At 38.5% G+C, this 53,620-nt stretch carries 47 protein-coding genes and 1 pseudogene; 26 read left to right on the top strand and 22 right to left on the bottom strand.

Annotated features, from left to right (window positions below; all coding sequences use genetic code 11):
* Nucleotides 1-169 precede the first annotated feature (169 nt).
* Nucleotides 170-1,423: an MFS transporter gene (locus ACF8D3_RS06930; RefSeq protein ID WP_061392699.1), complete on the bottom strand. Its 1,254-nt coding sequence runs from the start codon at nucleotides 1,421-1,423 to the stop codon at nucleotides 170-172.
* Between the two features lie 391 nt (nucleotides 1,424-1,814).
* Here ACF8D3_RS06930 and ACF8D3_RS06925 point away from each other — a divergent pair, with 391 nt between their 5' ends.
* Both ACF8D3_RS06925 and ACF8D3_RS06920 read left to right on the top strand, forming a co-directional pair.
* A complete protein-coding gene (locus ACF8D3_RS06925) occupies nucleotides 1,815-3,032 on the top strand; it encodes a CaiB/BaiF CoA transferase family protein (protein ID WP_392470859.1) in 1,218 nt (405 codons plus the stop codon).
* A 164-nt stretch (nucleotides 3,033-3,196) separates the two neighbouring features.
* A complete protein-coding gene (locus ACF8D3_RS06920; RefSeq protein WP_007484096.1) occupies nucleotides 3,197-4,042 on the top strand; it encodes an IclR family transcriptional regulator in 846 nt (281 codons plus the stop codon).
* A gap of 63 nt (nucleotides 4,043-4,105) precedes the next feature.
* Here ACF8D3_RS06920 and ACF8D3_RS06915 read toward each other — a convergent pair whose 3' ends face one another.
* On the bottom strand, nucleotides 4,106-4,912 hold the full coding sequence (locus ACF8D3_RS06915) for an enoyl-CoA hydratase-related protein (RefSeq protein ID WP_392470857.1): 807 nt from the start codon (nucleotides 4,910-4,912) through the stop codon (nucleotides 4,106-4,108).
* A 271-nt stretch (nucleotides 4,913-5,183) separates the two neighbouring features.
* Between ACF8D3_RS06915 and ACF8D3_RS06910 the strand changes: the two genes are divergently transcribed.
* Entirely contained in the window at nucleotides 5,184-5,735 is a 552-nt protein-coding gene (locus tag ACF8D3_RS06910) for an NAD(P)H-dependent flavin oxidoreductase (RefSeq protein ID WP_392470855.1), read from the top strand.
* Nucleotides 5,736-5,869: 134 nt separating this feature from the next.
* Here ACF8D3_RS06910 and ACF8D3_RS06905 read toward each other — a convergent pair whose 3' ends face one another.
* The 6 genes from ACF8D3_RS06905 to ACF8D3_RS06880 all read right to left on the bottom strand — a co-directional run bounded on the left by ACF8D3_RS06905 (nucleotide 5,870) and on the right by ACF8D3_RS06880 (nucleotide 12,434).
* Nucleotides 5,870-7,039: an MFS transporter gene (locus tag ACF8D3_RS06905; protein WP_061397822.1), complete on the bottom strand. Its 1,170-nt coding sequence runs from the start codon at nucleotides 7,037-7,039 to the stop codon at nucleotides 5,870-5,872.
* A gap of 68 nt (nucleotides 7,040-7,107) precedes the next feature.
* Nucleotides 7,108-7,950: an IclR family transcriptional regulator gene (locus tag ACF8D3_RS06900; RefSeq protein WP_007484088.1), complete on the bottom strand. Its 843-nt coding sequence runs from the start codon at nucleotides 7,948-7,950 to the stop codon at nucleotides 7,108-7,110.
* 99 nt (nucleotides 7,951-8,049) lie between these two features.
* Nucleotides 8,050-9,261, bottom strand: a complete 1,212-nt coding sequence (locus tag ACF8D3_RS06895) for a 3-oxoadipyl-CoA thiolase (protein WP_392470853.1) — start codon at nucleotides 9,259-9,261, stop codon at nucleotides 8,050-8,052.
* A gap of 20 nt (nucleotides 9,262-9,281) precedes the next feature.
* On the bottom strand, nucleotides 9,282-10,799 hold the full coding sequence (locus tag ACF8D3_RS06890) for a 3-hydroxyacyl-CoA dehydrogenase (protein WP_392470851.1): 1,518 nt from the start codon (nucleotides 10,797-10,799) through the stop codon (nucleotides 9,282-9,284).
* Between the two features lie 54 nt (nucleotides 10,800-10,853).
* Complete coding sequence (locus ACF8D3_RS06885) at nucleotides 10,854-11,615, bottom strand: SDR family oxidoreductase (protein WP_061392704.1); 762 nt, start codon at nucleotides 11,613-11,615, stop codon at nucleotides 10,854-10,856.
* A gap of 30 nt (nucleotides 11,616-11,645) precedes the next feature.
* Nucleotides 11,646-12,434 carry an enoyl-CoA hydratase gene (locus ACF8D3_RS06880; protein WP_061392705.1) on the bottom strand — a complete coding sequence of 263 codons (789 nt, stop codon included), beginning with the start codon at nucleotides 12,432-12,434 and terminating at the stop codon, nucleotides 11,646-11,648.
* A 318-nt stretch (nucleotides 12,435-12,752) separates the two neighbouring features.
* Between ACF8D3_RS06880 and ACF8D3_RS06875 the strand changes: the two genes are divergently transcribed.
* The 6 genes from ACF8D3_RS06875 (at nucleotide 12,753) to ACF8D3_RS06850 (ending at nucleotide 19,239) form a co-directional block, all read left to right on the top strand.
* A complete protein-coding gene (locus ACF8D3_RS06875) occupies nucleotides 12,753-13,907 on the top strand; it encodes an acyl-CoA dehydrogenase family protein (RefSeq protein WP_007484078.1) in 1,155 nt (384 codons plus the stop codon).
* 56 nt (nucleotides 13,908-13,963) lie between these two features.
* Nucleotides 13,964-15,247 (top strand): MFS transporter, encoded by a 1,284-nt coding sequence (locus ACF8D3_RS06870; RefSeq protein ID WP_197664927.1) that lies wholly within the window; start codon nucleotides 13,964-13,966, stop codon nucleotides 15,245-15,247.
* Nucleotides 15,248-15,283: 36 nt separating this feature from the next.
* Nucleotides 15,284-15,952, top strand: coding sequence for a 3-oxoacid CoA-transferase subunit A (locus ACF8D3_RS06865; protein WP_007484074.1), 669 nt, complete (start codon nucleotides 15,284-15,286; stop codon nucleotides 15,950-15,952).
* The gene (locus ACF8D3_RS06860) at nucleotides 15,952-16,602 is read left to right on the top strand and encodes a 3-oxoacid CoA-transferase subunit B (protein WP_257736456.1); all 651 of its coding nucleotides are present in this window, start codon (nucleotides 15,952-15,954) and stop codon (nucleotides 16,600-16,602) included. Before ACF8D3_RS06865 ends, ACF8D3_RS06860 begins: the two co-directional genes overlap by 1 nt.
* A 92-nt stretch (nucleotides 16,603-16,694) precedes the next feature.
* Nucleotides 16,695-18,008: an outer membrane trimeric porin-like protein DcaP gene (dcaP, locus tag ACF8D3_RS06855; protein WP_007484070.1), complete on the top strand. Its 1,314-nt coding sequence runs from the start codon at nucleotides 16,695-16,697 to the stop codon at nucleotides 18,006-18,008.
* A 16-nt stretch (nucleotides 18,009-18,024) separates the two neighbouring features.
* Complete coding sequence (locus tag ACF8D3_RS06850) at nucleotides 18,025-19,239, top strand: MFS transporter (protein ID WP_392470848.1); 1,215 nt, start codon at nucleotides 18,025-18,027, stop codon at nucleotides 19,237-19,239.
* A gap of 15 nt (nucleotides 19,240-19,254) precedes the next feature.
* On the opposite strand, the gene ACF8D3_RS06845 is transcribed toward ACF8D3_RS06850, so the two are convergent.
* Nucleotides 19,255-19,677 carry a PaaI family thioesterase gene (locus tag ACF8D3_RS06845; protein WP_392470847.1) on the bottom strand — a complete coding sequence of 141 codons (423 nt, stop codon included), beginning with the start codon at nucleotides 19,675-19,677 and terminating at the stop codon, nucleotides 19,255-19,257.
* A gap of 312 nt (nucleotides 19,678-19,989) precedes the next feature.
* Here ACF8D3_RS06845 and ACF8D3_RS06840 point away from each other — a divergent pair, with 312 nt between their 5' ends.
* Entirely contained in the window at nucleotides 19,990-21,792 is a 1,803-nt protein-coding gene (locus tag ACF8D3_RS06840; RefSeq protein WP_392470846.1) for an acyl-CoA dehydrogenase C-terminal domain-containing protein, read from the top strand.
* Between the two features lie 355 nt (nucleotides 21,793-22,147).
* Here the strand turns inward: ACF8D3_RS06840 and ACF8D3_RS06835 are convergent, their stop codons facing one another.
* Nucleotides 22,148-23,785, bottom strand: coding sequence for a long-chain fatty acid--CoA ligase (locus ACF8D3_RS06835; protein ID WP_392470862.1), 1,638 nt, complete (start codon nucleotides 23,783-23,785; stop codon nucleotides 22,148-22,150).
* A gap of 450 nt (nucleotides 23,786-24,235) precedes the next feature.
* Here ACF8D3_RS06835 and ACF8D3_RS06830 point away from each other — a divergent pair, with 450 nt between their 5' ends.
* Complete coding sequence (locus ACF8D3_RS06830) at nucleotides 24,236-25,000, top strand: hypothetical protein (RefSeq protein WP_392470845.1); 765 nt, start codon at nucleotides 24,236-24,238, stop codon at nucleotides 24,998-25,000.
* A gap of 55 nt (nucleotides 25,001-25,055) precedes the next feature.
* Entirely contained in the window at nucleotides 25,056-25,568 is a 513-nt protein-coding gene (locus tag ACF8D3_RS06825) for a cytochrome b (protein ID WP_392470843.1), read from the top strand.
* 41 nt (nucleotides 25,569-25,609) lie between these two features.
* On the opposite strand, the gene ACF8D3_RS06820 is transcribed toward ACF8D3_RS06825, so the two are convergent.
* Genes ACF8D3_RS06820 through folE2 form a run of 4 tightly spaced genes read right to left on the bottom strand, consistent with a single transcriptional unit; the run spans nucleotide 25,610 to nucleotide 28,855 of the window.
* A complete protein-coding gene (locus tag ACF8D3_RS06820) occupies nucleotides 25,610-26,965 on the bottom strand; it encodes a dihydroorotase (protein ID WP_392470842.1) in 1,356 nt (451 codons plus the stop codon).
* Nucleotides 26,955-27,515 carry a carbonate dehydratase gene (locus tag ACF8D3_RS06815; RefSeq protein ID WP_392470841.1) on the bottom strand — a complete coding sequence of 187 codons (561 nt, stop codon included), beginning with the start codon at nucleotides 27,513-27,515 and terminating at the stop codon, nucleotides 26,955-26,957. The genes ACF8D3_RS06820 and ACF8D3_RS06815 overlap by 11 nt, the downstream gene beginning before the upstream one ends.
* A gap of 21 nt (nucleotides 27,516-27,536) precedes the next feature.
* Nucleotides 27,537-27,956, bottom strand: coding sequence for a phosphoribosyl-AMP cyclohydrolase (gene hisI / locus ACF8D3_RS06810; protein ID WP_392470838.1), 420 nt, complete (start codon nucleotides 27,954-27,956; stop codon nucleotides 27,537-27,539).
* On the bottom strand, nucleotides 27,950-28,855 hold the full coding sequence (gene folE2 / locus ACF8D3_RS06805) for a GTP cyclohydrolase FolE2 (RefSeq protein ID WP_392470837.1): 906 nt from the start codon (nucleotides 28,853-28,855) through the stop codon (nucleotides 27,950-27,952). Before folE2 ends, hisI begins: the two co-directional genes overlap by 7 nt.
* Before the next feature lie 110 nt (nucleotides 28,856-28,965).
* Between folE2 and ACF8D3_RS06800 the strand changes: the two genes are divergently transcribed.
* The 3 genes from ACF8D3_RS06800 (at nucleotide 28,966) to ACF8D3_RS06790 (ending at nucleotide 33,879) form a co-directional block, all read left to right on the top strand.
* Nucleotides 28,966-29,697 (top strand): D-Ala-D-Ala carboxypeptidase family metallohydrolase, encoded by a 732-nt coding sequence (locus tag ACF8D3_RS06800; protein WP_392470836.1) that lies wholly within the window; start codon nucleotides 28,966-28,968, stop codon nucleotides 29,695-29,697.
* Between the two features lie 104 nt (nucleotides 29,698-29,801).
* Nucleotides 29,802-31,025, top strand: coding sequence for a zinc metallochaperone GTPase ZigA (zigA, locus tag ACF8D3_RS06795; protein ID WP_392470834.1), 1,224 nt, complete (start codon nucleotides 29,802-29,804; stop codon nucleotides 31,023-31,025).
* Between the two features lie 388 nt (nucleotides 31,026-31,413).
* Complete coding sequence (locus tag ACF8D3_RS06790; protein ID WP_392470833.1) at nucleotides 31,414-33,879, top strand: acyl-CoA dehydrogenase; 2,466 nt, start codon at nucleotides 31,414-31,416, stop codon at nucleotides 33,877-33,879.
* A gap of 50 nt (nucleotides 33,880-33,929) precedes the next feature.
* Here ACF8D3_RS06790 and ACF8D3_RS06785 read toward each other — a convergent pair whose 3' ends face one another.
* Nucleotides 33,930-35,228 (bottom strand): sigma-54 interaction domain-containing protein, encoded by a 1,299-nt coding sequence (locus ACF8D3_RS06785; RefSeq protein WP_392470832.1) that lies wholly within the window; start codon nucleotides 35,226-35,228, stop codon nucleotides 33,930-33,932.
* Nucleotides 35,229-35,420: 192 nt separating this feature from the next.
* On the opposite strand from ACF8D3_RS06785, the gene ACF8D3_RS06780 reads away from it, so the two are divergent.
* The 10 genes from ACF8D3_RS06780 to ACF8D3_RS06735 all read left to right on the top strand — a co-directional run bounded on the left by ACF8D3_RS06780 (nucleotide 35,421) and on the right by ACF8D3_RS06735 (nucleotide 46,407).
* Nucleotides 35,421-36,107, top strand: a complete 687-nt coding sequence (locus tag ACF8D3_RS06780; RefSeq protein WP_392470831.1) for an MBL fold metallo-hydrolase — start codon at nucleotides 35,421-35,423, stop codon at nucleotides 36,105-36,107.
* 12 nt (nucleotides 36,108-36,119) lie between these two features.
* Entirely contained in the window at nucleotides 36,120-37,775 is a 1,656-nt protein-coding gene (locus ACF8D3_RS06775) for a TIGR01244 family sulfur transferase (RefSeq protein ID WP_392470830.1), read from the top strand.
* 108 nt (nucleotides 37,776-37,883) lie between these two features.
* Complete coding sequence (locus tag ACF8D3_RS06770) at nucleotides 37,884-38,693, top strand: sulfite exporter TauE/SafE family protein (RefSeq protein ID WP_392470829.1); 810 nt, start codon at nucleotides 37,884-37,886, stop codon at nucleotides 38,691-38,693.
* 218 nt (nucleotides 38,694-38,911) lie between these two features.
* On the top strand, nucleotides 38,912-39,901 hold the full coding sequence (locus ACF8D3_RS06765) for an acyl-CoA desaturase (protein ID WP_007482992.1): 990 nt from the start codon (nucleotides 38,912-38,914) through the stop codon (nucleotides 39,899-39,901).
* A complete protein-coding gene (locus ACF8D3_RS06760) occupies nucleotides 39,898-41,187 on the top strand; it encodes an NAD(P)/FAD-dependent oxidoreductase (RefSeq protein WP_392470828.1) in 1,290 nt (429 codons plus the stop codon). The genes ACF8D3_RS06765 and ACF8D3_RS06760 overlap by 4 nt, the downstream gene beginning before the upstream one ends.
* Nucleotides 41,187-42,002, top strand: coding sequence for a DUF1365 domain-containing protein (locus ACF8D3_RS06755; protein ID WP_392470827.1), 816 nt, complete (start codon nucleotides 41,187-41,189; stop codon nucleotides 42,000-42,002). The genes ACF8D3_RS06760 and ACF8D3_RS06755 overlap by 1 nt, the downstream gene beginning before the upstream one ends.
* Nucleotides 41,977-43,176, top strand: coding sequence for a class I SAM-dependent methyltransferase (locus ACF8D3_RS06750; protein WP_392470826.1), 1,200 nt, complete (start codon nucleotides 41,977-41,979; stop codon nucleotides 43,174-43,176). The genes ACF8D3_RS06755 and ACF8D3_RS06750 overlap by 26 nt, the downstream gene beginning before the upstream one ends.
* A 34-nt stretch (nucleotides 43,177-43,210) precedes the next feature.
* Entirely contained in the window at nucleotides 43,211-43,990 is a 780-nt protein-coding gene (locus ACF8D3_RS06745; protein ID WP_392470825.1) for a DUF1295 domain-containing protein, read from the top strand.
* Nucleotides 43,991-43,998: 8 nt separating this feature from the next.
* A complete protein-coding gene (locus ACF8D3_RS06740; protein ID WP_061519854.1) occupies nucleotides 43,999-45,048 on the top strand; it encodes a cyclopropane-fatty-acyl-phospholipid synthase family protein in 1,050 nt (349 codons plus the stop codon).
* 30 nt (nucleotides 45,049-45,078) lie between these two features.
* Nucleotides 45,079-46,407 (top strand): sensor histidine kinase, encoded by a 1,329-nt coding sequence (locus ACF8D3_RS06735; protein WP_392470823.1) that lies wholly within the window; start codon nucleotides 45,079-45,081, stop codon nucleotides 46,405-46,407.
* Here ACF8D3_RS06735 and ACF8D3_RS06730 read toward each other — a convergent pair.
* The 7 genes from ACF8D3_RS06730 to pcaU form a co-directional block, all read right to left on the bottom strand.
* Complete coding sequence (locus ACF8D3_RS06730) at nucleotides 46,404-47,099, bottom strand: response regulator transcription factor (protein ID WP_392470822.1); 696 nt, start codon at nucleotides 47,097-47,099, stop codon at nucleotides 46,404-46,406. The two genes, ACF8D3_RS06735 and ACF8D3_RS06730, sit on opposite strands and share 4 nt — an antisense overlap.
* A 15-nt stretch (nucleotides 47,100-47,114) precedes the next feature.
* Complete coding sequence (locus tag ACF8D3_RS06725) at nucleotides 47,115-47,591, bottom strand: chalcone isomerase family protein (protein WP_392470861.1); 477 nt, start codon at nucleotides 47,589-47,591, stop codon at nucleotides 47,115-47,117.
* Nucleotides 47,592-47,669: 78 nt separating this feature from the next.
* On the bottom strand, nucleotides 47,670-48,038 hold the full coding sequence (locus ACF8D3_RS06720) for a roadblock/LC7 domain-containing protein (RefSeq protein ID WP_392470820.1): 369 nt from the start codon (nucleotides 48,036-48,038) through the stop codon (nucleotides 47,670-47,672).
* A gap of 36 nt (nucleotides 48,039-48,074) precedes the next feature.
* Nucleotides 48,075-48,641 (bottom strand): nuclear transport factor 2 family protein, encoded by a 567-nt coding sequence (locus ACF8D3_RS06715; RefSeq protein ID WP_392470819.1) that lies wholly within the window; start codon nucleotides 48,639-48,641, stop codon nucleotides 48,075-48,077.
* 132 nt (nucleotides 48,642-48,773) lie between these two features.
* On the bottom strand, nucleotides 48,774-50,375 hold the full coding sequence (locus ACF8D3_RS06710; protein ID WP_392470818.1) for a bifunctional aspartate transaminase/aspartate 4-decarboxylase: 1,602 nt from the start codon (nucleotides 50,373-50,375) through the stop codon (nucleotides 48,774-48,776).
* 54 nt (nucleotides 50,376-50,429) lie between these two features.
* A complete protein-coding gene (gene aspT, locus ACF8D3_RS06705; protein ID WP_392470817.1) occupies nucleotides 50,430-52,115 on the bottom strand; it encodes an aspartate-alanine antiporter in 1,686 nt (561 codons plus the stop codon).
* A 359-nt stretch (nucleotides 52,116-52,474) separates the two neighbouring features.
* A complete protein-coding gene (gene pcaU, locus ACF8D3_RS06700; RefSeq protein ID WP_004880314.1) occupies nucleotides 52,475-53,299 on the bottom strand; it encodes an IclR family transcriptional regulator PcaU in 825 nt (274 codons plus the stop codon).
* A 247-nt stretch (nucleotides 53,300-53,546) separates the two neighbouring features.
* Between pcaU and ACF8D3_RS06695 the strand changes: the two are divergent.
* Nucleotides 53,547-53,620 (top strand): annotated as a pseudogene (locus ACF8D3_RS06695) (3-oxoadipate CoA-transferase); the annotation flags it as partial.

Below are 53,620 nucleotides of genomic sequence, written 5' to 3'. Positions count from 1 at the left end.
GATTCTCTTTTTAAATCTTCCATTTTAAGAAATTCTATTTCGCTTAGCGATACTTTAGTTTATTTTTTTTGTTATAGCAATTAAAAAGTTGCTTAACGATAGAAAATATTCTGAAAATGCAGATAAAAAAGCCAGCGAATTCGCTGGCTTAAATTTTTAAAATTTACTTTTAAGTTTTTTGAGGATCGAATTGTTTTTCTTTAATGAACAGTGCAGGAATAACACCACAAATTAAATAGGCAGCACCCATCACGACGAAACCTAAACCGATTGAACCTCCCGATGCCAAATATCCTATCGTTGCTGGTGCTAATGCTGCACCTAAACGCCCAACGTTATACGCGCCACCAATAGCAGTGCCTCGAATTTCAGTTGGAAAGCTTTCTGTCATATAGGTTGCATTTACACCATATGGAATGCCATATAAGAAACCGAAGGCAATCAATAAGTATAGAATGTTCGCAGGTGAGTGATAAAATACGATCAAAGGAAGAAAAATTGCTGTGCCAATCGCTCCAAATGCATAGGTTAAACGACGACCTAATTTATCAGCCATTAAGCCTGCAAGCACCTTACCTAAAATCATAGCAGTGTAGGTACCAACCATATAGGCCGTCATCTCTTTAAACTTCATTCCTAATTCAGTTTCTAGGTATGATGGCATCCAATTATTTACGCCATAATAACCAAACTGTAGAAAACCTGCGGTCAATGCCCATAGAATAAACATATTGCGATTACGTTTATCTTGAAAAATTAGCTTAATCGCTGAGATATTTTCAGAGTTTTGTTCGCTCTTAATATTTCTCTGTAGACGAGATTGCTGCCATGCCGCGGGTTCAGGCACTAAAATATGCATTAAGACAGCAATTATTACAGGGATAATGGCAACATAGAATAACATTCTCCAGCCATGATCAGGGATGATCCAACCTGCCAATAACGTTGCAACAATATACCCAACAGTCCAGCCAGCTTGCAGAGTACCTAACACGGTAGTACGATTTTTTGTCGGCACATATTCAGCCATTAATGTATTTGATGCTATATATAATGAGCCTAAACCGAGTGATGCGATGAAGCGTAAGATACCAAATTCCCAAAATGTTTGAGTAAAACCTAAGCCGCATGTAAGAAAAGAGAATAATAAAATAGAAACGACAACCGTTCTTACTCGTCCAAAACGATCACATGCCCATCCACCGAAAATGCCACCGACTGCCATGCCTGCGAGGGTAAAGCTCCCTAACATGCCTGCTTGCACTGAGCTGAGTCCAAAATCAGCTTTAATACTATTGAGACTATAGGACAAAAGCATTAAATCTGCGCCGTCAACTAATAACGCAAGGAATGCAAAAATAAATGCAATTTTCCAAGTATGAGGTCGAATTGTTGATAGCTGTTGTGTGTAATTAGTGGTCATAGTCCATTACCTTGCCTACTTCAAATCTGTTTAAAGCATTTTTTCCGAGAAAAAGCATGAATTTTTCAAGCAATTATTCTTGGGTTGTACTGAGACTTAACCTCATAAAATGAAATTTTTTAGCTTAAATCCCTATGAATGAACTCATATTAGAATATTTTTAAAGCAGAAAACAATATTTTTTGGAAAATAATTTTGCAATGCGGTATTTTGTTTTTGATGGAATGTTTTCTAATTGCTTGAATCATATTGGTTATTAAGTATTAAGAGTATTAAATGTTTATTTGGCTGAAATTATAATTTGATTTCTCAAAGTTTATGTGTATATTGAAAAAATGTATCGCTATGCAAAATAATGTATTGTTATTTGAACTCAATTGGTGAAATTAGTATGGGTGCTTTAAAGGGAATTCGGGTACTGGACCTTAGTAGAGTTTTAGCAGGGCCTTGGTGTGGGCAAATACTTGGTGATCTAGGGGCCGAAGTAATTAAGGTGGAGCGACCAAAAATAGGTGATGATACTCGTTCATGGGGGCCACCATGGATGCAGAGTGATGACGGTGATGAAACTCGTGAAGCTGCATATTATCAGTCTGCCAATCGCAATAAGTTATCAGTAGCTATTGATATTTCGACTGTTGAAGGACAGGGGTTAATTAAAAAACTTATTCTGGATACAGATGTTTTAATCGAAAATTATAAAGCTGGTTCATTAAAAAAATATGGACTGGACTATGAGTCTCTCGCAAGCTTAAATCCAAAGTTAATTTATTGCTCTATTACTGGTTTTGGACAAGATGGTCCGAGAGCTGAAGAACCTGGTTATGACTTCATTATTCAAGGTATGGGTGGATTGATGTCTGTAACAGGTGAGAGAGATGATTTTCCGGGAGGAGGACCTCAAAAGGTTGGAGTTGCATTTTCAGATCTAACAACAGGTTTATATTCAACCATTGCAATTCAAGCGGCTTTACTTAACCGTAATACTACTGGTCTAGGGCAACATATAGACATGGCTTTACTGGATGTACAGATAGCTACTTTGGCAAACCAAGGTATGAACTATTTAACATCTGGTAATGTGCCAAAACGATATGGCAATGCACACGCCAATATTGTGCCATATCAGCTTTTTAAAGCTTGTGATCGAGAGTTCATTATTGCTTGTGGCAACGATACTCAGTTTTTCCAACTATGTAAGAGTATTGGTTTGCCTGAGCTAGCCGATGATGTTCGTTTTAAACGAAACGCGGATCGAATTAAATATCGAAATGAAGTGATAGATATTTTATCAGCGCATTTTCTTACAAAAACAGCTGATGAATGGGTTCGTCTGATACAGGCTGTCAAAGTTCCTGTCGGTTTGATTAATAATCTTGAACAGGCATTTCAAGAGCCACAGGTGGTGGCACGAAAAATGTTGATAGATATGCAACATACACAGCGTGAAAAACTAAGGATGGTAGGTTCGCCGATAAAACTTTCACGAACTCCTGTTGAATATCGTTATGCGCCACCTTTATTGGGGGAACATACCTCTGATGTCTTAAAACATGTTGTTTCTCAAGAAAAATTAGCTGAGTTAAAAGCCAATGGCGTAATTGGGTAAAGACAAAGGAGCAAATCAGGCGAGCATCATTAATTTAGAAATACTGATTAATCAAAATTTATAGAACATCAGAAAGCAAACATTTATGTTTGCTTTTTTGCTATTGAATGAATAAATAGATTATAATTTTCGCAGTGCGAAACAGCAGGTAACGTGGTAACTATATGACTGAATCGATGGATATAGAACAAACAGAAAAACTATTAGCGCCTTTAAGGCATGAGCTATTGCATCCAATCGAAGATATGCAAGATGAAAATGACCGTCAATTTATTACTGCGTTAGCGCGTGGTTTAGAGTTGTTGCGTTGTTTCACGCCTAAACATCAACACTTAGGTAATCAAGAGTTAGCTCAAATGACAGGGCTACCGAAACCGACCATTACTCGATTAACACATACATTATCTCGTTTGGGCTACATTAAACAGGTGCCTAATTCGAGTAAGTTTCAACTCTCTGTTGGCGTATTGGCTTTCGGTTACTCCATGCTTTCGAATGTTTCGATTCGATCAATTGCGAATCCTTATATGACAAATCTGGCGGATTATGCTGGCGCTGCGGTTGCTATGGCAACACGTGATCGCTTGAACATGATTTATTTAGATGTTGTACAAGGCAAGGGCAATATGACGATGCGACGTCAAGTCGGTACATATTTACCTATTCATCTAAGTTCGATGGGACGTGCTTGTCTAGCAGCAATGCCAGAAGATGAAAGAGAGTTTTTACTTGATGCTATTCGTAGCAAACATAAAGACGACTGGATTAAAATTAATCGTGATTTAGATAAAGCATTTAAAGATTACCAAGACTTTGGATATTGTTTCTCTATTGGTGAATGGCACAAGGATGTGAATTCTGTTGCTGTACCATTGATCCATCAGCAACATGGTCTTTTGGTGTTCAATTGTGGAGGTCCAAGCTTTATTATGAAGCGTGAAAAACTTGAAGAAGATATTGCACCTCGTTTACTTCATATGGTGAATAATATTCGAACTGAAATTAGCTAAACTTGAAGATTTAAAAAAACCAGCATCTTGCTGGTTTTTTTATGGATTGTGTGGATTTTTAGCTTATTTAAACTGTATGTCAGATTTTTTGTTCTTCTGAAACTTATCAAGAGCAGTTTTAAACTCATTTCCCGCCAGACAATCTGCAAAGATGTTAGATTCATGATCTATACGATGCAAAATATCATCAATTGGCATATTTCTTAATAGCTTTTTACTTAACTGTAATGCTTGAATTGGTTGATTAGCTAATCTATTTAAAACCTTATCTACCTGTTGTTGTAATTCCTTGCTTGTTGAATAAATACTGTTAACGAAACCATATTCTTTCGCTTGTTCAGCCGAAAATTTTTCTCCTAGTAAAATGATTTCTGAAGCACGAGAAAATCCAACTAGCCTTGGCAGGATGTAGCTTGAGCCTGCTTCAGGTACTAGTCCAAGATTGACAAATGGAAATTGGAAAATGGTATCTTCACAAGCATAAACTAGATCGCAGTGAAGTAGCATGGTACTTCCTATACCTATTGCGATACCTTCAACTTTTGCAACAATCGGTTTTGGAAATGTTGCCAGACTTTTTAAAAACAGTACAGAAGAGGGTGGTTGCGAGCTATGAGTATTACGATTTTTAAAAGCATTCACATCATTGCCGCTGGTAAAGATTTGATTCGCACCTGTGAGTAGTACTACATGGATTTCATCATTAATTGCAGCCTGATCGAGTGCCTCACTCAATGCTAGATACATATCATAATTAATCGCATTTTTCTTATTTGGCGTGTTGATTGTCAGAGTCAGGACTTTTCCAACCTGTATTTGACAGATGGTTCCTGAAGTAATTTGAGTATTTAGATCGTCTTCCTGTTGCATCATGACATCCTGTTATTGAGTTGATGAGCTATTTAAAAATCAAGATTCAAAAAACCTCTTTTAGATTTCATTAATTTTATTGGAAATAAATTTCGCTATCAATTTTTTTATTTTGTATTTTGGTATTAAATTTTGTATAGTGAAATTTAATGGTATTAATAATGTTTTTAAGGTAATGATTGCCTATGCAACCATGTCATTAATCTAAATGTGTTTAGAACGGTATGGAAACAAACAACCTTGCTAATACATGCAATAAGTGGGAACTATAATGAAGACTAAAATTACTGAACTATTTGAAATTGAGCATCCAATTATTCAAGGTGGTATGCATTATGTTGGTTTTGCTGAACTTGCTGCTGCAGTTTCGAATGCGGGTGGACTAGCAGATGGTCGTTCTTTAACGGCTGCTTTAGCCTTGGGTGCTGATGGTATTAATATGGGAACGCGGTTTATTGCCACTCAGGAAGCACCCGTTCATTCTAATGTTAAGCAAGCGATCTTGAATGCAACAGAACGAGATACTCGACTGATTATGCGTGCTTTACGTAATACAGAACGAGTAATGAATAATGCGGCCGTTGAAAAAATTGTGGCAACTGAGAAAGCTTTGGGTGATCAGTTGCAGTTTGAGGATATTGTTGAGCAAGTAGCAGGGGTTTATCCAAAAATTATGCTGGATGGTCAAATGGATGCAGGCGCATGGTCATGTGGTCTGGTGGCTAGTTTGATCCATGATATTCCTACTTGTGAAGAGTTGATACAGCGTATTGTAAGAGAAACTGAAGACAATATTCGCAAACGTTTAAGTGGCTTATTATAGTTGGGTTCATTTTTTTTAGGGTTAATTGGAAAAGGTGTTAACTCTAAAGAGGAAAATATACTAGCTCAAACTTGTTCTGACATTGGATTAAGTTTGAGCGGATATAAGGAGTTCTATACTAGATTCACTTTGTGCTAACTCTGCTGTTTCGCATCTATTCGACAAAATATCAGACATAAACCAGCAAAAATAAGCCCTAAAATGCAAACTCCTGTCCAGCCAAAATGTTTCCACGCATAACTACCCGCAGTAGTACCCAGTGCCCCTCCTGCAAAATAGCCTGTCATATAGATAGCATTAAAGCGAGCGCGGAGTTGTTGATTAATTTTGAAAACAATACTTTGATTAGTAACATGTACTGCCGAAAGTGAGGAGTAAAGTAACAACGTGGCAATGATATAAAAGCTAAAATGATAGGGTAATAATAAAAATAATAACCAACTGAGGATCATCCCTATACCGCAGTATAGTGAGATCTGATGAATATAACCTTGGTCAATAAATTTTCCAGAAAAATTAGCAATAAATGTTCCTAATATTCCCACAAAGCCAAATAGTCCAATTTTAAAATCGCTAAAATAATATGGAGCTGGTGCTAAAAGAAGTGACATCGTGGTAAATGTCATGCTAACACTAGCAAAGGTTAGACCTCCAATATAAGTACGTGTTCTTAAACGTTGATTGTTTAAAAAAATTGAGGGAAGTGACGCAATGGTTTCCGTATAGTTTTCTGATTTAGTTGGAGGAAAAGTACCAATATTACGGTATAAAATGATTGCAATTGCCAACAATAAAAAACCACTCACGAGATAAATCATATTCCATGCGAATATGCTGGACATTAATCCAGAGAGGGAGCGAGCGAGTAATACTCCCATCATTAAACCACTGAGTAAAAAGCCGACTACACGTCCACTATGCTGAATAGGGACTAAACTTGCTGCAAGTGGAAGCAGTAATTGCGCTGCACTAGAAAACAGTCCTGTTATTATGGTGCCAAAGATGAGCAAATAAATGTTGTTGGAAAAACCACTAATGATCAAGCCAATAGAGGCGAGCAACATAAAGGTAAAAAGTAGCTTGCGTTTTTCTAGAATATCACCCAATGGCATGAGGAATAACAGACCAGAGGCATACATAATTTGCGCTAAGGTCGGCACCCATGCAGTTGTGGTTTCGGATAAATCTAGATTTAAACTAATCGAATGAATCAGGGGTTGGCTAAAGTAGTTGCCACCTGTACAGATGCCCGCTGCAATAGCCATTAATATGATGGTTGGAGTATAGAGTGCGTTTTTCATCATGCTTGTTGCCATAATGAAAGTGAAACGTTAATCACCAACCCGTTGAACCGAATTATTCAATTGAATTGTTAATGCATTTCATTCAAAGCATCTTGAATATTGTGCACCATATGGATTAAACGTGGTCCAATTTCACCTTCAAGTTTTTCTGGATTTAAATGAAAACTTGGCGCGCCACAGTTAAAGACATAAAGACCATGTTTAGAACTGACCAAAGGAACAGCGACGGAGTTTACTTCTTTATGCCACTCGCCTAAAGACAAACAATATCCGTAATCTTGATAATCTCGGAAAGCTCGTTCTAGAGAGCGTTTTATAGCAGGCCAATTTTCAAGGTTTTTTTGTTTAAGCGCATCAAGTAGAAAGTTACGTTCACGTTCAGGAGTAGCTGCTAAGCAAGCTCTACCCATAGAACTGCTGTGAAGTGGCAATGTTGAACCAATTGGACGGCGCATGTTTAATGCTGTTTCAATTTGTACAACATCTATATAGACCATATTTAAACGGTCACGTGTTGCCATCGCTACAGGAGCTTGAACGTATTGACTCATTTCTTCCATATATTGATGTGCAATATTACGGATAGAGATATTTGACAATGCTGCATATCCTAAGGATAAAACACCAATGTCTAGTGTGTATTTCGTTGAGTTAGGCAATTGTTTCAAATAACCTAATGACACAAGCGTATTTGTAATGCGTGCAATAGTTGGCTTTGGTAGACCAGTCATTTTTGCTAATTCTTGGTTACCAAGCACTTGATTGTTAGCAGAAAAGCATCTTAAAAGCTCTAAACCTCTTGCTAGTGACGCGATAAATTGAGGATTATTTTCCCGATGAATATGTGAAATAGGATCTAGACGTATCTCATCAAAATTTATTGGTTGTTCATTTTCTGAATTCTGAGACATTCAATCCTCAAATATAATAAAACAAGAATCTTGTATTATATTTCGCTATGCAAAATAAATCCATTCATCACTGTGCTGTTGTGATGAATGGTTCATGTTTCATGACTTCGAGACGTTTTCTATCACCATTGCTAAACCTTGACCAACCCCGATACAAAGGCTGACTACGGCATATTTTTTATTACGACGAAGCAACTCGCGGGATACGGTAAGTGCTAGACGAGCACCAGATGCACCTAGTGGATGTCCTACTGCAATCGCACCGCCATTTGGATTAACACGAGGATCGTTGAAATCGACATTGAGACCTTTTAAGCAAGACAATACTTGTGATGCAAACGCTTCATTAATTTCAATAATATCCATATCATCCAAAGTCAAGCCAGCACGAGATACAGCTTTTTTGATCGCTTCAATTGGTCCTGCACCCATGATACGAGGTTCAATTCCTGCTGCCGCAGCTGAAAGAATCTTAGTCATAGGTTTGAGGCCATATTTCTGTCCAGCAGCTTCAGAACCGATGAGTAGGGCAGCTGCGCCATCATTAATACCAGATGCATTACCCGCAGTTACGACACCACCTTCGAACAGTGATTTTAATTTGGTTAGAGCTTCAACATTAGAACCGGGACGTGGATGACCATCTTCAGCGATCAATTTTGGTGGTAATTTTTTACCTTGAGAGACCTCAATCGGTGTAATCTCATCGATAAAAAATCCTTCTTCTTTGGCTTTTTGATATTTTTCTTGTGATTGTGCCGCAAATAAATCTGCTTGTTCTCGCGTTATTCCAAATTCAACAGCAACATTGTCTCCTGTTTCAGGCATGCTGTGACCGCCATATTGGGCAATGATTTTTTTGTTTGGAAAACGAGAGCCAATCGTGGTGTCATAAATTTTTGCATCACGGCTATAAGCTGTTTCAGCTTTGCCCATGACAAATGGTGCACGAGACATACTCTCCACGCCACCTGCAACATATAGCTCACCCTCACCACAAGTGATGGCACGAGCCGAATCGATAACCGCTGCTAAGCCACTCGCACATAAACGGTTAACGGTTTGACCTGGGACGGTGACAGGTAAACCAGCAATCAGCAGGGCATTACGTGCTACATTACGGCTGTCCTCACCTGCCTGATTGGTATCGCCAAAAATGACGTCTTCGATGTCTGCCGCAGGTACACCTGTTTTTTCAACTAGTTTTTGAATCACAGTTGCAGCAAGGTCGTCAGGACGAATTGAGGCTAACTCACCTGCATGACGACCAAATGGGCTGCGTAAACCATCGTAAATATAAGCATTCAACATTGCGAAGTTCCTTTTCAGAATTATTTGTTAAAAGTAAGTGGTAAATTGAGGGCAACACGACGTTGTAACCATGGGCTTGGGCGATAGCGTGGGTCATGGGTTAAGGTCGTCATACGTTCCAATGTGAGCAGAATTTTTTTGCTGCCGATGTGATCGCCCCATTCAATAGGGCCAAATGGATAGCCTAGTCCCAAACGCACAGCTGCATTAATGTCATCGACGCTCGCAATGTTTTGTTGGGCAATGTCACAGCCTAAGTTGATCACCATCGCTAAAACACGCTGGGCGACAAAGCCAATGCTTTCAGCAATAACACTGACTACAGCGCCGTCCAGATTAAATATCGAGTGAGCTGCTTGAATATAATCATTCTTGGTAGCTAAAGATGGCATCAATGTGCGATGCTTTTGAATGCCATATAGCATATCGATTGCAACGGTTTGTTCTGGATTTACCTTAAAACGTTGTGCTGCTTGTGTGGTGTCTTCGCCATAGCACGCCAATAAGCATAGGCTGTCTGTTTGCGGTACTGTACTCGTATCTAACTTGATGCTTTGACTTGTTAAATAGTCAGTAATTTGTTGATGGTCTGAAGGGAAGTCAGCACCAATCCAGACGCTTGGATACTGTTCTAAACGCGCAACAATTTGTGCAGGTTGTTCACCTGTTTTGCTACCTGTGGTGTAGTTATAGAAACCCTGACCAACTTTACGACCAAGTTGTTTAGCGTCAAGCATCTGCTTGGTCAAAGGATTTGGGCGATAACGTGCTTCTTCATAGTATTGGTGATAAATAGATTCCATAACTGGATGAGATACATCTAAACCAGTCAAATCCATCAGCTCAAAAGGTCCCATACGGAAGCCGACACCATCTCGTAAAATGCGGTCTATTTCACTGATATCAGAGACATTTTCATTGAGGATTTTAAGAGCTTCCGTTCCGTAGGCACGTCCAGCATGGTTAATAATAAATCCTGGAGTATCTTTTGCTACGACAGGACGATGACCAAAGGTGCGGGATAATTCATTCAATGTATCCACAATTCTTGGATCAGTTTTTAGCCCCTGAATGACTTCAACCACTTTCATGAGTGGTACAGGATTAAAGAAGTGATAGCCAACCACGCGTTCAGGATGCTGACAATTCGCTGCAATCGCCGTGATTGACAAAGAAGAAGTGTTCGATGCCAGTATCGTTTTTTCAGGAACAATTTCTTCAAGTTGCTTCATTAAACTTTGTTTAATGTCGAGACGTTCAATGATTGCTTCAACGATTAAGTCACAGTTTTTTAAATCTTCGAGTTGTTCAGCAATCAATAGGTTGTCATTAGCAGCTTGAGCCTGTTCTGTAGAAATCTTATTTTTTTCGACTAACTTTTGAAAGGTTACTGCTAGCTTTGCTTTGGCTTGTTCAGCTGCACCAGCCTTAGCATCATATAAATAGGTGATATGACCTGATTGTGCTGCGATTTGGGCAATACCACTCCCCATAACGCCAACACCAATCACGGCTATTGTTTCAATCTGATCACTCATTTTGCTCATCCTGAATGTTTTATCTCTACAATGAATTACGTTTCAAAATTAGATTTAATTTAAATATTGTTTATCGCCATCAATCGGTAAGATTTGTCCCGAGATGGAGCGTCCACTTTCTGAAGTCAGAAACACGCACAGATCCGCAATATGCTTTGGATCTACAAAGTATTTGAGGGACTGATTGTTTAACGCATTTTGGGTAGCTTGTTCCAATGAGATGTTGGCAAGATCAGCACGAGCCTGTAATACACGTTGAACACGCTCACCATCTACTGCACCGGGAAGAATGGCATTGACGCGGATATTGTCTATTCCTAGTTCCATAGACAGCGTTTTGGTAAAACCAACAATGCCCCATTTAGAGGTTGAATAAGCCAAACGGTATGGATAGCCTAAACGACCAGCAATCGAGGATAGATTAATAATTGAACCTCCAATAGATTGCTTTAAATAAGGAATGGCAAGTTTGGTCATCAGAAAAGTACTGTTGAGGTTGAGATTGAGAACCGCATTCCAGTCTTCTAGATTTAAATCCTCAGCTGCAACGGTTGGCCCTGAAATACCGGTATTATTGACCAGTACATCTAAATGGCCGAATGTATGGACGACTTGCTGAAACATATCCTGAATAGCATCTGGTTGAGCCAGGTCACAGCTATAAGTATGTAATTGAGGAAAATCTTGTTTAAACTGCGCCAAGCTTTCTGCATTGATATCACATACAAATACCTGATCACCATTTTTTAAAAATGCTTCTGCTATACAACGTCCAATACCTGAACCACCAGCACTGACAAAGACTTTTTTATCCATGTTAAGTTCCATTCCTTGATAATTAAGAGATCACTTGCCCTGATAAGTCGGTTTACGTTTTTCAATGAAGGCATTGATTCCCTCATTTTTATCTTCTGTTGAGAACAGCAGTTGGAATGATTTACGTTCAAGAGTTAAGCCTGCGTTTAAAGGCACATCTTCACTCATTAATGCCACTTCTTTAATTTGTTGCAGAGCAATTGGAGGCATTTTTGCAAGGCTTTGAGCCATTTTTAGGGCAGTGGGGATCGTGTCTTCATCTTCAGTCACTTGAGAAACTAGACCGATGAGATAGGCCTCTTCCGCAGGTACCATGACGCCAGTCATAATCATGCGCATCGCATGAAATTTACCGACAGCACGAAATAATCGCTGTGTACCACCTGCACCGGGCATTAAGCCGACTTTAATTTCAGGCTGGCCAAAAATGGCGCCTTTCCCTGCAATAATAATGTCAGCATGCATTGCCAATTCGCAGCCGCCACCTAATGCATAACCGTTGACTGCTGCAATCACTGGTTTTGGACATTGTGCAATCGCATTCCAATATCGCTCGGTATGACGTAATAGCATCTCTGTGGAATCCGCTGTAGCCATTTCTTTTAAATCTGCACCTGCTGCGAACACTTTTGTTCCGCCTGTCAGCACGATCGCATTGACATCATCATTAAAGCTAAGTTCGGTAAACACTTGCGCAAGTTGCCTGCGAACCTCGCCATTTAAAGCGTTCATAGCATCAGGACGGTTGATTTGAACCAGTGCGACTTTGGGTATGCTGAGATCTACTTCTAAAAAATTATTCCCTAGATTTGTATTCAATTTTATATCCTTTATTTCGCATAACAAAATTTAATTTCTCTAATGATGCGTATTTTAAAAGTTATTTCAAGTGTTTTTTATTCATATTAATCAAATTCCTTACGTACTGTTTCGTAACTAATTGATATTAGGCTGTGTTGGTGCTTAAAATTTCGTTAAACGAAATTAATTTTTAAAAAGGCTTGAATTTTTGCTTTTTAATCTCTTAATATGAAATGAATGAGATGAAAAACCAAATTTCGTAATGCGAAGTTTGAGGTTTATTTATCGAAATCTTTATTCAGAATTGCCAAGACAAAATATAAAGGGAGCGTACGAATGATTCGTGATGAAGGGATGCTGCAACAGCTACTCTCTACCATTCGGGATTTTGTAAAAAATGAATTGATTCCTCGTGAACATGAAGTTGCAGAAACTGACCGAATTCCAGAAGACATTGTGGTACAGATGCGTGAGTTAGGTTTGTTTGGTCTTACTATTCCTGAGGAATATGGTGGTTTAGGGATCACGATGGAGGAAGAGGTTAACGTTGCTTTTGAATTAGGACAAACTTCGCCAGCATTTCGTTCATTAATTGGGACAAATAATGGGATTGGTTCTAGTGGTCTCGTGATTGATGGTACGGAAGAGCAAAAGCAAAAGTATCTGCCACGTTATGCAAGTGGTGAAATCATCGGTTCATTTTGTTTAACAGAACCTGAAGCTGGCTCTGATGCAGCTTCACTTAAAACAACTGCTGTAAAAGATGGTGATGACTATATCTTAAATGGCACCAAACGCTTTATTACCAATGCACCACATGCTTCTACTTTTACTGTGATGGCGCGTACTAATCCTGAGATCAAAGGTGCAGGCGGTATTTCAGCATTTTTGGTGGAAGCGAATACACCTGGTATTTCGCTTGGAAAGATCGACCAAAAAATGGGTCAGAAAGGTTCACATACCTGTGATGTGATTTTTGAAAACTGTCGTGTACCTGCCTCAGCATTGATTGGTGGTGTCGAAGGTGTTGGTTTCAAAACAGCGATGAAAGTGTTGGATAAAGGGCGTTTACACATTGGTGCTTATAGCGTGGGTGTCGCTGAGCGGATGTTAGATGATGCTTTACGTTACGCAGTTGAGCGTAAACAGTTTGGACAACCGATTGCTAATTTCCAGCTGATTCAGGCGATGTTAGCAGATTCAAAAGCAGAAATTTATGCTGCTAAATGTATGGTTTTAGATGCCGCACGCCGTCGTGATAGCGGTGAAAATATTAGCACTGAAGCATCATGCGCAAAAATGTTCGCCACAGAAATGTGTGGTCGTGTGGCAGATCGTTGCGTTCAGATTCATGGTGGCGCAGGTTATATCAGTGAATATTCGATTGAGCGATTCTACCGTGACGTACGTTTATTCCGTCTATATGAAGGTACTACTCAGGTACAACAGATCATTATTGCGAAGAACATGATTAAAGAAATCACTGCTTAATACGTCTAAATAACATAAGGCAGGGGATGCCTTATGTTTCTATTAAGGATACGGAAATGACAACAGAAATAATGAAGCAGGAAAATAATAGTACTGAAGCGATTCAGACCCCTAAAAAAATATGGATTACCGCTTTTATCTTTGCCTTTTTTGCATTGTTGTGTGATGGCGCGGATTTAGGATTTTTAGCGCTAAGCTTAACAAGTTTAAAAGCTGAATTTCATTTAACAGGTTTACAGGCGGGAATGCTCGGTAGTTTAACGCTATTCGGTTCAGCTATTGGTGGGTTGTTTGGTGGTTGGGCATGTGATCGTTTTGGTCGCGTTCGAGTCATTGTATTTTTTGTAGCTTATTCCTCAGTTTTAACCTGTGCACTGGGCTTTACTCATTCCTATGAACAGTTTGCAGTGATTCGGGTATTTGGTTCTATGGGGTTAGGCGCACTATATATTGCCTGTAACGTCCTGATTTCAGAAATGATCCCAACCAAACATCGCTCAACCGCATTAGCGACTTTAATGACGGGTTATACATTAGGTTCGTTACTCGCTACTTTGTTAGCAGGTCATATTATTCCAATTCACGGTTGGCGCTTCCTATACTGGATTGCGATTACTCCGATTGTGCTGTCTATTCTCATGCACTTTATGGTGCCTGAGTCTGAGTCATGGAAACGTTCTCGCCAGCTTAGAGCTGCAAAAATTGAGAGCAATACTCAATCTGCTAAACCTCAGAGTACATACCGTGAAATCTTTAAGGATAAGAAACACGGCACGATGTTTATTCTTTGGGTAATTAGTACGGGTGCATTGCAGTTTGGTTATTACGGTGTGAGTAACTGGTTACCAGCCTATTTAGAATCTGATCTAGGGATCAAATTCAAAGAAATGGCAATGTATATGGTTGGTACGTTCATCATCATGATTTTTGCCAAAATCATTGCAGGTATTGTTGCAGACAAGCTAGGACGACGTGCGGTATTCGCATTCGGTACGATCGGTACAGCATTATTTATTCCAGTTATTGTTTACTTAAATACCCCAACGAACATTTTATGGTTAATGCTTTTCTTTGGTTTCCTTTATGGAATTCCATACGCCATCAATGCGGTCTATATGACTGAAAGCTTCCCAACTTCGATTCGTGGTTCAGCTGTTGGAGGTGCTTATAACGTTGGTAAGGTACTTTCTATTTTCTCACCATTAACAATTGGTTATTTATCTCAAAATGGTTCGATTGGATTGGGTTTATTAGTCATGGCGGGTGCTTACTTTATTTGTGGTGTTATTCCATTGCTGTTTATTAAAGACCGTTTATATAACCCGCAAAAAGCAGATTAAGTCCATCGTGCAATTTTAAGCAAAAGGTAAAATCTTATGATCAATAAAATCACCAGTGATATTGAAACGATTTTAAAACAGATTCCTGATGGTGCAACTATTATGACGAGCGGCTTTGGAACAACAGGGCAGCCAGCCGAATTAATTGAAGCATTGCTAGATATTGGAACGAAGGAACTCACGATTATTAATAACAATGCTTCTTCAGGTCCAGATGGCTTAACGAAGTTGTTTTTGGCAGGGCAAGTGAAAAAGTTGATCTGTTCTTTCCCAAAATCAGTCAGTTCAACAGTTTTTCCTGACTTGTATCGTGCAGGAAAAATTGATTTAGAACTTGTACCTCAAGGAAATCTAGCTTGTCGTATTCAGGCAGCGGGTGCTGGTTTAGGTGCAGTATTCACACCTACTGGTTACGGTACCAGAATTGCTGAAGGTAAAGAAACTCGTTGTATTAACGGTAAAAACTATGTGCTGGAATATCCATTAGAGGCTGATTTTGCATTTATTTATGCAGATAAGGCTGATCGATGGGGCAATCTTACTTATCGCAAGGCGGCTCGTAATTTTGGCCCAATTATGGCAAAAGCTGCGACTACAACTATCGCACAAGTCAATGAAATAGTGCAACTCGGTAGCTTAGATCCTGAGTGTATCGTTACTCCAGGGATTTTTGTACAGCATGTTGTACGGGTAGGAGATATCTAATGTCAGTTCAAAAACGTTCACGTGAAGATATTGCAAAAATCATTGCTCAAGATATTCCAGAAGGGTCGTATGTCAATTTGGGAATTGGTTTGCCAACCAATGTCGCCAAATATTTACCTAAAGATAAGGAAATTTTCTTACATTCTGAAAATGGCGTGTTGGCATTTGGTCCACCACCAAAGGAGGGAGAAGAAGATCCTGATTTGGTAAATGCTGGAAAAGAACTGATTACCTTATTGTCAGGTGGTTGCTTTATGCATCATGGAGATTCTTTTGACATTATGCGTGGCGGACATCTTGATATATGCGTGATTGGAGCATTTCAGGTTGCAGATAATGGTGATCTCGCCAACTGGCATACAGGTAAAGAAGATGATATTCCCGCAGTTGGTGGTGCAATGGATTTGGCAGTAGGCGCAAAACGGATTTTTGTCTGTATGGAACATACCACCAAAAAAGGCGAACCCAAAATCGTTAGTCAATTGGCTTATCCCATTACTGGCGAGCAGTGTGTCGACCGTATTTATACCGATCTTTGCATCATTCAACTCGAAAATGGTCAGGCTAAGGTGATTGAAATAGTTGATGGTCTTAGTTTTGATCAACTACAGGCAATGACTGGCTGTCCATTAGTTGATGCTCGTCAATAAACTGCAAATTAAATAACGCTCACCCGATTTCGGCCGTTAAATCACTTTGGCTGTTTAGGGGAGTTTGATTAAAAAGTCTTTAAGGAACAAAGATGAAAAAACTAATTTTGGCTACTGCTTGCGCAGTGGCTTCAGGAACTATTTTTGCAAATTCACCAGATAGCACTGAACAAAGAATCAATGCACTCGAATTGGAATTACAGCGATTAAAAACTGAATTAGCCGAACAAAAGAGTGTGCAATCAAATTTACAAGTTCAGCAAGTGAAATTGGATGAAAGCTTGGCTAAAGAACAAGCGACCGTAACAGCCAAACCTGTTGCGCCGTCTTGGATTACTTGGGCTGACAATGTCAAGGTCTATGGTATTGCCCGTATGGATGCAACCTTAGATTTCCAATCTTCACCGGACTCAGGTGGGCGAACGACCAGTAGCATCTATAAAGCACCATTTGAAAGTGACACACGTTCTGATCATACTCGTTCAGATGCGACCATTACTGCGAGCCGTATCGGGGTATACTTTAATAGTCCTAATAAGGATGTAACAGGTAATATCGAAGCTGACTTCTTTGATGGTTCAGTTGGGGGATCTGGTGATGGTAAATTCCGTATCCGCCACGCTTACTTTAATTATAAAGATTGGACTTTTGGACAAACATGGTCTTTGATGTCCAATATGGAAACCCGTACTGAATCGGTTGATTATACTCAGTTTATGGGAACATCTTATACTCGTTTGCCACAAGTTCGATATGACTGGAAGCTTGGTCCGCAACATGATGTCAAGATGGCACTGGAATATACAGGATCGCGTGTTTCAGCTTTTCCGACACTGACAGGACGATATACTTTTAAACAGGGTAATTTATTGGCACTGGCTCAGGGGTTTGTGAATGAAAAGTCTGTTGATGTTGCAACAGATACTGTGAAAAAAGTGAGTTGGGGTGCTGGTGTTGGACTCAAATACAAATTGACACCGCAGCAATCCATACAGGCTAATTATCAACATATTGTTGGCGATCAGAAGTTTATGCCTTACACCACACAAAGTAGTTTGGCACATGCATCTGATCTCAAGGCAGCAGGTGATTTTTCATTGAATGAGGCCAAAAATGAATTGTTGATGAATACTTTAGATAGTGTCAATCTTGGTTATTCTTATAAGTTTAATGATCAATGGCGTACAAACTTATCTGCCTCGCTATTTTCATATGACAACAGTGACTATGCCAAATTAAATCAGGATGCTAATAAGCAATTAACTGATTTTGCGGTTAATGTATTTTATAGTCCAACAAGTCAAATGGATTTTGGTGTGGAATACCATCAAGGAGAGCGAGAGGTCTTTGACGGCAGAACGGCAGATATATCACGTATAAACTTTACCTCTATGTATAAGTTCTAAACTGGATTAAAAATATATGGATACAATAACTCGATCCAGTGCAGAACCATTTTTATCAAAAGGTTTTGTCTTCTTAATGGCGATGACCTGTGGCATTTGTGCGGGATCGAATTATTATAATCAACCATTAATTTATTCCATTGCAGAAGCTTTGCATGCAACGGCTGAACAGGTGGCCTTTACAATTGTTATTGGCCAACTGTCCTATGCCGTTGGACTATTTCTATTGGTGCCACTCGGGGATTTATTTGAAAAGCGTAGCTATATCTGTCTGTTAATGTGTTGTACAGGACTAGCTCAAATCGGACTTTCATGGAGTCAAACTTTAACTGTTCTATATAGTTTTACTTTCTTAGCGACTTTTTTCTCTATTGCCACGCAAGTTTTGATTCCTTTTGCGGCAGGATTAGCCAGTCCACAAAAAAGCCCCCAAGTTGTGGGAACACTAATGAGTGGATTGTTTCTGGGAATTTTATTAGCACGCTCGATCGCAGGTTTACTATCAACTGTTTGGTCTTGGCATGCGATTTATCTGATCAGTGGTATCTTGATTTTAGTCTGTGCATTAATTATGTGGCTAAAACTACCTACGATTAAAAATGAAAAAAAGATCAATATTCTTCAAATTTATCGTTCACTCTTTACTTTAGCGACTCATCAACCCCATTTGCTTCGGCGAGGTTTAGCTGGAGGCATTGGCTTCGGGATTCTTGCGTTGATTTTTACGACCATGACTTTTATTTTGGCGAATGCACCTTACCATTTTAATGATTTTCAAATTGGTCTATTTGGAATAGTTGGTTTGGCAGGGGTTTTTGCAACCACATGGGCGGGTAAGAAAATTGCTGCTCATCATGAAAATAAAGTCGCACTGGTTTGTATATGGTTGTTAGTTTTAGCATGGATTCCACTATTTTTTGCTCAGAAATCGCTGATCTATTATGCGATTGGAGTCATTATGGCCTACTTTGGTCTATCTGCTTTTCATGTGCTTAATCAGAATTTAGTTTATAGGCTTTCAGTAGAGGCTCGATCCCGAATAAACTCGATATATATGACCTTGTATTTTGGGGGTGCTGCCTTAGGCTCATTTATCGCAGTATATGCATGGAAACATTCGGGGTGGACGATGTGTGTTATTTTAGGGTTAACAATGGCAATTCTTGCTTTTGCAATTGACCGTTTTGATTTTTACAAGATGCACAAAATAGTACAGGAGATGAAGCCCTAAATAGGGCTTGAGATCTTATTTTCGGATTACCATTAATGTTGCTGAGGCAAATGCATATACTTTGCCTTGTTCATCTACGATTTTTCCTTCAGTTGTTAGAATATTTCGTCCTGCATTAATCAGCTCAGCTTGAGCATAGTAACACGTTTCGACTTGCAGTGGGCGAATCATTTTTACGTTTAAATCAATTGTTCCGTAACCTACACCTTGCTCAAGCATAGTATGTGCAGCACTGCCTGTTGCTGTATCTAGCGCCGTTGCGCAAAATCCTCCATGAACACCGCCTTGAATATTACGATGCTCCATTTTTGGGGTGACTTTATAGATAACTTTGCCTTGAGAAACTTCGATCAATTGCATGGGTAAAGTGTGAGCCATAGGTGAGGCAGAAATTTCACCATTTTTTAAAGCTGTTAAAAACTCAAGACCTGTTTGCATTCATCACTCCTTGATTTTGAAGGTTTATGTCTCTGTAAAATACAATAGAAATTAAAGAAATGGAATTTAATTTTACATAGCAAAATTTTTATTTATATGGTTATTTTAACTAAGTTTATGAAATTTATTTAAATATAAATTTTTAACTTTATTTTAGGATTCATTAATCTGTTAAAAAGTAGTATTTTAACTAAAATTGTGGAACTTTATTTTGCAATATGAAATTTATTTTGATATTTTAAATTTAACGATAAATAGAACTTTGCAGGGAAGGTGTCTGTAAAACACCGCAACAGATAGAGGACATATAGAATGCCAGCTTATAAAGCACCACTGCGTGATATGCAGTTTGTACTTCATGAATTATTACAGACAGAACAGCTTTATCAGCAAATGCCTAAATATCAAGAAAATGTAAGTCTTGAATTGATTAATCAATATCTCGAAGTAGCAGCAGATTTTTGTGAAAATGAGTTAGCACCACTTAACCATATTGGCGATCAGCAAGGATGTCATTTAGATAAAGGCAAAGTTACCACACCTGATGGTTTTAAAGAGGCATATCAAAAGTATACCGAACTTGGTTTTACTTCATTGACAGCAGATACAGCTTATGGTGGGCAAGGTTTACCTGCACTGTTACGCATTTCAATTTCTGAAATGCTTTGTGGTTCAAATTGGGCTTGGGCGATGTATCAAGGCTTGTCGCATGGTGCTATGCGTACGATCGAACATCACGGAACTGAAGAACAGAAACAGACTTATTTAACCCAGCTTGTATCGGGGAAATGGACTGGAACGATGTGCTTGACTGAGGCACAGGCTGGTTCCGATTTAGGTCTAGTGCGTACCAAAGCTGAACCGAATGAGGATGGTAGCTATTCAATTACAGGTGAAAAGATTTTTATTTCAGCTGGAGAGCATGATCTAACAGAAAATATTATCCATATTGTGCTGGCAAGGTTGCCCAATGCACCCGCAGGAACGAAAGGAATTTCTTTATTTATCGTACCCAAATTTAATGTCGATGAGGCAGGCAATCTAGCAGACCGAAATAAAGTTGTTTGTAGCGCAATAGAACATAAAATGGGTATTCATGGTAATGCAACTTGCGTATTGAACTTTGATGGTGCTAAAGGTTTCTTAATTGGACCTGAACATCGTGGCTTGAACTGCATGTTTACCTTTATGAACACAGCACGTATTGGTACAGCTGTCCAAGGGTTGGCTGCATCTGAAATATCATTTCAAGGTGCTTTAACTTATGCTAAAGATCGTTTAGCGATGCGTTCACTCAGTGGTGCAAAATATCCAGATAAAAATGCTGATCCGATTATTGTACATCCTGCAGTACGTACAATGCTTATGACCCAGAAAGCTTTTTCTGAAGGAGGTCGTGCTTTAGCCTATTTTCTAGCGCAACATGCAGATATTCTGGAGGTTTCAAATAATCCTGAGCAGCAAAAGCTCTCAGATGAATTACTGGCTTTTCTAACTCCAATAGCAAAGGCTTTTTTAACTGAATCTGGTAATGAATCAGCTAAGCACGGAGTTCAAGTATTTGGTGGACACGGTTTTATCACTGAACATGGTATGGAGCAGATAGTTCGGGATGCTCGAATTTCAACTTTGTATGAAGGTACAACTGAAATTCAGGCTTTAGATCTATTGGCACGGAAAGTATTGAAGTCTGGCGGTAAGCTATTACAAAATATGATTCAATTAATTGAAGTATTTGTAGAGCAACACAGCGGTCATAAAGCTTTAATCCCATATACTGAAAAATTGACTGAGCTAACCAAACAATGGCATGGCATAACGCAGGAAATTTCTGAAAAAGCCAAGCAGAACCCTGAAGAAATTGGTGCAGCTTCGGTCGATTATCTATATTTTTCTAGTTATGTTGTATTTGCATATTTATGGGCTCGGATGGCACAGGTCGCTGATGAAAAATTGCAAGCAGGCACATATGATGAGCAATTTTATCGAGCAAAATTGACCACAGCAAAGTTCTTCTACCAAAAGTTATTAATCCGTACTCAGACTCATCTCGCGGCAATTCGTTCAGGTGCAGAATCTGTGATGGAGCTTGAGCAAAATCATTTTTGTTTTTAATTAAAAAAAGAAAATTGGTTATGAACATTAGACTGTAAATATTAGATAAAAAACAGACCTTTCGTAGGGTCTGTTTTTGAGTTAAACGTCATAAAATGAAATTATGATGCTAGTCTGCATAATTTTATCGAGTTTCTTATCAATCTGATCGAGATAGAGGTGAGGTAAAATATGTGAAATTTTTGCAAAAAATAAGTGCTTGTGTGCTTGGAATAACCATAAATTCAGATGAAAAATATAATCATTGATTTCTTTACATGCTTTTCAAACAAGCATGCTTCCACCTAGTTGCTTTAAGCAGCAGAAATGAAGAACCATTTCTTGTTCTTCATTTCAATTTACCTAAAAGGTGGTCTTAGACCACCGCATCATTTTGCAAAAGCGTATCGCCGTATTGTGCACGAAGCTCTGCTTTGACAATTTTCCCTGTTCCGTTGACTGGAAGTGCATCGACAAAGATGACTGCATCTGGAATCTGCCAGCGCGCGATTTTATTTTCAAAGTATGCAAGTATATCTGCTTCCGTTATTGATGCATTTTCTTGTTTGACTGCAATTAAAATAGGGCGTTCATCCCATTTTGGATGTTTTGCTGCAATTGCAGCAGCCATACGAATGTCAGGATGACCTACAGCAATATTTTCTATTTCGACCGAAGAAATCCATTCGCCACCCGATTTGATGAGGTCTTTTGCCCGATCACAAATAGTCATATAGCCGTCTGAGTTGATCGTTGCAATATCACCAGTATCAAACCAACCATCGGTTGTTAAAGAACTTTTTTCTTGATTAAAGTAGTGATCAACAACCCATGGACCACGAACTTGTAGGTTTCCTTGTGTTTGACCATCATTTTCAAGAGGAATCGTACTGTCGCCATCTACAATACGTAATTCAATACCAAAAGGTGGGCGGCCTTGTGTGAGACGTAATTGTTCAAAGTCTTCAGTGTTTAATGCAAAATGTTTAGCTTTAGGCTGATTCGCTGTTCCAAGTGGGCTAGTTTCAGACATACCCCAAGCATGAATCGTGTCGCAATCATAATTGTATTTAAAGTCTCGAATAATTGATGGAGGACAAGCGGCGCCACCAACAACATTACGAACCATACTTTCTAAACGTGTACCTTTTTTCTTTGCAGCGGCCAATAGGCCTTGCCAAATTGTAGGAACACCTAATGCTACCGTCACTTTATAGTCATCAATTAAGTTAACGAGGCTATCACCATCTAAGTTGGGACCAGGCAATACAATCGAACTACCCACCATCGCTGTTGCATATGGAATTCCCCATGCATTTACGTGGAACATTGGAACAACAGGCATCACAATATCTTTAGCCGATAAGTTCAGAGAATCAGGCAACGAGATCGCCATGGTATGAAGTAAGGTAGAGCGATGGCTATATAACACGCCTTTTGGATTACCTGTTGTACCTGATGTATAACATAAAGAGCTGGGAGTGTTTTCATCTAACTGAGGCCAATCAAATGTTGTTGATTGATCCTGAATCAGCTCATCATAAAAAATAACTTCAGGGAGTGCCGCAGCGACTTTTTCATCAAAAGCACTGAGACAAATAAATCTTTCAACAGTAGGAACTTTGTCTTTAATCGCAGTGATTAATGGTAAAAATGTTGTGTCAAAGAAAATGGCTTTGTCTTGAGCATCATTGATAATGAAAATCAGCTGTTCAGGAAACAGGCGAGGATTAATAGTATGACAGACCAAACCACTACCTGAAATGGCATACCAAGACTCTAAGTGACGATGGTTATTCCATGCGATGGTTGCTAGACGATCACCCTCATTCAAATTAAAAGTTTTAAAAGCATTTGCTAAACGCTTGGTATTTTGTTGAACCTGCTGCCAATTGGTTGTGGTGATTTGTCCACTTACTTCTCGTGAAATAATTGAAGTATCAGCATGGTATTTTGCTGCATGCTCGATCAAGTTACTAATTAACAAAGACTGATGCATCATTTTGCCAAACATTTTATTCATCCTTGTTTGCTGTTTTATAAAATTATGAAAGAACTTTTAGCCTAAACTATAAAGTTCTTATAGTTTTATTTGTTGTATCTCATTTCTGCACCCAGTTTTATGTAACGAGGTATGTTTTTCGCGGTTAGGGGCATAAAACTGAACATATTTATCAGCCTTTTTTTTGAACAAGAAAATCTAAAATCTGAGTTGATCAAGCAGTGATTAGATGATTTGGAATGTAACCCATATTTATCCCGTAAAGAGAAAATAAAAAGATTTGCCTAATGATAAGTAAATTATTTGAGCCAATAATATTTTAAATAAGGTGTGTAGGGTTTACAGCTAATTTTATAAATGTACCGAGTTTTTAAGAACTGAGTACATTTTTTATTACTCAAATTTAAGCCTGTATTCAGCTCTATTTGGTCAAATTAGATTGTTTTCTTATTGGATTACAATATGATCAATGATAAAAATACAGAGCAAATACTCAGTAAAGTGCCAGAAGTAACACTACTCTTTTGGATCATAAAAATTGCTGCAACGACTTTAGGTGAAACCGCTGGCGATGCATTTTCAATGTCACTCAATCTCGGCTATCTGCTCAGTACCGCAATTTTTACGGTGTTATTCATCGTACTAGTAGCCTTTCAGATTAGAGCAAAGGGTTACCATCCATTCTTTTATTGGGCAACGATTATTGCCACCACCACATTAGGAACAACTATTGCAGATTTTGTTGATCGTTCTTTGGGTATTGGATATTTAGGCGGAAGTCTCATTTTATCTGCTTTACTGGCTGCATCTTTGTTTATTTGGAATCTCAGTTGTGGTTCGATCGCAGTCAATACGATTCAATCTCCGAAAAATGAAGCATTTTATTGGTTGACTATTATGTTTTCGCAAACGCTCGGAACAGCATTGGGAGATTGGACAGCAGATACTCAGGGACTTGGTTATACAGGGGCAATGCTGATTTTTGGTGGTCTTCTTGTATTTTTGATTATTCTTTATTTTGGTACAAAAGCTTCAAGAACAATGCTTTTTTGGGCTGCATTTATTTTAACTCGACCATTAGGTGCTGTTTTAGGTGATTTTCTGGATAAACCAATCGCTCAAGGTGGTTTGGATTTAAGTCGGGCAGGTGCTTCAATTGTGCTATTCACTTTTATCATTTTAAGTTTAATTATTTTTAAACCTAAAGCAGCAAAAGCGTTGCATTAAATAAATCAGATGTAAATTTTACTTTATCTAAAGTGCAGAACAAGGATAAGAAGTCATGGAAAATAATTATCCCAAACCAATCATCATCTTGCATTGGCTGACATTATGCCTTGTATTGATTGCTTATTTTAGTAGTGGCAATCCATTACACGACAAGATTTGGGGACAGGTTCATGTGATGAGTGGTTTATTGGTATTCGCTATTTCGATTGCCAGAGTTACAACCGTATACTGCTATAAAAAGCAACTCCCACACAACAAGATAATTAGTCGCTATCAAGAAAAGTTGTTTAAGTTGGTTCGATTGGTTTTATATTTATCTTTATTTGTTGTACCCGTGATGGGCTGGTTGGCACTTTCTAGTATGACTACCCAATTCGACTTATATTCGATGCAACTTCCTTTAGCACGGCTGACAACTTCAAATCATTTGATTGGCGAAGCTCATCAGTTTCTGGGAAATATGTTTATTTTCTTTGTGGGTTTACATGCTGCCGCAGCTTTGGCACACCATTTCATATTTAAAGATGGTGTGCTCAAAAGTATGCTTGCGAAGAATGATAAATAGATATTGTGGGCAAGATTCGATTTTCTGAAGATCTTATTTAGTTATCTATTTATTTCTAAAGCTTGTCCCTGACAATTTAAAAATAATTGTGATTGATGCCAAGCCAACTGTCCTGAAACGATTGTTGTATCTACGTTATATTGGAAAGTTTTATTTACAAAAGGACTCCAATTACAGCGCATATAGTTGTGTTGATCTTTCACGGCTAGCTGTAGTTTATTTTCTCTGAGTAAGACTAAATCAGCCCAATAGCCTTCACGAATATAGCCTCGATCTTTGATTTTAAATAGATCAGCGACGTGATGAGAGGTTTTCCGAACCATTGTTGCGATATCTATTTTTTTATCTGCAACCAATTCCATTAGTACAGGGATTGCATGTTGCACTAAGGGGAGACCTGCGGGTGCATCTAAATAGCTTTGTTGCTTTTCATCCCACGTATGCGGAGCGTGATCAGTACCTATAATGTCCAAACGATTGCTTTCAGCAATTGCATTAATCAGTGCTTCTTTGTCCTGTTGGGTTTTTATTGCAGGATTACATTTAATTAGATGTCCAAGATCCGCATAATCTGATTCATCAAAGCTCAAATGATGAATACATACCTCAGCAGTAATATGTTTTCGGTTTAAAGGTAAGTCTTTAAATAAACACAGTTCTTTTGCAGTCGTAATATGTAAGACATGCAACTGCGTACCATACTTTTCTGCAAGTGAAACAGCTAGTTTGGAACTTTCAAAGCAAGCATATTTATCTCGAATTTTGGGGTGCATTGCTGCTGGAATATTTCTTCCATATTTTTCTAAAAATAGTTTTTCTCTGGCTTTGATGCGCGGTGTATATTCACAATGAGTGAGTAAAATAGTCGGGACATTGGCAAATAAACGTTCCAAAATTGTAGGATCATCTACCAGCATGTTGCCCGTGGATGCGCCCATAAACACCTTTACGCCACTCACCAGTTTTGGATCGAGTCGTTCCACAACCTCTAAATTATCCGCACTCACACCCAAATGAAATGCATAATTTGCCATGCTATGTTGTGCTGCAATTTGCTTCTTGTGCATCAACGTCTTTAGATCGAGTGTCGCTGGATTGGTATTGGGCATATCCATATAACTGGTAATGCCACCAATCACCGCAGCAGAGGACTCAGATGCAATACTTCCTTTTTGCGGTGAGCCAGGATCTCGAAAGTGAACTTGATCATCAATCATGCCAGGGATGAGCCAATTGCCATCAGCTTCAATACTTTTTGCATGAACAATACCCGTTATATTGGATTGAATTTTTTCAATACGTCCATGACGAATCAGCACATCACTGATTTGTTGCTGTCCTTCATTTACGATATTGGCATTGCGAATGATAATGTCTGGAGAATTTCTAAAACTCATTGTGCAGTGCCTTGTAGCCTTTGACCAATTCAATGTTGGTCGTAACCACACTTTCAGAAAACTCACTGATGGAAATGTCGATTGGCGGATAAAGTGCTAAATCTGTTTGAGGGTTGATATAGCCCATGGCAGGTACATAAAAATGATCAGGTAAATCACGACCATCTACCACAGCATTGTGTCGAATCGCACTATGATTTCCAATTTTGCAGTTGAATAACACACTGTTAAAACCGACAAAAACATGATGTCCAATACTGCAAGGCCCATGAATAATAGAACGGTGCGCGATAGATGAACTCTCGCCAATGATTACGGCTGCACCAGCTTTTGAATGAATCACAACGCCGTCTTGGATATTAGAGTTTGCGCCAATTACGATGGGTTCCATCTCACCATTTTCATTTGTTTCATCTGCTCGAATCACGGCATAAGGACCAATAAAAACATTGGCTTGGACAATCACTTTGCCGCAGATAATCGCAGTTTGATCAACATAGGCTGATTCATCTATAACAGGAAGATGTCCAGAAGGATTTTTACGAAGCATAGAAAGTCTACATCCATTAAATTAAAGTGTTGATTCGCTAAGAATGGTAATTTGATGATTGCCGATTCCGAGATAAAAACAGCTTGGACGATTGGTATGACAAGCAGGGCCATGTTGACGCACCAGAAATAAAATGCTGTCACCATCGCAATCGAGTCTGGCTTCAACCAAAAATTGCCGATGTCCTGAACTTTCGCCTTTACGCCATAAACATTGACGTGAACGAGACCAATAACAAACTTGTTGCTGGGTTAGTGTTTCTGTTAGGGCTTCGGCATTAACCCAAGCCAGCATCAGCACTTCTTTGCTGGTGCTATCTTGCGTGATTGCAGGAATGAGCCCATCTTGATTCCATTTGATCTGAGAAAATACATTTTCAAAATCAAATTGTTGGCCTATGAAACCCTGTTCCATATGTTTAAAAATACATGCGTCTACCATTGCCACGAACCTTGAGCAACTGCATCATGCGCATGTAAGCTTTCTGCATGAATGACTTTGAAATTGAAGCCATTAATATATTGATGATGAATAAATGTGCTGTATAAACGTCTTAAAGCATCTTCACAAAACATTAGATTTTGTCCATTAGCGATTGCAAAAGCTTGCTCATCGATGCGTTTAACCGCCGTTTGAACAGGTGTCATGAGGGCTTGTTCCGCCTGATTAATAAATAAAATCAGTGGAATATGCTTGATCTCTTGGTTTAGTTTAAATTTCAAAATGGCAAAACTTCTTTGACTGTGTGGTGTTGCAGCAATCGCATCAGTGGTGCTTAACCAATTCAAAATTTCTTGTTGATCTAGCTGTATCTCTTGGTTTTGTAATGCAGAGTTAAAGCGTTGCTGAATAATATTGCGTGATAGTGCAGCAGAGCATGGGCAAGTAGATGAATAAGGAATTTCAACTTTTAACTCGGTGGTAAATTGATCTTTGATTAGCTGACAGGTCAACACAAAAGGGTAGCTTTTCCAACCTGATAACTTACTGATTAGCGCAGGACGTTCGATATAAAGTTCACTATGGATCTCAATTTTTGCATTCGTTGATAATCCAGTATGACTCGCTAAAAAATCTTCTAGTGCAACTTTAATATCTAGCAAATTTAGATTGTTAATAGTACTTAACTCTAAAAGGCGTGTGTATAAACGAGACATATGAATGCCTTTAGCTAAAGGATCATTCAAGCTGACGTAGGCATTTATTTGGCTTTGGCATTGGGTCTGTTCTATATAAAGTGGCAGTGCAATGTTCTCCATGCCAACCCAATCTAAAGCATGGTTATGGTCTGTTGGTTGTATCGATTCAGCGGAAATATCTGGGAGTAGTGCAAGATTCATTTGTAAAGAGTGCTTAAGTTGTAATGCATATTGTTATGTTATAACATAACAATATGCATCGGCAAGTTCGCTGCTTGTCAAAATCGTTGTTCACGTATAACTGAGTAAAAATGAATAGAGTTTGTATTTTTGGACTGAGTTTGTGCTTATCCGCTTGTCATCAAGCGAGTGTCTATTCGACACAAAAAGCACATTCGAGTCAGCAGTTGCAGCGATCAGACAATCAGCAACAAAGGATTTATAAAACTCAAAAAGTTGTTTCACCAAGTTATTTAATTTGGAGAAATGCGCCTTTACATCAACAGCAAATCTATAGGTATAAGCATTTCTTAAAAAGCCAAGGGTTGAATTTATATATTCCTGATGCCGAATTTTTTCAGACTGCCAGAGATTGGCAAAAATGTAACTATCCAGAATATGAAGTTCCGCCACAGGAACTTTGGAACAACATCATTCCAACGTTAAATATTCTTCATCAGTTGATTGATCGAAAGATCGTAACTGATTTTTCAGTCACTTCGGTATATCGAAGTTATGCATTAAATCAATGTGCTGGTGGAGCAGGTTCATCAAAGCATGTGTTCAATGCTGCATTGGATTTTCGTATTGGTTCAGAAAATCCAGATATTGCAGAGCAACAGTCTATTCAAGAAAAAAAAGCAAAGTTGTGCCAGTTTTGGCTTGATCATGGTGAAGTGCTAAGCATGGGCTTAGGCGTGTATGAGTCAGGTCAAATTCATATTGATAGCGCAGGTTATCGAACGTGGGGTGTAGATCATCGCTACACCTCATCGCCTTGCATGAAAGATTCTTTAAACCATCAGCATCAATCGCCAACTTAAAACGGTGTATGGCTCAGCAATCAATATGAGTCAATTTAATGATGCTGGTGGATGCATTGATTTACCAAGATGAAATCTAATCCCGTTAAAAAGTGAGAAAGTCAATGAATCATTCTTTAGCCACTTCCGAAAAACTACCAGTAACAGTGCTTTCTGGTTTTTTGGGTGCAGGTAAAACGACTTTATTGAACCATATTTTGAATAATCGTGAAGGTAGAAAAATTGCGGTAATCGTCAATGATATGTCTGATGTCAATATTGATGCGGCATTGGTCAGAGATGGAGGAGCAGAGCTATCTCGAACAGATGAAAAGCTGGTAGAAATGAGCAATGGCTGTATTTGCTGTACTTTAAGAGAGGATCTTTTGATTGAAGTACGCCGTTTAGCGCAAGATCAGCGCTTTGATCAACTGGTGATCGAGTCTACAGGGATTTCAGAACCATTGCCTGTTGCTGAAACATTTACTTTTGAAGATGAAAATGGTGTTTCACTCAATGAGTTCGCTCGCTTAGATACGATGGTGACAGTGGTAGATGCCTTTAACTTTTTAAAAGACTATAGCTCAATCGATAGTTTACAAATGCGTGGCGAGTCATTGGGTGAAGAGGACCAACGAAATGTCGTTGATCTATTGATTGATCAAATCGAATTTTGTGATGTGATTATATTGAATAAAGTTGATCTGATTAACGAAGATGAAAAACAAAAGCTGTTTGGAATATTACATTCATTGAATCCACGGGCGAAAATAGAAGTTTCTGAGTTTGGCCAAGTAAATTTAGATCGCGTCTTAAATACTAATTTATTTGATTTTAATGCGGCTGCCCAAGCGCCGGGCTGGCTCAAAGAATTACGCGGTGAACATACACCTGAAACAGAGGAATATGGAATCCAAAGTTTTGTCTATCGAGCAAGAAGACCTTTTCATCCGCAGCGTTTTTTTGATTTTATCAACTCAGAATGGAAAGGGGTAATCCGTTCAAAAGGATTTTTCTGGTTAGCATCTGAGCCTGAGTTTGCAGGTTCTTGGTCTCAAGCTGGAGCGATGGCTCGGCATGGTGTCGCAGGTTATTGGTGGGCTGCCGTGCCAGACGAACATTGGCCTGAAGACCCACAGAGTCGAGAAGCGATTCAGAAAAATTGGAATGATCAGACAGGTGATGCGAGACAAGAAATTGTTTTAATCGGTATGGAAATGGATCAAGAGGATTTGATACGACGATTTGATGCTTGTTTGCTGGATGACAATGAAATGTTGCTGGGCGTAGAAACTTGGCAGAATTTTGAGAATCCATTTCACGGTTGGACAGATATGATTGTGAATTAAGATATTTTTAATGCATAGGTATTTTATTAATTATTGTAGAAACATTCTAAAATCAAAGTTTGGAATGTTTCTGTCCACCATTTTCCGACAAATTAACCCTTTGAGGGGTATTCTTATTGAATCTTTATGTGATCATTAATTTGAATATATATTAAAATAATTTTACTAAACATATGTTTTATCTATTAAAAATTGAGTATCTGAATTATAAAATATAGTTTCATCTCGATGGGGTTGTGTAATATTTAGTAGCTAAGTCAAATATTAAAAAAACAAACTGTACAATAAAAATTCACTCTTTTTTCACTTATTCACCTCTAAGTTCAAACGTGTAGTAATTCAAATAAATTAATTTTCCTTAGTTCAAGTTGAAAGCAAAGGAGCAACTATGACTCTATTATTGATATTGCTTAGCTTGTTGATTCAGTTTGTAATGTTGTGGGCTGTATTTTATTTCGAACTCAATCGAACAATTGGTAGTATTGTTTCCATCGTTATCGCTATTTTATGTAGTGTATTGATCACGCCGTGGAGTTTATTGGTCGGTATACCGATTATTTTAATGAGTGTGATTTTATTAATCCCTGCATTGCGTGAAGCACTGATTAGCCGACCTGCGTTTGATGTGTTATCCAAAGCCATGCCGAGCATGAGTAGCACTGAAAGGGAAGCTTTGGATGCGGGTACCAGTTGGTGGGAAAAAGAGTTATTTATGGGAGCACCAGACTGGCACAAGTTTGATGAATATCCCTATCCAAAACTTTCTGAAGAAGAACAATCCTTTTTAGATAATGAAGTACAACAACTGTGTTCAATGCTGGATGAATGGAAAATTCATCATCAAGATAAAGATTTACCGCCAGAAGTTTGGCAATTTATTAAAGACAACGGCTTTTTAGGCTTAATTATTCCAAAGTCATTTGGTGGTAAAGAGTTTACGCCTTTTGCACAAAGTCGCATTATGAGCAAAATTGCATCACGCTCTTTAACTGCTGCTGTGAGTTGTATGGTGCCGAACTCATTAGGGCCAGGTGAGTTGTTATTGCACTATGGAACAACCGAACAAAAGCAACGCTATTTGCCGGGTTTGGCAGATGGAACGGAGATTCCGTGCTTTGGTTTAACCAGCCCAGAAGCGGGTTCGGATGCAGGGGCAATCCCTGATACAGGCGTCGTCTGTTACGGGAACTATCAAGGTCAAGAGGTCCTTGGTTTGAAAATGAATTTCTCGAAACGCTGGATTACGCTTGCGCCTATCGCGACGGTGATTGGTTTGGCATTCAAACTTTATGATCCTGATGGCTTATTGGGTGATAAAAGTAAATATGAATATGGCATTACCTGTGCATTGATTCCATCAAGCCACGAAGGTATCAAAATTGGCGCTCGACATAATCCGGGCGCACCGTTCATGAATGGTACAGTTGAAGGTAATGACGTCTTCATTCCGATTGATTGGATTATTGGTGGACAGGAGAATGCGGGTAAAGGTTGGCGCATGTTGATGGAGTGTCTGGGTGTTGGTCGTGGGATTTCATTACCAGCCTTGGCGACTGCTGCGGGTGAGATGAGTTATCTGCTAGTCGGCGCATTTGCGAGTGTAAGACAGCAGTTCAAAGTATCTGTCGGGCATTTTGAAGGTGTACAAGAAGCGACCAGTGATATTGCAAGTGATGCTTATATGTTGGAAGCATTTAGATATTTAGTCACTTGTGGTTTGAATCAAGGTGGTACGCCTGCGGTAATGACAGCAATGGCAAAATACTATGCCACTGAAACCATGAGGAAAGTTATTAATCATGGTATGGATGTCGTCGGAGGACGTGCGATTCAACTTGGGCCACGTAATTTCCTTGCATTAACTTATCAATCGATTCCTGTTGCAATCACTGTTGAGGGTGCAAATATCTTAACGCGCTCATTGATGATTTTTGGTCAGGGTTCAATGCGTTGTCATCCTTATCTATTTGAAGAGTTACAATTACTACAATCTGAAAATAAGCAAGCGGCTTTGAAACAGTTCAATGCTTTATTATTCAAACACCTTGCTTATACATTTAATCGTGCAGCAAAAGCAGTTGCTTTTGGTTTTACGGGTGGTTCAGATCAAGCGTCGAAACAAGCAGATGATTTTTCTAAACCCTACTATGCCTTGATTAATCGTTTGAGTGCAGACTTTGCTTTAACTGCGGATATGGCACTTGGGCTTTTGGCTGGTGATTTAAAACGTAAAGAGATGCTGTCTGGGCGTTTAGCAGATATTCATGCACATTTATTTATTGCGACTGCAATTTTAAAGTTCTATGAGCATGGTTTGCGTACTGATGCTGAAAAGAAACATGCAGAGCTTGCATTAAATAAAGCGCTCTACAATGTACAAGAAGCTTTTTATGGTTTTTACGAAAACTTCCCTGTGAAGATTGCAGCATGGTTAGTGAAATTGATTTGTTTCCCATTTGGTCGCCCAATTGATAAGCCATCTGATCAGCTCAAACAAGAAGTTGCACAGTTATTGCTGCGTGAAAATCCGTTTAGAGCAGAGTTGAAGAAGCATGTCTATTACACAACCGAACCAGATGATGTGATGGGGCGTATGGAGTCGACTTTCCAAATGCTGCTTGAAGTGCAACCGTTATGGGATAAGTTCAAAAAAGCCGAATCTAAAGATCAGTTCAAAGGCTTAGTGTTTGAAGAGCGTGTTGCAAATGCCGTCGAGCTTGGATTTATCACTAGCACTGAAGCTGAGCAAATCTTGCAATATAATGTGAAGCGTTATGACAGTATGCTCACCGATATTTTTGATGAGCATCTGGAACATGATTTACCACTTGAGAATCCACATTTGAAAAGTTGATTGAAGTGGAAACTAAAAAGCGAGTCATTTGGTATGGCTCGCTTTTTTATTCATAAATTAAACTTTTTCCGATAGCGCCAAAGTGTAGTACGGCTCATATCCAAGGCTTTAGCCACTTGATTAAGATCATAATCATATTTGATTAACGCCTTACGAATCATATCTTTATTGATTTTATCTGAACTATGCATATGTTCGGTTGTGTGCATCTTCAAATCAGATGGTATGTGTGGATTATCAATAATCTCATCTGGCAAATCACAAAGCTCGATTTCAGATTTTTCATTTGCCATCGTAATGGCATAGAGCAGGGTATTTTTTAATTCACGCACATTCCCCGGCCAGTCGTAATCAATCAAGGCATTTAGTGCATCATTTGATAGTGAGGGAGTATGCTGAAAAATGGTTTGCTGCTCGCTTAAAATGAAGTTTGCAATCAGTGGAATATCTTCTTTGCGATCACGTAACGGTGGAACAAAAATGGGAATAACACGCAGGCGATAAAGCAAGTCTTGACGGAAACGGCCAAGTTTGGCTTCTTCTCTTAACGCGCGATGCGTCGCGGTAATAATACGGACATTGGCTTTGATTGATTTTTCACCGCCTAAGGGGGTGAATTCTCCAGTTTCTAGTACACGTAGCAGTTTTGCTTGTAACTCTAAGGGAATTTCAGCGATTTCATCTAAAAAAAGTGTTCCACCTGCGGCACGCTCAAAAACACCTTTATGCTCTCGAATCGCGCCTGTAAAAGCACCTTTGACATGCCCAAATAATTCGCTTTCCAAGATATTCGCGTTCAAAGCAGCACAGTTAATCGCAATAAACACTTTATTCTTTCTTTGGCTATAGTCATGTATGGCCTGAGCAACCAGCTCTTTACCGCTTCCAGATTCACCACGAACCAATACAGGGAATTCAGTGATTGCAACGCGTTGGATAATTGAAAACATACGTTGCATTTCAGGTGATTGGCTATGAAATGTTTCCGATAAACTTTGAATGCTTTGCTTTGGCAGTGTTGTTTCAACTTGTCGCAATAGCTGAACTACGAATAATGTTCCAGTGAAATTTTGATCTGAAACATGAATGTTATGTCGATGACAGAACAATTCGCTTGAGCCATTTGCAGATTTAAAATTAAATTTTCCAGTATCTAATGCGTTATTCAATATTTGCTGTTTGCTTAACGCTGAGATCGAAGGATTAAGCCTTGTTGATTTGAACTCATAAATGATAGTCGAATCAGTGTGATCAACGATAAAAAGGGCACAGTCAGTAATGAGCTGCTGCAAATAACCCAAGAAATTTTCCAAATCAACTTGAGTTTTAAAATCAATGAGTTGAGTCATTATGTTTCATTTTATGTTTCACTGTTTGAATTATTGAAACATGAAATGAAAGAAAAGTGAAACGTGGTCTATTCTGAATTTTAAATATTATTTATTAATATATTGTTTTATTTGAATATAATTAAAAATGCAAAGAGTTGGCATCTTGTTTGCAAAATATGAATATAAGCAAGCAGATTGAGATTGATTCTAATGATATTCCATCAATTTTTCGAAAAAGAAAGTTCTACTTATACCTATCTCATTGCATCAGAACAAACGCATGAAGCTGTATTAATTGATCCAGTTGCTTCTGAAATTGAGAGCTATGCGGAAAAGTTAAATGAACATAATTTAACATTGGTATATAGCCTCGATACGCATGTACATGCAGATCATGTCACAGCAGCTAATTCATTAAGAGAAAAATTTGGCTGTAAAACAGTTTTGCATCGTCATTCAGGTGTAGCGTGCGGAGACATTTTTATTACAGATCGTAGTGCTATACGTGTTGGTGAAATCTTAATTGAAGCTCGTTATACACCGGGTCACACCAATGCATGTACCAGTTATGTCGTTGATGGCATGGTATTCACAGGTGATGCACTGTTAATCGATGGTTGTGGTCGCACCGACTTCCAAGAAGGGAGTGCTGAAACTTTATATGACTCTATTCATCAACAGATTTTCACATTGGCTGATGAAACGATTGTGTATCCGGGACATGACTATAAAGGTCGTTTGTCATCGACCGTTGGGCATGAGCGTTTACATAATGCTCGATTAGGGCAAGGTAAATCTAAACAAGATTTTGTACAGATTATGACGAATCTCGATTTACCTTATCCGAAAAAGATTGATATTGCTTTACCTGCCAATAAAGCCTGTGGACAAGCATAAGGAACAAATGACATGGAATTAAAGCGAGTTAATCAAGAGTTTTTTGTTTCGGATCAAATCAGCCAGCAAGATATTACTGAAATAGCGGCAAAGGGTATTCGAACAATTATTTGTAATCGTCCTGATGGTGAAGGTGCTGATCAGCCTAATATCATCGAGATCCAAGAAGCTGCAATTCAACATGGGATTCAGTTGGAATATTTACCTGTGGTGAGTGGTCGTGTGACTGATGAACAGGCAGTTGAATTCAAACAACTCTATCAAAAGTCACAAAAGCCACTTTTAGCATTCTGTCGATCTGGTACTCGTTCAATTACTTTGTGGGCGTTGTCACAGGTTGTAGAGCAAAGTCTTGATCAGATGTTGTTGCAAGCCAAAGCACTTGATTATGATTTGCAAGGTTTAGTGCCTCGTATTCTGAAACAGAATCCTAATCAGTTGAATAATATTCCTACATTTTCTGTGGTGATTGTGGGGGGCGGGGCTGCAGGAATTTCAGTTGCATCGAGTTTACTATCAAGACAGCCAAACCTAGATATTGCAATTATTGATCCAGCAGAGATTCATTATTATCAACCAGGCTGGACGATGGTCGGTGGCGGTATTTTTCCACCTGAAAAAACGGTTCGAACTATGGCGAGTTTGATCCCAAAACAGGTCCATTGGATCAAAGCTGCTGTTGCTGCATTTGACCCAGACAATAAACAGGTTTTATTGGAAGGATGTAAGCCGATTAATTATGAAGCTTTGGTTATTTGCCCCGGATTAAAGTTGAATTGGCATGGTATCGATGGCTTAGTTGAAACACTGGGTAAAAATGGTGTGACTTCGAATTATCGTTATGATCTTGCACCATATACGTGGCAGTTAGTGAGTAGCATGAAGCAAGGTAAAGCGATTTTCACGCAACCGCCGATGCCAATCAAATGTGCTGGCGCACCGCAGAAAGCCATGTATCTGTCAGCAGATCATTGGCAAAAACAAGGTGTACTCCAAAACATCAACATCGACTTTTATAATACAGGTAGTGTGTTATTTGGTGTGCAAGCGTATGTTCCAGCTTTGATGGAATATATCAAACGCTATAACGCAAATTTGCACTTTAATCATCAGTTAATCAAAGTCGATGGTGTTCAAAAATGTGCTTGGTTTAAGGTGACTGAAGGTGAAAATAGTTCAGTAATTGAAACTGATTTTGATATGTTGCATGTTGTTCCACCACAACAAGCACCTGATTTTATTCGAGCAAGTAATCTTGTCGATGCTGCGGGTTGGGTGAGTGTAGATCAACATACCTTACAGCATACAAAATATCCTTACATCTTTGCCTTGGGCGATGTAATGAATGCACCAAATGCTAAAACTGCCGCTGCTGCCCGTAAACAAGCGCCGATCGTTGCAGTGAATGTTTTACAGTACTTAAAAGGCAGTAACCAGTTCGCTCAATATGATGGTTATGGTTCATGTCCACTTACGGTCGAGCGTGGGAAAATCGTACTTGCAGAGTTTGGCTATGGCGGAAAGTTATTACCAAGTTTTCCAAAATGGTTCTTGGATGGGCAAAAACCAACTCGTATGGCATGGCTATTAAAAGAGCAAATTCTCCCACCTATGTATTGGGATGGCATGTTGAAAGGGCACGAGTGGCTAGTTAAACCAAAACTCTAGCCCACTTCTCTTAACTCTAAACCCCGTTTCAGCGCTAGCTTTCAATCGAGAGCTAGTGAGGGAAACTCATGCTGAAAAAAGCAATTTATCTCTTATAAGAGGTCTTTTATGGATATGTGGTTATTGGTCTTAGAAGGTCTTGCAATCGGATGCTTACTTGGGCTGACGGGAGCTGGTGGCGGAATCTTGGCTGTTCCTGCGCTTATGGCGAGTCAGGGGTGGACGGTTTCACAAGCTGCGCCTGTGGGATTACTGGCTGTTACACTCTCTGCATTTGTTGGAAGTATTCAGGGCTTATTTAAAAAAATCGTAAGATACCGTGCTGCGATTTGGATTGCTCTGATTAGTATTCCTTCGGCACGCTATGGTGTTCATCTTGCCAATATCATTTCTCCAGTTTGGTTAAGTCTCGCATTCAGTTTGGTCATGTTGATCGTCGCTTATCGTATCTTTTTTAATAAAGTAAATGATTTAGAAGACCCACCGTGTAAGGTGAATCATAGTACAGGTAAGTTAATTTGGAATATGAAAACTGCTTCAGTTTTAGGTTTGATCGGTGTAATAGCTGGCTTGCTCACAGGTCTACTTGGTGTTGGTGGGGGCTTTGTGATCGTACCTGCTCTTAGAAAAGCAACTGATCTAGACATGCGTAGTATTGTTGCGACATCCTTGATGATTATCTTCTTAATCGGCGGTGTCAGTATTTCAATCCATGTACTTGATGGCTTTCAATATCCGCTGATTGTAACTGCAAGTTTTGTATTGGCGTGTATTGTTGGGATGCTAGTCGGTAGAAGATTGATTAGCATGATTGATCTTAAAACGGTACAGAAAATTTTTGCTACGGTTGTGATCAGTGTTGCTGCTTACCTGATGTGGACCAGTCTAGCGATATTGATTGCAACTCAAATTGCTTAGCTTTTATCGCCAGTAATTGAAAACCAAATAAATAAAATAAAGCCTAGCTCAAGTGAGTTAGGCTTTACTCATTACTACATTTAAATTTATGTTTATTTTGCATTTTTATATTATGATGAAGCACAAGTGACAGACTTGATCGGTTCAAGCTTCACATAAATTTCATATCACTTTTATTAACATGATAATGATAAAAAATAATGGGTCAGGAAGAATCAATGTTTAAATTTCTTCTGCGATGGGTAGATAGTTGGTCCTTCAAGCAAACTTTAGAGACAAATGAATCTGACATTTCACATCACGTTAAAGACACTCAAATTCAATGGTTGAGAATCATACCGTTTATTTTATTGCATCTGGCATGTCTTGCTGTGTTTTGGGTTGGAGTTTCTTGGTTTGCTGTCATGTTCATGCTGATGTTCTATTTCATCAGAATGTTTGCAATCACTGCTTTTTTTCATCGTTATCTATCGCATAAAACATTTCAAACCTCTCGACCTTTTCAGTTTTTGTTTATCTTAATTGGAACAATGAGCGCCCAACGAGGGCCTTTGTGGTGGGCTGCGCATCATCGCTATCATCATCGTTTTACGGACACCGAACATGATCCCCATTCATCTCATCATGGCTTTTGGTATAGCCATGTGGGTTGGTTTTTAAATGAACAGAATTTTTCGACGCGAAAAGAAGTCATCAAAGATTGGCTCAAGTTTCCTGAAATTGTTTGGCTCGATCGTTTCAGTTTACCAGTGGTATTGTTCACTGCCTTAGCGATCTACTTATTTGGAAATTGGTTGAATGTTGCTCATCCCAATTTAGGAACATCAGGACCTCAGTTACTGGTTTGGGGATTTGTGATTTCGACAGTGTTATTGATCCATGCAACCTTATGCATCAATTCTTTGGCCCATTTATATGGGCATCGCGATTTCGAAACCAAAGATAACAGCAGAAATAATCTATTCCTTTCAATTATCACCTTAGGTGAGGGTTGGCATAATAACCATCACTATTATGCAGGGAGTACCCGCCAAGGTTTCTTTTGGTGGCAAATTGATGTTACTTATTATCTATTAAAAATAATGTCTTACACAGGTTTGGTCTGGGGAATAAAACCTGTGCCACAACGTATTTACACAGAATATCACCAACAACGTGAAAGCATAAAAATCCACACAACTAAAGTTCAAAGTCGGGAGTCTTCATGAAAATTGCAATTGTAGGCTCAGGTATTTCTGGAATGTATGCGGCATGGAAATTGTCTAAACATCATCAAATTAGTGTCTTTGAAAAAGAAAATTACTTTGGTGGGCATACTGATACGCATGATTTATGGATTGATCATCAGAAAGTTGCTGTTGATAGTGGCTTCATTGTGTTTAATGAATATAACTATCCACTATTTACTGAAATGCTGAATCAATTAGGTGTTGAAGCCCAAAATAGTGATATGAGTTTTTCAGTCAATAATCTAGTGACTGGTCTGCAATACAACCCATCAAAAAAATGGTCATTATTGGCTCGACCTCAGAATTTTATAAATCCAAATTTTCGAATCATGTTGTCTGATTTGATGCGTTTTTATCAAGAAAATAAAGACATTGATGTGGCTGCTTATGAACCACATTTGACGATTGAAGATTATTTGAATCGTAATGATTATTCTCAAGTTTTTAGAGAAGAACATCTTTATCCAATGTGTGGTGCGTTGTGGTCTAGTCCAGTTGAGCAGATTGGAAAAATTCCTTATAAATTTGTGGTAAGTTTTTTTCAACATCATCGTATGTTGCAGTTAAAAGAACGTCCACAATGGCAGACCGTGAAAGGCGGTTCAGCAAGTTATATTCAAGCCATTCAAGCACAATGTCCTTCCATCCAGTGGAAGCATGGTGCAGTTAAACAAGTCCTCAGAACAGAAGATTCGGTGACGATTGTTTCAGCGCAAGAAGAAGAGGAATTTGATTGGGTGATTTTTGCTAGTCATGCCGATGATACTTTGAAACTCATTCATCAGCCGAGTGCGGCAGAGCAAGAGATTCTTGGTTGCTTTGATTATCAAGATAATAAAATGGTGGTGCATTGCGATACTTCGATTATGCCGAAACGTAAATCGCAATGGGCAAGTTGGCATGTGCATGTCACTGCTTTAGATACTACTAAGAAAAATAGCCATAACGATCAGATTTACTATGGTTTTACCTATTGGATGAACAATTTGCAGAATTTAGCGTGTAAGACACAGGTTTTTGCAACGCTCAATCCTAATATGCCAATCTCAAGAGAAAAAGTGTATGTAGAACGCCATTATCGTCATCCAGTATTTGATAAAAAAGCGATAGCCGCACAATCAGATTGGTCTGAAATTAATGGCAGAAATCGTAGCTCTTTTTGTGGTGCTTATTGGGGCTGGGGGTTTCATGAGGATGGCGTGAGAAGTGCTGAACGTGTTGTCGCACAAATCTTAGAGATGGTAGAGCAATTGGAGGTGGCATAATGCATCAACCTTCTCTTGCGATTGCAAAAGTGCATATTCGTCATCGTCGTTTTTTTCCTAAATCACATGATTTCAAGTCATGTCTGAGCTATTTATATTTTGATCCTGATCAAGTTGAACAACACGTTAAACAATCCAAACTAAGTTCAACCAAAGCTTGGAATGTATTAACGCTAGATGAGGATGATTTTCTAAAAGGCTACACGGGAAATATTAGAGAAAAGATCAAAAAAATAATTTTGCAGCAAAACGATACGATTTTATCAGCGCAATCCCATATTCGAGTCTTGGCATTACCTAGAACCTTAGGTTTTCGCTTTAACTCAGTGGTTTTTTATTTCATTTTCAACACTCGTTATGAACCACAATTTATATTAAGTGAGATCACTAACACGCCGTGGAATGAAACAAAAGTGTATGTGCATGATTGTCGGCAGAAATACATTGATCATCAGCAATATCAAGGTTTTCAGTTTGATTTTGAAAAGTCATTCCATGTGTCTCCATTTATGCCGATGGATATTCAATATAAGTGGAAATTTAATTTTTCAGATCAACAAAATGTGATTTATATGCAGCTTTATCAGTCCAAAAAGCTGATTTTTGATGCAACGATGCGCTATGAACTAGAGGAAATCACAGTTCCTTCACAGCTAAATCGCTATGCTATTCATCATGTCTTTGAACCTTTTAAGATGTTGGCTTCGATTTATGTACAAGCTTTTCATCTCTGGCGAAAAAAGGTTCCATTTTATCGTCACCCTAAAAAAGATAAGGACTTAGAACAAAATGATGAAAACGCTTATTTTCGGTGAACAAGATTCGTTGCCGTTTGTTTTAAAAAGTCTGATGAAGCTCCGTCATGGCCAAATTCATTTTCGTGGAGAATGGAATGGTTCTGTCGGTGAGGTATCTGATTTGGAAGCAACGATAGACATTCATAATAAAGATCTAATTGAACTGATTTTTAAAAACGGTGTTCTAGGTGCGGCTGAAGGCTATATTCGAGGCTATTGGAGCAGTGAACAGTTGGTCGAGCTGATCCAAATTTTGGCACGCAATCGTCATGTTTTAGACAAAATAAATCAAAATGTTATTTCTCAAGCTAGCCAAATGATTCTTAAAGCTTGGTATAAAACTAGAAAGAATTCATTAACGGGTAGTCGTAAAAACATCGCGGAACACTATGACTTAAGCAATGATTTTTTTAAATTGTTTCTTGATCCTTCGATGATGTACTCCAGTGCAGTCTATAAAAATAAAGATATGACATTGGAACAAGCATCTGATTATAAAAAAGAACTTATTTGTCAGAAACTTCAATTAAAACCGATGGATCATTTGGTAGAAATCGGGAGTGGTTGGGGCGGTTTTGCAATTTATGCAGCTCAACATTATGGTTGTAAAGTGACGACGATTACTATTTCGCAAGCGCAATTTGATGAGGCGACTCAGCGTATTGCAGCGTCAGGATTAAGCCATCGAGTTGAAGTTCAGTTAAAAGATTACCGTTTATTAGACGGTCAGTTTGACAAGCTGGTTTCGATTGAAATGATCGAAGCAGTAGGCGAACAATACTTATCAACTTATTTCAATAAATGCCGATCATTGTTAAAACCAAATGGTCTGGGTTTGATTCAAGCTATTACCATCGAAGACGCTCGTTATAAGAAAGCACTTAATACGGTGGACTATATTAAGCGCTATATTTTCCCTGGTAGTTTTATTCCTTGTATTAGTGTGCTCACACAAGCTGCTTCTGAGCAGGGATTACGTTTAAAACATCTTGAAGATATTGGTTTGAGTTATGCAGAAACCATTCATCAATGGCGTGAGCGTTTTTTAGAAGCAAAATCACAGGTTTTAGCTTTAGGTTTTGATGAGAATTTCATTCGCATGTGGGATTTTTATCTTTGTTATTGCGAAGGTGGCTTCAAAGAAGGCGTGATCAGTGATGTACACCTGTTGTTTGAAGCAAGTCCTTATTAATTATAGATAAATTTTAAACATCAAGGAGGCAGTTATGATATGGCAATTGTTTTTACTTGATGTGGTAGTGATGTGCTCATGCTGGTTATGGGCAACAAAGAATCATCGTGCTGGTATTGTCGATGTGGCATGGAGTTTTTGCATTGCTCTCAATATTTTCATTACCGCTTTATGGGTTGAGCTAGCACCGATACAAATTAGATTATTTATTGGTATTTTTAGCTCGATTTGGTTTCTGAGGTTGAGTTGGCATCTATTGCGCCGTTATTTGGCTGAGGATGAGGAAGATCGTCGTTATGCCAACATGCGTAGAGCAATGGGAAAATATCAGCATTTGGGCTTTTTTACTTTTTTCATGTTCCAAGCAGGTTTAGCTATTTTATTTAGCATTCCGATGTGGAGCTTATTAAATGTGCCTGAAGCTGCTTGGAGTGTTGAAACGAATGATTATGTGATTATCGCTGGCATGATCATGATGATTGCATTTGTTGGTGAAGTAATTGCAGATCAACAGCTATATCGATTTAAGCAAAATCCAAGCAATCATGGCAAAACCATGGATCAAGGCTTGTGGAGATATTCACGGCATCCAAATTATTTTTTTGAATGGATGCATTGGTTTGCTTATCCGATCTTAGGTCTAGCTGCTGGACTGTATAGCTTATGGATTTATCCGTTATTGATGTGGTTATTTTTGTACTACATCACAGGGATTCCATTCAGTGAACAACAAGCATTAAAAAATCGTGGAAAAAATTATTCCGATTATCAAAAACGCACTTCTATGTTTATTCCGTGGAAGCCCAAACAGTAGGTACGCACATGGACTTTATTATTCATAAATCATTAAAACTTGTTGAAAGCGGTTTGGTGCCAGATCAAGCGATTCGTGCAGCCATACGCGCCTTGAGTAAGAAACGCCTGATTCAGGAAGGACGCTATGATCCTGAACAAGGTGCTCAGCGCTATATGGATGTGCTCAACATGTTGAAGCACAGCGAAATTGCCATCGAAACTGACAAAGCCAATGAACAGCACTATGAGCTGCCAACGGCTTTTTTTCAGGCTGTTCTAGGAAAGCGATTAAAATATAGTGCATGTTTTTTCCCGCACGATAAAACGTCATTGGATGAAGCTGAGGAATTTGCACTCAGAATCTATAGTGATCGTGCTCAATTAAATGATGGTCAATCGATTCTAGAGCTAGGTTGTGGCTGGGGTTCATTGACATTATGGATGGCTGAGCAATATCCAAACGCAAAAATAACTGCAGTTTCAAACTCAGCAACGCAACGTCAGCACATTTTGGCGGAAGCAGAAAAGCGTGGTTTGAATAATGTTGATGTGTTGACCTGTGACGTGAATGTACTGGAGTTACAGGAAAATTCTTTCGATCGGGTCGTTTCGGTTGAAATGTTTGAGCATGTCAGAAACTATCAACGGCTATTTGCCAAAATACAATCGTGGTTAAAGGCAGATGGTTTGTTATGGTGTCATATTTTTTGCCATCGTTTTTTACATTATCCATTTGAAATAAAAAGTGAATATGATTGGATGTCACGCTATTTCTTTACAGGTGGATTAATGCCAGCGACTTCAACATTTTTGCATTTTCAGGAGCATTTAGAACTTGAACGGCATTGGCAGTGGTCAGGCACACATTATGAAAAAACAGCAAATGCTTGGTTGGAAAATATGGATCGAAACAGTGAGCAATTAAAGCCATTGTTTGAACAAGTTTATGGCCAAGATGCTGAAGCATGGTGGCAACGTTGGCGTATTTTCTTTATGGCTTGTGCTGAATTGTTTGGTTTTGAACAAGGTCAGGAGTGGGTCGTCGGACACTTCCTGTTCAAAAAGAAAACAGTATAATTAAAATAGATTCTATTGAACGGTCAACCTATGTTGAAAAACAAAAATAATGAGACAAGTACACATCCACTCACGGAGATGTTTAATCGTCATTATTGGCTGCAAATTGGGTTGATCGCACTTTCGATTATCATCGGTATTGCTTGTAGTGCATGGGTAATCAAAGGTTCGTTACTTAAAACGGCACTTGAGCAAGAGATGGAACATTATTGGATGCGAGTTGATCGCAATCCAAATGCAGATTTACCAGATACTAAAAATCTGTATGGTTATCGTTGGGAAACACAAACCCCGCCGCCAGCATTTAAAAATCAAGTATTACAGCAAGGCGTACATCGAATTTTTGTCGATGGTAAAGAGCGGATGACGGTTTACGGAGAGCGAAAAGGGCAGCATGTGCTGCTGGTGTTCGGCGAAAGTAATGTCAATAAAATCGTCTGGATGTTTGGTCTTGCACCACTCATGTTTAGTTTGATTGTTCTGTACAGTTTTTTATGGTGGTCGAATCGCAGAGCGCGTCGCTATTTTTCTCCAATCACACGTTTAGCAAATGCTTTGGAACATATTGATTGGGCGCATCAAAATAAAGAAGCTTCACCATTTTTAGGTATAAATACCAATGGCAATATGGAGGCTGAGTATTTAAAACAGGCTTTAGAAAAATATCATCAAGTGCTGAGCGAGTTTATTAATCGTGAAAGAGAATTTACAGGTGACGTGAGCCATGAGTTACGCACACCTTTAACCATTCTCAAAGGCAATGTGCAGCTTTGTCAGGCACGATATGGCAATGATAAATCATTGAATCGTATTTCAAATACCATTGAAGATATGCAGCTTTTGGTTGATACCTTATTAGCAATCGCTAGAAATACCACCAATACACTGACTGCTGAACAGATGCTACTGTCGAACATTATTCAAGATTTAGTCAATGACTTAGAACCCGTGAGTCAAACCAAAGGAATGGAAATCAAGGTGCAATATGACCCACATGAGTTTCCGCGATTGATTCATCCTTCGATGACTAAAATGGTTTTAAGTAATATCCTAAGAAATGCATTGAATTATTCTCAAGGTACAGATATTCATATCATTCAACGCAAGAATAGTATTGTCATCGCAGATAATGGGGTTGGTATTAACTTGCCGAATGATTCTAAGGTTCAGGAACTAAGCAGCTCTCAATTACAGCTGACGGCAAAAGGTCATGGAATAGGATTACAACTGGTACAAAAACTCTGTACGCAGTTAGGGTGGAGAGTCGAACTATTTGATCGACAATATTATTTAAACACACATCCACATCTACAACTCGACAATACAACGGGGCTTATCGTAGTTGTGTATTTGAATTAATGCGCTTCAGCATCGAAAGCAACTTTAAGGCCGACACCTGAGATGGTGTGAATTAACTTTTCTTCAAATGGCTTATCGACCATTTTTCGTAAATTATAAATATGGCTGCGTAACGCATCACTTTCAGGTTCTTCATCACCCCAAAGTTCAATAATAATTTGTTGTTTTGTAATGACTTTAGGCGAGTTTCTCATCAAGATTTTAAGTAATTTGAATTGAATACGCGGTAATTCTATTGCTTGACCAGCACGGGTTACAGTTTGAGTTGAACTGTCTAAAATGAGATCATGGATTTGGATTTTACTGGATGATACTTCGCCCAATGAACGTTTGATTAATGCTTTGACACGCATTACAAGCTCATTAAAATCAAAAGGTTTGACTAAATAATCATCTGTGCCAGCACTAAAGCCCTTTAATTTGTCATCTAAGGTATCTCGTGCCGTGAGCATTAAAATAGGAATGTCTTTACCTTGATCCGTTCTGAGCCATTCGCATAAATCATATCCAGAACCATCAGGTAGATTAATATCAAGTAATAGGAGATGGTAGGGCTGCGTTTTTAGAAAATTACGTGCTGCATCTAAATTACGTGCATGATCAATGACGAAACCATGTTCCTCTAAAAATTCGCAAACCGTCGCGGCAAGTTCGTAATGGTCTTCGACCATAAGAATAAATTGATTGCTCATAATCGTTTGATCAAGTTATTGATTTAGTAGTTGTTGCTTTAATTTAGCATTAAATGGAGAACTACCAAACCATATTTTAAAGTATTGATTGGCTTGTTGATCGGTAATTGAACCTAATAGTTTTTGGTTAAGGGAAAGACTTAATGTTTTATTGAGCTGATTATAATTTAATGAATATAAATCTCCTTTTTTTACAGGCTTATATAATTCAGTAATTTGATTTAGAGCGGAATTATTAGAAAAATTGGCCACATTTTTTTTCAGGAAATGTGTTGCAGCCCGTTTAAATGCCCATTCTGGAATATTCTGAGTATAAGTGAAATCTAGGCGAATATTTTGATTTCCCCAATTTTGATGGCAGTTCTCTGCATAATAACTGACTGAACCCACATTTTTACTCGTTACTAAAAGGGGGGCAGTTTTGCAGATTTGAATATTTGCATGTGCTAATTTAATTGGGATGAGAAGGAATAAAATACATAACCTAGTCATTATCGAAATTAAACGAGTATTCATTCACCACCTCAATATTTGCTGCCTATTTGGTTATAGCTGTTTTAATCTTCAAATTTAATAGGTATAGAAATTTAAATTACGTTCTAGTTTTTGAATTTCATGACGTGCAAAGCCTAAATTCGTATGCTCACGATCTAAAACCGCATATAAAAACAGGCCATGGTTGGTCTCTAACGGTGTAATGATGTGATACTGATTGTCAGTACTCATCAAAACACTTTCTAGAAAATCATTAGGATCAATTTCATTCATTAATTGCTTTTGGTAATTAAATAAATTTGCGCCTTCAGCAGCGGCAAGATCAATATTAAAGAACTCATCACCAATGGTTTCTAAAATAGAACCATCGAAAGTATCGACCAAAGCTAAAACAATTAAACCTTCAATTTTATTTAATCGTTTTAATAATGAATGATTGTCCATAATTTATTCTGCACTTTTTTGTGGCTGAATTTTATACTATTTCTTGAACGGCAAGGTCAAAGAATAGCCACTTCCGACATATGGCAGTGAGCGGTATAAACCATTTGCAGGATCCCAAAAATCTTGTTGAAAGATAATTAGTTTTTGCTGATTAATTTTGATTTGGCTAATACCATACGAAGACATGGTTTTTGTCCGACCAAACATTTTAAAGTCATAGACCATGTGCCAATGGATATATGCAGAGTCTTGTTTATGAGTCGCACTTATTAATGTCACTGAAACATTGCTGACGTGTTCATTCATACCTTCAAAATGTTTAGTGAGATCCTGTTTATTTGAGAATTGGGAAAGTGTGTCATTGATAAATAATTGATCTGCATAAAGTTGACTGGCTTTTTTGACAAAATTTTCAGTTCCCATCGTATTGAAAGCTGCAACAAAGTTTTGACCAATCCGCTGAGCTTGTTGATCATCTAACATGATTCCCGTAATTTCTTTTTTAGCTTTTTCATAGTCAGCGGTGTAACTTGGTACACTTTTACAAGCAGCCAAAGAAAGTAAGGTCAGTGTCGAGACTGCGAGCGTTCTGAGCAATTTCATGTTGATGATCTCATTCCATTTTAGATTTATCTTAAAAGTTGGAATGTGAATGTGATGTGAACTGCTTTTTTGAGATAAATACAAAAAATAAAGCCACTAAATTGTGGCTTTATTTCGATGGACAGGAAAAGCTTATTTTTTGCCTTTCTTGGTTTTTAGGTATTCTTGGTAGGATTCTTCAGCAAAGCGTCTTAAAGAATCACCAATCGCTGCATATTGGTATTCATTCAAGTTTGCTAAAGATGCACGAGCAGAAGGGTGCAGAACGCCGAAACCTGATCCAGGAAGTAAAACCACACCTGTTTCATCAGCTACACGGAATAATAGCTCGGTCGGATTTTTATTTTTCATGACCCAATCTGCAAACTCATCACCATATAACGTGCGAGACGTATTTTCCAGATTTACTAAAGTATAGTAATCAACGGCATTTGGATCTTGAGGAACTTCTACGCCAAGTTGTCGATATAGCGCAGCATCACGTTCACGTACAACAGATTTAACAGCTTTCTTATAACTTTGACGTGAATCCATCATATTGAATAATGCAAATAGCACCATTTGGACTTGTTGCGGTGTCGATAAGCCTGCCGTGTGGTTCAATGCCACATTTCGGCTATCTGCGACCAAACGATCAATAAACTTAATACTTGAAGGATCTGTTGTGAGTGAAGAATAACGCTCTTCCAACACTTTTTTATCTTTCTTCGATAATGCTGCAAGCTTCTTATCAAGAATATTATTGTTGGTGAGCGCGATCACACCTAAACGCCAGCCTGTAGCACCGAAATATTTCGAGAATGAATAAACAAGGATGGTATTGTCAGGACAGATTGCAAATAAAGATTTGAAGTTATCTGCAAAAGTACCATAAACATCATCTGTTAAAATCAACAAATCGGGGCGCTTTTTAACGATATCAGCCAAGATTGCTAGTCCTTCATCACTCATTTTTACTGAAGGAGGGTTACTTGGGTTCACCAAGAAGAATGCTTTAATTGAAGGATCTTCTAATTTTCTAAGTTCTGACTCTGGATATTGCCAGTCGAGCTTAGGATCAGCTTCAATAAATACTTCTTCAAGTTGATAGTCGTTGAGCTTTGGAATTTCTAAATATGGCGTAAAAATCGGTGTTCCGATTGCAATACGATCGCCATTTGAAATGATTTTATTTTCTTTCAATGAGTTGAAAATATAGGCCATCGCTGCTGTCCCACCTTCAACAGCAAACAAGTCAAGGTTTTGCTTGGCCATACCTTGTACGCCCATTTCACGCAGAACATACTCTTTAATAATCGTTTCACTGATACGTAGCATTCGGTCTGGAACTGGATAGTTACAACCTAAAATTCCTTCAACCATTTCAAGTAAGAAAGCATCAGGATCTAAACCAAGTTGATCCCGAACATAAGAAACAGCTTTTCCTAAGAAAATAACACCTTGTTTATCTTGATTCTGCATCACAAAGTTATCAAAGCGTGATTGCAAACCTACAGGTCGTGGATATCCACCAAGACCTTCTGGCATATAAGAAAAAGAAAACTCTGATTCTGTGGTTGAAAATAAACCAAGTTGGAAAAAAGCTCGACGGGGGATCGTTGCTAAGAAATTTGGATTTCCTCGACCTGCATTGAGCATAAGTCGATCTGTTCTACTTTGTGCTAACTCAATGAGATTATCTTTTAGTTCGAATGGACTCAGTTTTGAATATTTTGTGTAATCAACGTTCCCCATGGGAAGTCTCCTTAATTATAGTGAAGAGATTAAAATGTTTATAACTGTTAGTTTTTAGGCTAAGCCCACAATTAATGGACCTAACAAAGTAAGAAATACATTTGCAAGGGCATAGGTGATCGCGAAAGGAACAGTTGGAATAGAGTTACCAGCTTTATCTAAGACGCCACCAAATGCAGGATTGGCACTTCTTGAACCAGATAGCGCACCCGCCATAACCGCGACATTGTCATAGCGCAAAACATAACGAGCAAAAAGCATAGAGAGGATAAGCGGAACGAGTGTAACAACGACTCCGATCATGAAAAGCGATAAGCCACTTTCTTTGATTGTTTGGATGGCTTGTAAGCCCGATTGCAGACCAACAGCCGCGACGAAGCCTGCTAGCCCGAGATCTTTTAACAGTTGTGAAGCTGCTAATGGCATATTGCCATGTACTTGATTTCGACTACGTAACCATCCAAATAAAAGACCAGATAGTAATGCACCACCACCTGCACCGAGCGTGAGGGGAACACCACCAATTCGAACAACAAATAAGCCAACAATGAGACCAACCACTAAGCCAGCACCATGAAAAATCCAATCGGTTTTTAAGCTTTCAGGTAGTGCTTTACCAGCCTCTTTGACTAAACGGTCTAAATCACTTTTTGTGCCGTAAACAGTAATCAAATCACCTTGCTTCAAAATGGTATCGTCACTCAATGTTTGAGATTCATCATTACGTTTGATTGCAAGTACATAGATACCATGTTTCAAATAATCGGGTGTATTGGCTTTAATATCTCCCAATGTTCGATTTATGTATTTTGAATTTCTTAAAATCACATCTGAGGTATCCATAATCATCTCCATACCTTGAGATGATTGAAGTTCAGTACCAATATGCTCCGAGATTGAAACGACACTCGCACGACGACCAACAATTAAAATGACATCATCAGTTTGTAACGTTACTTCAGGCGCAACATCAATGAATTGATCTTTTCGTTTAAGTCGTTCGACTGTGATACTCGGTTGTATTTTTTCAAGTTCAGCGATTGCAATACCATTGGCTTGCTTGACTTTGTAAATACGACCAACGATTTCAGGCATAGCTAATTCTTGACCTGGAGCAAGCTCGAAAGCACCTTTTAAACGTTCTGACTGCGCTTTTAATGCATCATCATGAATTTCTCGCCCCATAAATTTAGGTAAGATATTCACACAGATGATGATGGCGCCAAGTGAACCAAAGATGTAAGTCACTGCGTAACCGATCGCTACATTTGCCTGTAGTTTTTGGATTTCAGCAAGAGGGAGGTCTAGACGAGAAATCGCATCACCCGCTGTACCAATGATAGCTGACTGAGTCATACCACCAGCAGCTAGGCCTGCGGCTAAGCCTTTATCCAAATTAAAGATTTTAGCCATCACAAGTACGGTAATAAGCCCACAAACTGCCATGAATACCGCGAGTAGAATTTCTTTAATGGATTGAGGGCCTAGCGATTTGAAAAATTGTGGGCCACTTTCAAAACCAACTGCATAAATAAACAGTGCAAACAAAATTGCTTTAACACCATTATCAACAGGAACGCCTATCAGACTCAGTACCACTGCAACAAGGAGTGATCCTGCAACACCGCCAAACTGAAATTTTCCAAATTGAAACTGACCAATCCAGAAGCCAATCGCTAGAGATAGGAATAGTAATATTTCGGGGCTATGTTTCAATTCACTCTGTAACCATTCAATCATTTTTATATCTCTCTTTTATTGTTTGGTATAACTTTGAGTATGAAATTTATTTATTTTTCATGTGCATTTTAAAATACTATGCATCAATAATAAGAGCAAATATCTTGATTTTATTGAGTAAATTACTTGGATTAATATAATATAATGATTTAAATAAAATTATTATCATTGCATTTGATTTGTATCATTTTGAAATAAGGTTTTTAACGAAAAGTAAAATAAACTTACTCAATGGAACAATTGTTTGGAAACTTAAAAGACTTAGCTAATATCTAAAATAAATTTGGTTTAAAAGCGAGTAAAACATATACGTCTATAAGTACGAGCAGAGAAAAATATCTATTTTGAAATAACTCTATCTAAACAACCTGTCTTAAATCACGTGCTGTTTCTAGTAATAGTGGCAAAATATGAGTGATGAGATAATCTTTTGTTGTACGCATGGTAGGTGAAACAATATTTAGGGCAGCAACGACATCAGCATTTGCATCATAAATCGGTACTGCAACAGCATGTACGCCCAATTCATGTTCTTCACATGAATAACACCAATCCTGTTCTTTAATTTCATGTAGCAATTTCAAAAAAATTTCACTCTCAGTATGCGTATATTTGGTTAAACGTTTAAGTGGATATTTTTCTAACCATTGTTTTTGTGCTTCGTCATCTAGATGAGCAAGCAGAATTTTTCCAGCAGAAGTCGCATGGGCGGGTAAGCGATTACCTAAGTGCAATCCATATGGATTTACTCTGTCTGTTTGTTGGTGTGCTGCACTTCGCGCTATCGTAATTGCTTCATAACCATCTAAAACCATAACTGAATAGATGAGTGAGGTTTGATTAGTAAGTAGATTTAATAAAGGCTGGCAAATTTTTGGTAGTGGAGAACCGTCTAAATAAGCACCTGAAAATTTTAGAATTTTAGGAGTTAAATAATAATAGTGACCATCAAAATCCAAATAACCTAAATATTCTAAGGTCAGTAAATGCCGTCTTGCAGCCGCACGTGTCATGCCTGTTTTTTCAGCGGCAGTGCTCATGTTCAAGCGATGCCGTTCAGGTCCAAAACATTCCAAAATCGCCAAGCCTTTTGAGATTCCCGCAATAAAGTCTTCATGGCGAATCGTTTTTTTATTTTCAGAATGATGAATCAATTTTGGCTCTTTATTCTGATCATTTTCCATAATGTGCTCTTTCATTCGAAAATCAGTTTCTAAAATTGATTCTAATCGAAACACGACTATTTTACTTGGATAATGTTCGATCATCGAACATAAAAAATAATAATCGAACAAAATGAACTTTGTGCTGTAGAACTCTAACGAAAACTTATCAAGAATAAATATTAGAAATCCGAACAAAATACTCAGTTTAATTTCATCGGGTTTCAGGATGAAAAATTGAGTAATTCACAGTACAGGAAGTAGTCAGATGATTGATAAGAGTAACACCTCATTGACCGAGGTTCTATCCCAAATCCAAGATGGCTCAACCATCATGATAGG

Source organism: Acinetobacter sp. YQ_14, assembly GCF_043102985.1.
Classification (GTDB): Bacteria; Pseudomonadota; Gammaproteobacteria; order Pseudomonadales; family Moraxellaceae; genus Acinetobacter; species Acinetobacter venetianus.
The sequence above is the reverse complement of the archived record's forward strand: the minus strand, read 5'-3'. Positions and strand labels throughout refer to the sequence as shown.

Excerpts from the sequence above, each read along its gene's own strand:
- ACF8D3_RS06745 (WP_392470825.1), top strand. The coding sequence starts at position 43,211 with ATGATATGGCAATTGTTTTTACTTGATGTGGTAGTGATGTGCTCATGC.
- ACF8D3_RS06725 (WP_392470861.1), bottom strand. The coding sequence starts at position 47,591 with ATGACTAGGTTATGTATTTTATTCCTTCTCATCCCAATTAAATTAGCA.
- ACF8D3_RS06785 (WP_392470832.1), bottom strand. The coding sequence starts at position 35,228 with ATGACTCAACTCATTGATTTTAAAACTCAAGTTGATTTGGAAAATTTC.
- ACF8D3_RS06885 (WP_061392704.1), bottom strand. The coding sequence starts at position 11,615 with ATGGATAAAAAAGTCTTTGTCAGTGCTGGTGGTTCAGGTATTGGACGT.
- ACF8D3_RS06825 (WP_392470843.1), top strand. The coding sequence starts at position 25,056 with ATGGAAAATAATTATCCCAAACCAATCATCATCTTGCATTGGCTGACA.
- ACF8D3_RS06850 (WP_392470848.1), top strand. The coding sequence starts at position 18,025 with ATGGATACAATAACTCGATCCAGTGCAGAACCATTTTTATCAAAAGGT.
- ACF8D3_RS06925 (WP_392470859.1), top strand. The coding sequence starts at position 1,815 with ATGGGTGCTTTAAAGGGAATTCGGGTACTGGACCTTAGTAGAGTTTTA.
- ACF8D3_RS06895 (WP_392470853.1), bottom strand. The coding sequence starts at position 9,261 with ATGTTGAATGCTTATATTTACGATGGTTTACGCAGCCCATTTGGTCGT.
- ACF8D3_RS06920 (WP_007484096.1), top strand. The coding sequence starts at position 3,197 with ATGACTGAATCGATGGATATAGAACAAACAGAAAAACTATTAGCGCCT.
- ACF8D3_RS06765 (WP_007482992.1), top strand. The coding sequence starts at position 38,912 with ATGTTTAAATTTCTTCTGCGATGGGTAGATAGTTGGTCCTTCAAGCAA.
- ACF8D3_RS06730 (WP_392470822.1), bottom strand. The coding sequence starts at position 47,099 with ATGAGCAATCAATTTATTCTTATGGTCGAAGACCATTACGAACTTGCC.
- ACF8D3_RS06815 (WP_392470841.1), bottom strand. The coding sequence starts at position 27,515 with ATGCTTCGTAAAAATCCTTCTGGACATCTTCCTGTTATAGATGAATCA.
- ACF8D3_RS06830 (WP_392470845.1), top strand. The coding sequence starts at position 24,236 with ATGATCAATGATAAAAATACAGAGCAAATACTCAGTAAAGTGCCAGAA.
- ACF8D3_RS06860 (WP_257736456.1), top strand. The coding sequence starts at position 15,952 with ATGTCAGTTCAAAAACGTTCACGTGAAGATATTGCAAAAATCATTGCT.
- ACF8D3_RS06800 (WP_392470836.1), top strand. The coding sequence starts at position 28,966 with ATGAATAGAGTTTGTATTTTTGGACTGAGTTTGTGCTTATCCGCTTGT.
- ACF8D3_RS06750 (WP_392470826.1), top strand. The coding sequence starts at position 41,977 with ATGATGAAAACGCTTATTTTCGGTGAACAAGATTCGTTGCCGTTTGTT.
- ACF8D3_RS06720 (WP_392470820.1), bottom strand. The coding sequence starts at position 48,038 with ATGGACAATCATTCATTATTAAAACGATTAAATAAAATTGAAGGTTTA.
- dcaP (WP_007484070.1), top strand. The coding sequence starts at position 16,695 with ATGAAAAAACTAATTTTGGCTACTGCTTGCGCAGTGGCTTCAGGAACT.
- ACF8D3_RS06845 (WP_392470847.1), bottom strand. The coding sequence starts at position 19,677 with ATGCAAACAGGTCTTGAGTTTTTAACAGCTTTAAAAAATGGTGAAATT.
- ACF8D3_RS06710 (WP_392470818.1), bottom strand. The coding sequence starts at position 50,375 with ATGGGGAACGTTGATTACACAAAATATTCAAAACTGAGTCCATTCGAA.
- ACF8D3_RS06835 (WP_392470862.1), bottom strand. The coding sequence starts at position 23,785 with ATGTTTGGCAAAATGATGCATCAGTCTTTGTTAATTAGTAACTTGATC.
- hisI (WP_392470838.1), bottom strand. The coding sequence starts at position 27,956 with ATGGTAGACGCATGTATTTTTAAACATATGGAACAGGGTTTCATAGGC.
- ACF8D3_RS06930 (WP_061392699.1), bottom strand. The coding sequence starts at position 1,423 with ATGACCACTAATTACACACAACAGCTATCAACAATTCGACCTCATACT.
- ACF8D3_RS06900 (WP_007484088.1), bottom strand. The coding sequence starts at position 7,950 with ATGTCTCAGAATTCAGAAAATGAACAACCAATAAATTTTGATGAGATA.
- ACF8D3_RS06820 (WP_392470842.1), bottom strand. The coding sequence starts at position 26,965 with ATGAGTTTTAGAAATTCTCCAGACATTATCATTCGCAATGCCAATATC.
- ACF8D3_RS06770 (WP_392470829.1), top strand. The coding sequence starts at position 37,884 with ATGGATATGTGGTTATTGGTCTTAGAAGGTCTTGCAATCGGATGCTTA.
- ACF8D3_RS06840 (WP_392470846.1), top strand. The coding sequence starts at position 19,990 with ATGCCAGCTTATAAAGCACCACTGCGTGATATGCAGTTTGTACTTCAT.
- ACF8D3_RS06910 (WP_392470855.1), top strand. The coding sequence starts at position 5,184 with ATGAAGACTAAAATTACTGAACTATTTGAAATTGAGCATCCAATTATT.
- ACF8D3_RS06875 (WP_007484078.1), top strand. The coding sequence starts at position 12,753 with ATGATTCGTGATGAAGGGATGCTGCAACAGCTACTCTCTACCATTCGG.
- ACF8D3_RS06735 (WP_392470823.1), top strand. The coding sequence starts at position 45,079 with ATGTTGAAAAACAAAAATAATGAGACAAGTACACATCCACTCACGGAG.
- ACF8D3_RS06755 (WP_392470827.1), top strand. The coding sequence starts at position 41,187 with ATGCATCAACCTTCTCTTGCGATTGCAAAAGTGCATATTCGTCATCGT.
- ACF8D3_RS06760 (WP_392470828.1), top strand. The coding sequence starts at position 39,898 with ATGAAAATTGCAATTGTAGGCTCAGGTATTTCTGGAATGTATGCGGCA.
- zigA (WP_392470834.1), top strand. The coding sequence starts at position 29,802 with ATGAATCATTCTTTAGCCACTTCCGAAAAACTACCAGTAACAGTGCTT.
- ACF8D3_RS06915 (WP_392470857.1), bottom strand. The coding sequence starts at position 4,912 with ATGCAACAGGAAGACGATCTAAATACTCAAATTACTTCAGGAACCATC.
- ACF8D3_RS06865 (WP_007484074.1), top strand. The coding sequence starts at position 15,284 with ATGATCAATAAAATCACCAGTGATATTGAAACGATTTTAAAACAGATT.
- ACF8D3_RS06905 (WP_061397822.1), bottom strand. The coding sequence starts at position 7,039 with ATGATGAAAAACGCACTCTATACTCCAACCATCATATTAATGGCTATT.
- ACF8D3_RS06740 (WP_061519854.1), top strand. The coding sequence starts at position 43,999 with ATGGACTTTATTATTCATAAATCATTAAAACTTGTTGAAAGCGGTTTG.
- ACF8D3_RS06775 (WP_392470830.1), top strand. The coding sequence starts at position 36,120 with ATGGAATTAAAGCGAGTTAATCAAGAGTTTTTTGTTTCGGATCAAATC.
- ACF8D3_RS06790 (WP_392470833.1), top strand. The coding sequence starts at position 31,414 with ATGACTCTATTATTGATATTGCTTAGCTTGTTGATTCAGTTTGTAATG.
- ACF8D3_RS06890 (WP_392470851.1), bottom strand. The coding sequence starts at position 10,799 with ATGAGTGATCAGATTGAAACAATAGCCGTGATTGGTGTTGGCGTTATG.
- ACF8D3_RS06715 (WP_392470819.1), bottom strand. The coding sequence starts at position 48,641 with ATGAAATTGCTCAGAACGCTCGCAGTCTCGACACTGACCTTACTTTCT.
- aspT (WP_392470817.1), bottom strand. The coding sequence starts at position 52,115 with ATGATTGAATGGTTACAGAGTGAATTGAAACATAGCCCCGAAATATTA.
- pcaU (WP_004880314.1), bottom strand. The coding sequence starts at position 53,299 with ATGGAAAATGATCAGAATAAAGAGCCAAAATTGATTCATCATTCTGAA.
- ACF8D3_RS06870 (WP_197664927.1), top strand. The coding sequence starts at position 13,964 with ATGACAACAGAAATAATGAAGCAGGAAAATAATAGTACTGAAGCGATT.
- ACF8D3_RS06780 (WP_392470831.1), top strand. The coding sequence starts at position 35,421 with ATGATATTCCATCAATTTTTCGAAAAAGAAAGTTCTACTTATACCTAT.
- folE2 (WP_392470837.1), bottom strand. The coding sequence starts at position 28,855 with ATGAATCTTGCACTACTCCCAGATATTTCCGCTGAATCGATACAACCA.